We start from the raw sequence: 57,037 nt of genomic DNA, 5'->3' as shown, positions 1-57,037 counted from the left end.
GCCGTGCTCGCGCCCGTTCCGGCGTCGGCCATGGCGCCGCGCGGCGACACGGATCCCGGCGACCCACTGAGCGGGTACGACCTCGGCCCGGACCTGTCCGGACTGCTCATGCCGTACGACGCCTACGGCGGCGAGGAGACCGAGGACGGCGCCACGCCCGAGCGGCGCAACTTCAAGGGCTACGGCTTCGACACCTGCCGCGCCCCGTCCCTGGCCACCATGCGCGCCTGGCTGAAGTCCAAGTACCGCGCCATCGGTGTGTACTTCGGCGGCCGCGCCCGCGCCTGCAGCCAGCGCAACCTCAATCGCGACTGGGTCCAGTCCGTGCACAGGATGGGCTGGCGCATCATGCCGATCTACGTCGGCTCGCAGTCGCCCTGTGTGCGCGGCAAGCACCTGCGCAACTACCGCATCGACCCGGACAACGCCTGGGGCCAGGGCGAGAGCGAGGGCTATGACGCGGTCCAGAGCGCGGCCGACCTCGGCTTCGAACCCGGCAGCGCGCTCTACCTCGACATGGAGGCGTACCACGCCGGCAAGGCCCGCTGCGCCGACCAGACCCTGGACTTCATCCGGGCCTGGGACCGCCAGGTGAGCGACAACGGCTACCTGCCCGGCCTGTACAGCAGCTCCGAGTCCGGCATCCGGCACATCGAGCGGGCCCGCCAGCAGGGCGTCGACGACCTGCCCGAGGCCGTGTGGTTCGCCCGCTGGAAGGGCAGGCCGGCGGTGCGCAGCGAACCGGTGCTCAGCGACGACGCCTGGAACGGCGGCCGGATCCACCAGTACTCGGGCGCCGTCCGCGAGAAGCACGGCGGCAAGCGGCTGTCGATCGACCGCAACCGCCTGGACGGTCCCGTGGCCGTCGTCAACTGAACGGCCGCGCACGACGCGCCCGGCCGCCCCTGCGGGGTGACCCCGTAGGGGCGGCCGGGCCGTTCTCCGCCCTGCGGAGGTGGGGCACACCCCCCTCGTACGACTTCAGGGTGACCCCGCTTCGGCACCTGCGGCGGATCCCCGGGCCGGGCCCGCGCTCCTAGCGTGGAGCCATGACCACGCCCGTGTGCACCAGCGCCTCGCAGGCACAGTTCACCAGCTACGTGCGGGCCAAGGGCCCGGCGCTGCTGCGGACCGCGCGCTCGCTCACCGCCAACCCGAGCGACGCCGAGGACCTGCTGCAGACCGCCCTGGTCAAGACCTACCTGGCGTGGGACCGGATCGACGACCACCGGGCGGTCGACGGCTACGTCCGCCGCACCCTGGTCAACACCCGCACCTCCCAGTGGCGCAAGCGCCGCGTCGAGGAGTACGCCACCGACGAACTGCCCGAGCCGTACGGCCCGGCGGCCCTGACCGGCCCCGACGAGGCCGAGCGGCAGGCCCAGCGCGACTCCGTGCTGCGCGCGATATCCCGTCTCCCGGCCCGCCAGCGGGCCATGGTCGTGCTGCGGTACTACGAGGACATGAGCGAGGCCCAGACCGCCGAGGCGCTGGGCGTCTCGGTCGGCACCGTCAAGAACGCCGTCTCCCGTGCGCTGGGCAAGTTGCGCGAGGACCCCGAATTGTTTCCGGGGTAGTGACATACCGCTCGGTATGACACCAGAATCACAGCACCCACCTACCTTTGCGTAGCCGCTTCGACGAGGAGGCGCCCGGTGCTGAGCACAATGCAGGACGTGCCCTTGCTGGTCTCACGGATCCTGACCCACGGCACGGCCGTGCACGGCAGGTCGCAGGTCACCACCTGGACCGGCGAGGGCGAGCCGCACCGCCGCTCGTTCGCCGAGATAGGAGCACGCGCCGCCCGCCTGGCCCGGGCCCTGCGCGACGAGCTCGGGGTCGAGCGCGACGACCGGGTCGCCACCTTGATGTGGAACAACGCGGAGCATGTCGAGGCCTACCTCGCCATCCCCTCCATGGGCGCGATCCTGCACACGCTCAACCTGCGCCTGCCCGCGGACCAGTTGGTCTTCATCGCCAACCACGCCGCGGACCGCGTCGTCCTCGTCAACGGCACCCTGATCCCGCTGCTGGCCCCGCTGCTCCCGGCGATGGAGTCGGTCGAGCACGTCGTGGTGGTCGGCCCCGGCGACACCACGCCCCTGGAGGGCTGCCGCCCCGCCCTGCACGCGTACGAGTCCCTCATCGAGGGCCGCCCCGACACCTACGACTGGCCCGAGCTGGACGAGCGTTCGGCCGCGGCCATGTGCTACACCTCCGGCACCACCGGCGACCCCAAGGGCGTCCTGTTCTCGCACCGCTCGATCTACCTGCACTCCATGCAGGTCAACATGACCGAGTCGATGGGCCTGACCGACCGCGACACCACCCTGGTCGTCGTGCCGCAGTTCCACGTCAACGCCTGGGGCCTGCCGCACGCCACCTTCATGACCGGCATCAACATGCTGATGCCCGACCGCTTCCTGCAGCCCGGCCCGCTCGCCGAGATGATCGCCGCCGAGCGCCCCACCCACGCGGCCGCCGTACCCACCATCTGGCAGGGCCTGCTGGCCGAACTCGCCGCCAACCCGCGCGACATCAGCTGCCTGCGGCAGGTCACCATCGGCGGCTCCGCCTGCCCGCCCTCCCTCATGGAGGCGTACGACAAGCTGGGCGTGCGGCTCCGCCACGCCTGGGGCATGACCGAGACCTCCCCGCTGGGCACCATGGCCCACCCGCCGGCCGGCCTCACCGAGGAGGAGGAGTGGCCGTACCGCATCACCCAGGGCCGCTTCCCCGCCTCCGTCGAGGCGCGCCTGGTCGGCCCCTCCGGGGAGGTCCTGGCCTGGGACGGGGAGTCCGCAGGCGAGCTGGAGGTGCGCGGGCCGTGGGTCGCCGCGGCGTACTACGGCGGCGCCGGGGCCGAACCGATGCGCCCCGAGGACAAGTTCAGCGAGGACGGCTGGCTGCGCACCGGTGACGTCGGCACGATCACCCACGACGGCTACCTGACCCTCACCGACCGCGCCAAGGACGTCATCAAGTCCGGCGGCGAGTGGATCTCCTCCGTCGAGCTGGAGAACGCGCTCATGGCGCACCCCGCCGTCGCGGAGGCGGCCGTCGTCGCGGTCCCCGACGACCGGTGGGGCGAGCGCCCGCTGGCCACCGTCGTGCTCAAGGACGGCTTCCAGATCGGCTACGAGGAACTGCGCGCCTTCCTCGGCGAGCACATCGCGCGCTGGCAGTTGCCGGAGCGGTGGGCGGTCATCTCGGCCGTGCCGAAGACCTCGGTCGGAAAGTTCGACAAGAAGGTGCTGCGACGGCAGTACGCGAGCGGCGAGCTGGACGTCACCCGGCTCGGCTGACGGGCCCCGCACGCGAGGCGGCCCCCGGGGATCCCCCGGGGGCCGCCTCGTGCGTACGGGCCGTCAGGAACCGATCTTGCCGAGCAGGTCGACGATGCGGGACTGCACGTCCGTGGTTGTGGAGCGCTCCGCGAGGAAGAGCACCGTCTCGCCGGAGGCCAGGCGCGGCAGCTCCGCCGGGTCGATGTCCACGGCGGTGTAGACGACCAGCGGAGTGCGCTCCATGCGCCCGTTGGCGTGCAGCCAGTCGACGATGCCCTGCCGCCGCCGGCGCACCAGCATGAGGTCCATGACCACCAGGTTCGGGTGGAACTGCCCCGCCAGGTTCATCGCGTCGGCCTCCGAGGAGGCGTGCGCCACCTGCATGCCGCGCCGCTCCAGCGTGCCGGCGAAGGCCTGGGCGATCGGCAGGTGCTCCTCGATCAGCAGGACGCGCGGCGGGTGCTGGTCGCTGTCGCGCGGCGCGAGCGCCTTCAGCAGCACCGCCGGGTCCGCGCCGTACGCGGCCTCCCGGGTCGCCTGGCCCAGGCCCGCGGTGACCAGCACCGGCACCTCCGCCTGGGCGGCGGCCTGGCGCAGCGACTGGAGCGCGGTACGGGTGATGGGCCCGGTGAGCGGGTCCACGAAGAGCGCGGCGGGCGGCTCGGCGACCTGCGCGTCGACCTCCTCGCGGGAGCGCACGACGACCGGGCGGTAGCCGCGGTCGGTCAGCGCCTGGTGGGTCGAGACATCGGGCTCCGGCCACACCAGGAGACGGCGCGGTTCGTCGAACGCGGCCTCCGGCTCGTGGGGCCCCTCGTCGGTGACGTCGACCGCGCCGTTCGGGCCGTCGAGCGGTTCGGGGCCCTCGGTGTCCTCCGTCGGGGCGCCTATGGCGTACGCGCGGCCGGGGGTGTCCGCGCCCTTCGGGGCGCTCTGGCCGTTCGGGGACGGCGCGGGCGCCGGAGTCGCCGCCGGCGCCACGGGCGTCGCGTCGCGGGCGTCGGTGTCACCGGGATTGGCCAGCTTGCGCCGGCGGCCGGTCGGCGTCACCGGCTGCGCGGTCTGCTCGCTGATCTGCTGGGCGAAGGGCACACCCTGGCCGAGGGTCCGCACGCTGATGGCGCGGCCCTGGGTCGTCGACGACTGGGGCTGCACCATCGGCTGGACCGGGGCGGGGGCGGGGGCGGGGGCCATAGGTTCCGGCTGAGGGGCGGGCGGCTCGGGGCTGCGCTGCGCCTGCTCCGGGATCACCGGCGCGGGGGGTTCGGGCGCAGGCGCCGGCTCGGGCGCCGGCAGCAGGACCGGGGCGGGCGCCGGGGTGGGGGCGGGCAGCCGGCGCGGGTCGACGATGGCGGACGGCCGCGGGGTGCTCTCGATGATCCCGCGCGACCGGGGCGCCGAGCCGACGGCCTCCGGCCACTCGGGTGCTGGGTTTCCGTTCCCGTTCCCGTTGCCGTTCGCGCTGGGTGCCGGGGACGGCGCGGGCGGAAGGGCGGGCAGCAGATCGGGCTGCGGCTCCTGCGGGGCGGGGGCCGCGGCGCGCCGCGCCCGGCGGCCCGTGGGCTGCTCCGCGACCTGCTGCGGGATCTGCTGCGGCACCGGCACCGGCGCGGGGGCCAGGGGCGCGGGCGCCGGGACGGGGATCTGCGGGACCGGCGCGGCGGCGGGGATCTGCGGCGCGGGGATCTGCGGAGCCGGGACGTGCGGGACCGGGATCTGCGGCGCCGGGGCCGGGACGGGAATCGCGACGGGACGGGCCTCCTGCACCGGCTCCGCCTCGGGACGCCGCAGCGCCCGGCGGCGGCCGGTGGGCGTCGGGGAGTCCGTGCTGGGCGCCGCGGGCAGCGCCGGAGCGGAACCACCCGCGGGCGGCAGCGCGGGCAGCGCGGTGGCACCGGCCGGCCGCGGCGGTGCCAGGGCCGGGGGGGCCATCGCCGGGAGGGCGGGGGCCGCCTGCGCGGTCCCGCGCGCCGGCTCCGTCGGCACCGGCATGACGGTCGTCTCGGACTCCCGCTTGGGCTCGTTCGCCGCCGTCCTGCCGCGGGCCGTGCCCACCGGCACCTCGACCACGTACGCACTGCCCTGCCCGGGCACGTCGTGCGTCTGCAGCACCCCGCCGTGGCGCTCGACGATGCCGCGCGCGATCGGCAGGTGCACCGGGTTGGCGCCGGCGTGCGGCCCGCGCACCTCGATGCGCACGGAGTCGCCGCGCTGCGCCGCCGCGACCACGATCGTCGAGTCACCGCTGTTCGCCACGACCGGCACGTTGCCGGCCGCGTCCACCCCCGCCACGTCCGCGATCAGGTGCGACAGCGCCTGCGACATGCGCTCGGGGTCCACCGTCGCCTCGATCGGCGGGGCGTGCACCGCGTACTGGGCCCGGCCGGGCCCGATCAGCTCGATGGCCGCCTCGACGCCGGAGCCGACGACCTTGTCCATGGACGTGGTCTCGCGCTGGAGCTTGTCCTCGCCGCGGTCCAGCCGCTGGAAGGTGAGCACGCTGTCGATCAGCGTGGTGATCCGCGCGTAGCCCGCCGTCAGGTGGTGCAGGATCTGGTTGGCCTCCGGCCACAGCTGCCCGGCCGGGTCGTTGGCCAGCCCGGCGAGCTCGCCGCGCAGCTCGTCCAGCGGGCCGCGCAGCGTGTCGGCGAGCAGCGACCGCAACTGCTCGTTGCGGGCCGCTACGGCGTCGAAGCGCGAGCGGTCGGTGAACGTCATCACCGCGCCGACGAGCTGGTCGCCCTCCCGCACCGGCGCCGTGATCAGGTCCACCGGCACCGAGCGCCCGTCCTTGCGCCACAGCACCTGGCCACGGGCGCGGTGCTTCAGCCCCGAGCGCAGGGTGCCGGCGAGCGGGGTCTCCTCGTACGGCAGCGGCGTGCCGTCCGGGCGGGAGTGGTGGACCAGCGGGTGCATCTCCTGGCCGCCGAGGTCGGTGGCGCGGAAGCCCAGGATCTGCGCGGCCGAGGGATTCACCAAGACGATCTTGCCGTCGGTGTCGACGCCGATCACGCCCTCGCTCGCCGCGCGGAGGATCATCTCGGTCTGGCGCTGCTGACGGGCGAGTTCAGCCTCGGTGTCCAGGGTGCCGGTCAGGTCGCGGACGACCAGCATCAGCAGCTCGTCGCCGGTGTAGCTGTAGGTCTCGGCGAAGGGTGTGCGCGCGTCGTCGAGGTTGGCGCTCGTGACCTCCACCGGAATTTCACTGCCGTCGGTCCGGCGGGCGATCATCCGGGTGGGTTTCGTACGGCCCGCGTCGTCGTCGGGGCGGCGCATGGAGCCGGGGATACGGCGCGCGTCGAAGCTCGGCAGCAGATCCAGCAGGCCGCGGCCCACCAGCGCCGTTCCGGGGGACTCGAAGGTCTCCAGGGCGATGGAATTCGCGTTGACGACGGTGCCGTTGGCATTGACCAGCAGCAACGCGTCCGGGAGCGCGTCGAGTATTGCCGCGAGGCGAGCAGCGCCTCGGGATGGCCTGCTGCTCACGAGACGCGTCCCTCCTGGAAACCGCATTTGCCGCCGCGCCACCACCCACTGAGGGGCTTCTACCGGTGACGGCCCATCTTGCCGCCGACCGGGAGGCATGTCACTAGAGCGAGTGTACGGGCAGCCGTTGGACGGGAGGCTCCGGATGCCCATGTCCCGTACGTACGGGTATGGTTCACCGTTGCCCGGCTTCGATGTGGTCTCCGTCACGCCCGCCCGCCGCGACGTGGTGGTTCGGTGACGGTGCTGTGCCGCCGCCCGAGGACGCGCCGGGCGTCGCCGGGAGCACCGGGGCCATCCGCCGCCAGCGGTCGGCCTCGCAGCCGTTCGTGCGGTCGTAGCGGTCGTCCACCGGGCGGCCGTCCCAGGTGCCGCGCACCCGCGCCCGCTGCGGGCCGCTGTAGATCATCGTGCAGAGCGTGCCCTCCGGGGCCGGCCCCACCGGGCCGCCCAGCCGCCGCAGCCGCGTGCAGGCCCCCCGCGCGTCGGGGTGCGTCCCCGAGCCGCCGCCCGGGCCGCAGCGCAGGTCGTACGAGGACAGGCCGCCGTTCCCGTCGTCCACGATCACCGTCAGCCGGTCCCCCGACCGGTCCGGCGGGCAGGCGACGGCCGGTACGGCCGCGGTCAGCGACAGGCCGAGCGCGAGCACGGCGGTCAGGGACATCCGAGCCATTCGCATGCCTCGTCCCTACCGCCCCGCCCCCGCCGCGGCCCGGCAACCCACCCGATCGTGGGCGCGCCGCGGCCACGCCCGCCGCAACGCCTTTGCCCTGCCCATGGGCGGCCTAGTAATCTGGTCAGCGATTGGTCCCAGCCCAGTGGGCTGTGTCATCATCTGCGTGCACCCGCTCGCGCGGGGACACCTGGAGGCGTCGCCTAGTCCGGTCTATGGCGCCGCACTGCTAATGCGGTTTGGGCTTTACCGTCCATCGAGGGTTCAAATCCCTCCGCCTCCGCTCCCCGGAAGCCCCGGCCACTCGGCCGGGGCTTCTGCCGTTCCCGGGCCCCTTCCTGACCCTCCGCTGGGGCGTTTCCGCAGCTCACGCCGGGTGCGGCTAATGGATTTCACCTCACGGCGCAGGTCATGTAATGTTGTTCCCGCAACGCCGACCGGCAAGAAAACGCCGGGAAGCACAAGCACTCGTAGCTCAACGGATAGAGCATCTGACTACGGATCAGAAGGTTGCAGGTTCGAATCCTGCCGAGTGCACAGCAGCTCAGAGGCCCCCGGAGATGATCCGGGGGCCTCTGGCGTTGGGGCGTACAGTTGCCGGTTTCTTCCCGGGAGAACCGCGGTGGCCGGTCGGCGCGTTGTCGTGTTCGCCAGCGACGGCTGCGGCTCGCTGTTCGCCATGGACCGGCGCGGAACGGTTCACACGTCGCAAGGCGCGAGCCGGGACGTCGACTTCCTGCCGGCCGCCCAGGATCCGGCGACCTTCCTGGACCTCCTCAGCCGCTCCGTCACGGACTTCATCGCCACCGGTCACGCAGGACACGCCAGAACCGGCGACAGCGGCAGATGGAGCGCGACAGGCCACTACTACGATCGGATCATGTCGATTCGGAAGCACGCCGTGCCGCCGAGGCCGCTCGCCGTCGGTGATGTGGTCGCCGCTCATTCGCAGGACCTGGGTGAGTGGACGGTCGCCCAGATCGTCCGGCTCGATGCCGATGCGCAGACGGCTGCCGTGCTCGAGCTGGACTGGTCCGGTCCCGAACCGTCGTCCCTGGCCGACCTGGGCGACGTCGCCCCGCTCAGGCTCACCCACCACGCGTGGAACGGAAGCCTGTCCTTCTGCAACCAGGAATGGGTTCTGCCCCGGAGCCACAGGGTCGTCGGAGCGCTTCCCCTGCTCCACGACGGGCCCGCGAACTGCTACACGTCCGGATGGCACCTGGGGGACCAGCTCGCCCGGCAGCGGCGGTGGGACAACGGTGTCGGCGAAGACCCGCTCGTCGCCTGGCAGGCGGAGTACACCGGAGACACGGTCAATGAATTCCTCAGCCGGTCGACTGCTCCAAGACCCGAGGTCACACAGCTGACGATCAGGGACATCAACTCCCTCGACTGCGGTCGGCTCGTCCAGCGCTTCCCCGAGGTGGCATGGCTGCGGCTGCATGGACGCCTGGGGGTGCTCTCCGGCGCGGGCGAGCTGAACCGGCTGCGCGGTCTCCGGCGCATTTACGTCGTCGACCTGTTCGGGATGACAGGAGAGGACGGCCTTCGACCGCAGTGCGTTCCCGAGCTGGAGGCGCTGGACCTCTACAGCGTCCCCGCCGCCTACGCCTCGGCCATGGGCAGCACTTGGCAGCCCGAGATCCCGGCAGGCACCTACGTGTCGATTCTCCGGCCCCGCGAGCCCGAATGGGCCGAGGAGAATCGCAGCAATCCCTTGCGTGACTGGGACGGCCGCGAACAGATCAGCGCCTCCACCTACAAGAGGGCCGTCACCCAGTACAGGACGACGCGGAAGGCGATCCTCGACGTGTTCGCCGACGAAGCGGCGGACGCCCATGCGGCACGCATGGAAGAGATCGGGCGTGCCTACGGTGAGGCGTTCAACGAGCTCGACCTCCGATCGGAGTTCATTGAGACCGTCGAGCGCGATGAGCTCTTCGACGCCCTCGACCGCATCGTGACCGAGGCCGAGGCACTTCACGGCCTCGTCCTGGCGGACGCCCGCGACAGCCTCAACTCCGGTGTGGACTCGGTCCGGGACTGGTAGCGAGGTGCGTGGGCGGCTGACGAGGATTTGGTCATCTCCAGACCGTTGGCACAGCAAGTGCCGAGCCCCACTGGATATCGTTCGCCGGCGCGTTCTGCTCCGCAGCAGACCGCGACGCCGGGCGTGAGAGGCGCGCCCGTCCGGGACCTGCTGGTCGCGCCGAGCATCACCAAGAAGGCCACGGTGACCGGGACCGTCCGCACGGGTTCCGAGGTGACGTGCTCCGCGGCCTGGTCCGGCTATCACGCGACCGGCGTGTGGTCATGGCTGCGGGACGGCAGGACCGTCCCGGGCGCCACCGGCACGGCCCGCACGCTCACCCCGGACGACTACACGCACACGATCTCGTGCAGGGTCGTGGTCGGCAACGGCGCGGGTTCGGTGGGCTCCACGTCACCGGCCGTCCCGGTCGGTGCCGGCCCGTCCCCGAAGGCCGTCAAGGCGCCCTCCCTCAGCGGTACCCCCGGGGTGGGCCACCGCCTGACGGCCGGACACGGGACATGGTCGCCGGCGGCCACCTCGTACTCCTACTCCTGGAGACGCGACGGCAAGGCCATCACCGGCGCCACCGCGTCCGGCTACGTCCTGGTGAAGGCCGACAGGGGCCGGAAGATCACCGTGACGGTGACCGCCCACCGCTACGGCTGGACCAACGGATCGGCGACCACCGCACCGGCCGCGGTGCACTGAGGGAAGCCGCAGCTTCCCGGCCCCGGTTGCCGCTTGCCGCGTCTACGAACTGCTGGTGCGTGACACGTGGGCAGGGACGCCGGGTCCGATCCGCTGGACCGTGGCATGGGCTGTCGCAACGGCGGGGTGGTGGCTGGTGGGCCGGGTGATGGAGCATCCGCCGAGTCTGGTCGTGTGCGCGTTCCTGGGCGCGGTGCCGGTCGCGATCCCCGGCCCTCGGGGGACGCATCCGCCACAGGTGAGGACCGCCGCGCGAACCGGGCACGGCAGCAGGTGCGTTGAGCCGGTCCGTGGTCACCCCGCCGGTTCCGGCGGCGGGGTGAGGAACTCGATCCACACGGTTTTCCCGCGTCCGTTGGGGGAGCTGCCCCAGGAGCCCGAGATGTTCTCGACGATGACCATGCCGCGCCCGTTCTCCGCCTTCGACCTGCCCTCTTCGGACATGGAGAACGAGGAGGGAATGGGCGGCGCGGAGTCCGAGTCCCGGACTTCGAGCCGTACGCGGTCGGGGTATCGGTAGAGGCGCATGTCCACGTCGCTGCCCGCGTGGATCAGCGCATTGGTGACGATCTCGGACACGGTGATCTCCAAGTCGTCGGAGATCTCGTTCAGTTGCCAGGTGCGCAGGCTGTTCCGGGCGAACTTGCGGGCCGTGGAGACGGTCCGCAGGTCGCGGGGCTGGATCTCCAGGCGGGCCATCTCGAACGTGGTGCGATCCGCCGCCGTGTCGGCCTTGACCAGCAGCAGGGCGGCGTCGTCGTACCGCTGGGCGGGGTCGGGGACTCCGGAGATCAGCCGGTCCGCCACGTCCTCCACGTTGTCCTGCCCGTCCGCGGCGCATTCCGCGAACAGGCGGAGCGCGAACTCCTCGGTGTCGCACTGCCGGTTCTGGATCAGACCGTCCGAGTACAGGAGGAGCATGCTGCCGGGGGACAACGGGAATTCATAGGATTTCGGCGGCGACTGCGGGCAGGGGACGCCCAGGGGGATCCCCGGTGGGGTGTCCAGCTTGCCGATGCTTCCGTCCTTGTCCCTGACCAGGGGCGCCAGATGGCCGGCGGACGCCACCTCCAGGACGCCGTTCGCGACGTCGACGCACACGATGCAGCAGGTGGCCAGCAGGTCGGAGCCGAAGGTCAGGAACAGTTTGCTCGTCCGCTCGATGATCGCCGAGGGGCCGTGCCCCTCGGAGGCGAAGGCGGAGACCGCGCTCCGTACCTGTCCCATGACGGCCGCGCTGTCGATGCCGTGACCCTCGACGTCGCCGATGGCGAGCACGACCCGCCCGTTCGAGGCGGCGATCACGTCGTACCAGTCCCCGCCCACCTCCGACGAGGAGGAAGCCGGAACGTAGCGGGCGGCGCTGACCATTCCGGCGACATCGGGAAGTGACCGCGGAAGCATTTTTCTCTGCACGCTGGAGGCGAGTTCGAGTTTCCCCTCGGTGAGCTGGAGGCGTTCCAGTGTCGAGCCCAGCAGGTTGGCCATCATGATGAGCAGGGATTTCTCCTCGGGCGCGAACCGCCTTTCGTCGGGGAAACCGAGGTGGCAGACGCCCGCGATCCCGTTGCTGCCGAGAAGGGGGAGGTAGACCTCGGCCTCCCCGGAAGGCAGGGCGGGGTCGGGCGGGAATGCGTAGAAGGTGGTCCCGTTCTCGAGGAAGAGCGGCCTTCCGCTCATCGCCTCCGCCAGGGGGCCGCGTGACTGGATGCTCGCACCGTGGAACATCCTCACCATGTCGCGCGAGGCGCCGTTGTGGCCGACCACCCAGGTCCGCCCCTCGACGAATCTGGACAGGATCACGGCACGGCAGCCGAAGGGCACGGAAATCCGCCGGTGTGCGGCCGCGATGACGTCCTTCATTCCCGTGGCGGAATTCAGTTCGCTGGAGAGGCGCCGGAGCTGGTACATGCACGTCATCCCCACGGAGGCGGCGACCTCGGGGATTCCCCAGCGCGACGGCGTGGGATCGCAGGGTCCCGCCGAATCGCTCACGGGGACGATCACGGGGGTCGGCCCGACGCACATCTCGGACTCCGAGAATTGCGACAGCTCGTTGGCGAGCCGCGTTGCTACCTCCTCGAGCCGGCTCACTACGCCGGCTTCTTCTTCTTTGTCCGGAATCGGGTCGCGAAGTATCGTGACGGTTCCCAGCGAACGGCCTCGGGAAATCAGCGGGGCGGCGGCCGCGGTGTAGGGGAACATGCTGATGTGCCGGTACTGCTGGAAGATGTCGGCGGGGTCCTCGCCCTCCGTCAAAGCCGTCGATTGTGTGCGGAACGCGCGTGCCGATATGTAGGGCGAGTCGACCGGAATAAGTTCCGGAATGGCGAACACCGCCGGCTGGCGCCCCCCTATCATCGAGGCTCGCAAGTGGCTTCCGCTTGCTTCGACCAAGTACACCGTCGCAGCCACCGCTTCGAATGTCTTCACGGCATTGCGAACGGTTGCGAGCAGCAATGAAGTGAATTCGTTCACAGATTTGCCGTTCGAGGATTTGGTGTTTGTTGGCTACCAGGATAACTCCGACCCCGCAACCTCACCACTGCTGGCTATTCGCGTGACCGCCGGATTTCCTGGGGAATCACGGGTTCGTGTTTCCGCGGGGAAATTCCGGCGGGAATTCCCGCGTGCGCGGAGTCTCCGGCGACCGTGTGTTCGATTTGAGTGGTGGATCTCGTTGCCGTCGGCCCGGGGGGCGGGCTAGCGTGAGACTAGATAGAACGTTCTATCTAGCAGTGCGGGGCGCACCACCGTCCCGTGCCGGTCCCGCCAACCCGCCAGGAGGCACCAGGTGTTCCAGCACCGTCGTACCCACAACCGCCGCGTCCGCCTCGCCGTCGTCGGAGCGGCGGGCCTCGCCCTCGCCGCCGGCCTGGCAGCGACCGCCACGGCCGCGCCCGGTGAGCGGCACGGCACCGCCGGGCCCGCCGCCGCCAAGCCGACCGTCGTGCTGGTCCACGGTGCCTGGGCCGACTCGGCCGGCTGGAGCGGCGTGATCAAGCGCCTCCAGGCCGACGGCTATCCGGTCGCCGCCCCCGCCAACCCGCTGCGGGGCCTGGCAAGTGACTCGGCCTACCTGAAGGACTACCTCAAGACGATCCACGGCCCCGTCGTCCTGGTCGGCCACTCCTACGGCGGCAGCGTCATCACCAACGCCGCCACCGGCAACCCCGACGTCAAGGCGCTCGTCTACATCGCCGCCTTCGCGCCCGACAAGGGCGAGAGCCTCGGGTCCATCAGCGCCCGGTTCCCCGGCAGCCACCTCAGTGACGACCCCACCGCGCCGGTGCCCACCGCGCTCAACGCCGTCCCGTTCACCCAGCCCGACGGCGGCACCGGTGTCGACCTCTACATCAAGCCCGACAAGTACCGCGACGTCTTCCTCAGCAACCGGCTCAACCGCGCCGCCGCCGCGCAACTCGCGGTCAGCCAGCGCCCGATCGCCGCGCAGGCCTTCGGCGAGTCCTCGGGCACCCCGGCCTGGAAGACCATCCCGTCCTGGTACCTCGTCGCCACGGCGGACCACGCCATCCCGCCGGCCGCCGAGCGGTTCATGGCCTCGCGCGCACACGCCCACACCGTCGAGGTCAACGCCCCGCACGCCGTCCCGCTGACCGACGCGGGCGCCGTGACGCGCCTCGTCGAGCGGGCGGCCACCGCCCGCTGACCGGGGCGCGGCCCCGGCCAGAGGCGACCGTCGCGCCGTCGCGCAGGACCACCCTCACGCCGGCCGAACGCGTGTGCCCCGCCTGACGGATCGCGCTCTCCCGGTCCGGGTACTCGGCGGCCATGTGATGAAGGGGCGGGCGCGGAAGCCCGGGCCGCGGACCTCGTCGCCGATTCCGCGCGCCACCGCCCGGAGGAAGGCCGCGAGGTCGCCGGCCTCCTCCCGCGCCGCGGTCAGGGCCGCGCGATGTGCTGCCCCGACCGCGGCGTGCCGGTGGAAGGTGCTGCGCGCGGCTTCCGCCTCTCGGCAGCCGCTTTCGTGTCTCGGACCGGGACCGACCCGGCGCGGGCACACCTCTCACGTCGGACGCACCGGCGCATGCACCCGGGGGACCGGAAGCACCCCTGGCCGGGCAGGGTCCCAGGACGGCTAGGGTGTGGCCCGACGGACCGACACATACATGGAGGGGTGGTCACGATGGCCGACATCGAGGCGTGCAAGCGAGCGTTCACGCGGTACGACATCGACGGGGACGGTCTCATCACGGCCAGCGAGTACAAGAGCGTGATGGCTCAGCTGGGTGACTTCAACGTGACCGAGACGGTGGCCCAGTCCGTGATCAGCAGGGTCGACACCAACGGCGACGGCAAGATCTCCTGGGACGAGTTCTGGGCGGCCCAGCAGGTCTGACCTCAGGCCGTCTCGTCGAGGACGAGTCGGGGGACCTCGGCCGCGCCGCACAGGCGCAGCGTCCGGGCGTGCAGCCGCGGGCAGCGGACGGTGACGCGACCGGCGGGGCCGAGGGACGCCGCGTGGCGGATGAGGACGGCGGCGCAGTGGGCGTCGATGAAGCCGAGCCCGGTCAGGTCGACGACGTGCGGCGGGCCGGCCGGTGAGCCGAAGGCATGGCGCAGGCCGACCTCGAAGTCGGTGCGCGTGGCGAGGTCGGCGTCGCCGCTGAGGACGAGCGTGCCGCCGTGCCGCTCGACATGGAGGGCGCCGGACGGCGCCCGCAGCCACACCGGATGCGCGGCGCGCACCCGCGCCAGCAGCGAGGTGTGGAAGCGCCGCTGGTCGTACTCGCAGACGGCGGTGAGCCCGAGGACCGCCAGGACCTGGGTCATGGCGGCCTCGTGGCCGACGAGCCGGTCCCGGTCGAGGCCCGGCCGCAGGGCCCAGGACATGTCGCCCGCGGCGCGCAGCCCGCGGTAGCCGAGGCGGTGGGCGGCGTCGGTGAGGGCGGACCAGGCGGCGGCGGAGTCGTAGCCGGGGACGAGCGGGGTGATGACGAGTGCCCCGCGGCGCACCGCCTCGGCGGCGCGGACGCCGAGCGCGGTGAGCCGGCCGACGGCCTCGGCCGGGGGTGTGCCGCGCCCGCTGAAGAGCAGCACGCGTTCCCCCCGGGCCAGGCCGATGGCGGTGAAGGCGGCGCGGACCTCCCAGCGGGCGTCCTCGTCCGCGAAGCCGAGGCAGGCGTGGTCGCCCGACGCCATGCGGTCGACCGGGACGGTTCGGGGCACGGTGCCGCTGTCCATGGGCCGAACATACGCCCGGCCCCGCTGCCCGGCCGGGTGCTGAACGGCTTTGAGCGGAGCCTTCCGTTCCTGATGAACGGCTGTCCCCGACTGCCGTTTCGCTGACGGACTCAGAGCCCGAGCGCCACCGCGAGCCGCCGCCACTCCTCGCGCGGCAGACCGCTGCGGTCCCCGTCGGCGGTCAGCACCTGGACGGCGACGTGGTCGGCGCCCGCGTCGAGGAAGGCGTCGATGCGCTCGCGCACCCGCTGCTCGTCGCCCCAGCCGATGAGCGCGTCCACCAGGCGGTCGCTGCCGCCGTTGGCCAGGTCGTCCTCGGTGAAGCCCAGGCGCAGCCAGCTGTTGGTGTAGTTCGGCAGCGTGAGATAGAGGGAGAGCATCGCGCGGGCGGTCGCCCGGGCCCGCGAGGGATCGGTGTCCAGGACGACCGTGAACTCCGGGGCGAGCAGCGGGCCCCGGCCGAGGATCTCGCGGGCCTGCGCGGTGTGCTCGGGGGTGACCAGGTACGGGTGGGCGCCCGCGGCGCGGTCGTGGGAGAGCTCCATCATCCTCGGGCCGAGCGCGGCCAGTACACGGCGGCCGGCCGGGACCCCGGCGGCGTCCAGCGCGTCGAGCCAGCCGGTCATGGCCGCGTAGGGGCGCTCGTACTGCGCGGCGAGCTTCGCGTGGCTGACGCCGAGGCCGAGCAGGAAGCGGCCCGGGTGCGAGGCCTCCAGGGCGGACCAGCGGGCGGCGACGTCCGCGGCCTCGTACTGCCAGATGCTGAGGATGCCGGTCGCGACGGTGATGGACGAGGTCGCCTCGATCAGCGGGGTCGCGTGCTCCACGCCGGCGCTGCCGCCGAGCCAGAGGGCGCCGTAGCCCAGGTCCTCCAACTCGGCCGCGGTCTCGGCCAGTTCCCCGGCGCGTGAGGGGTCGGGGTCGCGCAGGCCGCTGTTCCACAGTCCGTACCGGCCGATCGCCCGTGCCGTCGCGCCGCTGTCACTGAAACCCATGGGCCGTCTCCCACCATCAGGTCGGCTGAAGTCCGATGTCCGTCGTACCAAACGTCGTACCAAACGCGGTCCGGCGATCGGGGCATTCCCCGCGCGGCGGCGTGTCCGCCCCCGCCCCTGGCGGGCCGTCACCCGTCACGACGGCGTTCTTCTCAGACAATTCACAGATACCGCCAAGGGTGTTCTCAGCGGCGGCTCACAGGATTCCCCCATGACCGCGTCTCCTTCCTCCGCCGCCGCCGACCTCGCGCGTCCGGACGGCTCCCCCGTACGGGTCCTCGTCGTGGACGACGAGACCGCCCTGGCCGACCTGCTCTCCATGGCCCTGCGTTACGAGGGCTGGGACGTCCACACCGAGGGCACGGGCGCCGACGCCCTGCGCGCCGCCCGCGAACGGCAGCCGGACGCCGTGGTCCTGGACATGATGCTGCCCGACATGGACGGCCTGGAGGTCCTGGCCCGGATGCGCCGCGACCTGCCCGACGTACCCGTGCTGTTCCTCACCGCCAGGGACGCCGTCGAGGACCGCATCGCCGGGCTCACCGCGGGCGGCGACGACTACGTCACCAAGCCCTTCAGCCTGGAGGAGGTCGTCGCCCGGCTGCGCGGCCTGCTGCGCCGGGCCGGCGCGGCCGCCGCCCGCCAGGAGTCGCTGCTGGTCGTCGGCGACCTCGTGCTGAACGAGGACAGCCACGAGGTCAGCCGCGACGGCATCGGCATCCACCTCACCGCCACCGAGTTCGAGCTGCTGCGCTACCTGATGCGCAATCCGCGCCGGGTGCTCAGCAAGGCGCAGATCCTCGACCGCGTCTGGTCGTACGACTTCGGCGGCCAGGCCAACGTGGTCGAGCTGTACATCTCCTACCTGCGCAAGAAGATCGACGCGGGCCGTGCGCCGATGATCCACACCCGGCGCGGCGCCGGATACCTGATCAAGCCGGGCGAGCCGGCGTGAGCCGCGGCGCGCCCGGAGCGCGCCGAGCCCGGACCCGGCGCCGCTGGTCGCTGCGGACCCGGCTGGTGGTCTCCTCGGTCGCGCTCATCGCGGTCGTCTGCGCGGTCATCGGCACCGTCACGGCGCTCGCTCTGCAGTCCTTCCTCTACGCCCAACTGGACGGCCAGGTCGCCGCGGTCGCCAAGCGCGCCCGCATGGATCCCGGCGACCAGCCGGGCCCGCTGCCCGAGGACCACCGGGTCACCGGCGACGACTCCCCCCTGCGTTTCATCACCGGCCCCGGCATCCCGCCCGGCACCGTCGGGGCGCAGGTGGACCGCTCCGGCGCGGTCGTCGCCGCCGGCGTCAGCTCGCAGCCCAGCAGCACCGCGGGCACCCGGCTCGACGTCGCACCGCTCACCGCCCGGCAGGCCGCCGTCTTCGCGGACGTCCCGCCGGACGGCGCCCCGCACACCCTGGACGTCCCGGGCCTCGGCGCCTTCAGGGTGCGGTCGGTGACCGACGCCTTCGGGCAGGCCCGGATCGTCGGGCTGCCCACCGCGAGTGTCCGCGACACCATCGGCACCCTGGCCGTGGTCGAGGTCTGCGTCACCGCGGCGGGCCTGGCCGCCGCGGGGATGGCCGGCTTCGTCATGGTCAGGCTCAATCTGCGGCCGCTGCGCCGGGTCGCCGCCACCGCGACCCGGGTCTCCGAACTGACCCTGCACCAGGGCGAGGTGGCGCTCCACGAACGGATGCCCGACGCCGACACCGACCCCCGCACCGAGGTCGGCCAGGTCGGGGCCGCCCTCAACCGCATGCTCGACCACGTCGGCAGCGCCCTGCACGCCCGGCAGGAGAGCGAGACGCGGGTGCGGCAGTTCGTCGCCGACGCCAGCCACGAACTGCGCACCCCGCTGGCGTCGATCCGCGGCTACGCCGAGCTGACGCGGCGCGGGCGCGAGGCCATCGGACCCGACACCCGCCACGCGCTGGGCCGCATCGAGTCCGAGGCGGCCCGGATGACCACCCTCGTCGAGGACCTGCTGCTGCTCGCCCGGCTCGACGCGGGCCGGCCGCTCAGCCTGGCCGGCACCGACATGTCGCCGCTGGTCGTCGACGCGGTCAGCGACGCCCGCGCGGCCGGCCGCGAGCACCGCTGGCGGCTGGAACTGCCCGACGACCCGGCGGTCGTACGGGGCGACCCGCAGCGGCTGCACCAGGTGCTCACCAATCTGCTGGCCAACGCCCGTACGCACACTCCGCCCGGCACCACCGTGGTGGCCCGCGTCGTGCCGCACGGCCCGGAGGTCCGGGTCGAGGTCGCCGACGACGGCCCCGGCATCCCGCCCGTCCTGCTGCCGCACGTCTTCGAGCGCTTCGCGCGCGGCGACGCCTCGCGTTCCCGGGCGGCCGGCAGCACGGGCCTCGGACTGGCCATCGTGCAGGCGGTGGTGGCCGCGCACGGCGGACGGGTCTCCATCGACAGCCGGCCCGGGGCCACCGTCTTCCGCGTCCACCTGCCCGCCGCGCACTCACAGGCACCGCTCAGGGCGGCCACACCGTCATGACAGCGGGCCCCGGGAGGGTCGTCGGTATGCGAACCCAACAGCTCCCGCCGGCCGGCCAGGAGGAGCGGAGCCCGGGGAGCCTCCCCGCCCGCGAACACCTGGCCGTCCCCCAGACCGAACCGGTGCTGGACGTCGTGATCCCCGTCTTCAACGAGGAGAAAGACCTCGAAGGCTGCGTTCGCAGACTCCACGCCCACCTGGAGCGGACCTTCCCCTACCCCTTCCGGATCACCGTCGCCGACAACGCCAGCACCGACCGCACCGCGGTGATCGCCGAGGCACTGGCGGCCGGGATACCGGCCGTCACCGCCGTCCACCTGGAGCGCAAAGGCCGCGGGCGCGCCCTGCGCGCGGTGTGGTCCGCCTCCGACGCACCCGTGCTGGCGTACATGGACGCCGACCTGTCCACCGACCTCAACGCGCTGCTGCCGCTGGTCGCCCCGCTCATCTCCGGCCACTCCGACCTGGCGATCGGCTCGCGGCTGACCCGCAGTTCGCGTGTCGTCCGCGGCGCCAAACGGGAGTTCGTCTCCCGCTCCTACAACATCCTGCTGCGGACCTCGCTGGCCGCCCGCTTCTCCGACGCGCAGTGCGGCTTCAAGGCGATCCGCAAGGACGTCGCCGACCGGCTGCTGCCGCTGGTGGAGGACGCCGGCTGGTTCTTCGACACCGAGATGCTGGTGCTGGCCGAACGGGCCGGGCTGCGCATCCACGAAGTGCCGGTCGACTGGGTGGACGACCCCCACTCCACCGTGGACCTCGTCCGCACCGCGGCCGACGACCTGCGGGGCCTGTGGCGGATCGGACGCGGCCTCGCCACGGGGATGCTGCCGCTCGACCGGTTGCGCCGGCCCTTCGGCGACGACCCGCGCGACCGCGACATCGCCGGCGTGCCCGCCGGGCTCGCACGCCAACTGGCCGGATTCTGCGTCGTGGGCGGCCTGAGCACCGTCGTGTACCTGCTGCTCTTCGCGCTCCTGCGCGGCCCGGCCGGGGCCCAGCCCGCCAACGCGCTGGCCCTGCTGGTGTCGGCGCTCGGCAACACCGCCGCCAACCGGCGGCTGACCTTCGGTGTGCGCGGCCGGGACCGCGCGGTGCGCCACCAGGCGCAGGGCCTGGTCGTGTTCGGCATCGGCCTGGCGCACACCAGCGGCTCACTGGCCGCCCTCCACAGCGCGAACGGCAGCCCCTCGCGCGGCACCGAGATCGCCGTCCTCGTCGCGGCCAACCTGGCCGCGACCGTCCTGCGCTTCCTGCTGCTCCGCGCCTGGGTCTTCCCGGACCGCGCGGGCCCCGGTGCCGTGCCGCCCGTGCCGCCCGTGCCACCCGTGCCGGTCCGGCCGGGCGCCCGGCACGCCCTCCCGACGCCCTTCGTCCCGCACGATGCCGCGGCGCCCGTGACGACCGCGGACCACGAGGCACACGACCCCGGGAGCCACCGATGACCACGTCGCACCACGCGCCGGAGGGGACCCCGCCCACCGTCCCTCCGCTTCCGGGGCACACTCCCGCGGCCGTCCACCGCTCCCCGGTCCCGGCCGACGCGCCGCCGCCGGGGACCACGGGGCGCAGCCCGGTCCCGCAGGGCGCGCCCCCGCCCGCTCCCGGCCTGCGGCCCGCCGACCCCCGCTGGGCCCGGCCGGCCCTCGTCGCGCTGCTCGCCCTCACGGCCGTGGTGTACCTGTGGGACCTGGGCGCCTCGGGATGGGCGAACTCCTTCTACTCGGCCGCCGTCCAGGCGGGCGCCGAGAGCTGGAAGGCGTTCTTCTTCGGCTCCTCGGACGCCGGCAACTCCATCACCGTCGACAAGCCCCCGGCCGCGCTGTGGCCGATGGCGCTGTCGGTGCGGCTCTTCGGGCTGAACTCCTGGGCGATCCTGGTGCCCGAGGCGCTGATGGGCGTGGCCGCGGTGGGCGTGCTGCACGCCACCGTACGGCGGCGTTCCGGCGCTGCCGCAGGACTGATCGCCGGGCTCGCGTTCGCCCTCACGCCGGTTGCCGCGCTGATGTTCCGCTTCAACAACCCGGACGCCCTGCTGTGCCTGCTGATGGTGGTCGCGGTGCACTGCGTGCTGCGCGCCCTGGAGGACGCCCGGACGAAGTGGCTGCTGCTCGCGGGCGTCGCCTTCGGGCTCGCCTTCCTGACCAAGACGCTGCAGGCGTGGCTGATCCTGCCGCCGCTGGCGGTCGTGTACGCGGTGTGCGCGCCCACGCGCGTCCGGCGGCGGTTCGGGCAGCTCGGCCTCGCGGGGCTGGCCGCCGTGCTCTCCGGGGGCTGGTGGGTCGCGGTCGTTGAGCTGTGGCCGGCGTCCTCGCGCCCGTACATCGGCGGTTCGCAGGACAACAGCTTCCTGTCGCTGACCTTCGGCTACAACGGCCTCGGCCGGATCACCGGCGACGAGACCGGCTCCGTCGGCGGCGGTGGCGGGGGCGCGGGCGGCGGCCAGTGGGGCGCGACCGGCTGGAGCCGGCTGTTCGGCACCGACATGGGCGGTCAGATCGCGTGGCTGCTGCCCGCCGCCCTCGTCCTGCTCGTGGCGGGCCTGTGGCTGACCCGGCGGGCGCCGCGCACCGACACCACGCGCGCGGCCCTCCTGGTGTGGGGCGGGGCGCTGGTCTTCACCTTCCTGACCTTCAGTTTCATGTCCGGGATCTTCCACCAGTACTACAACATCGCCCTGGCGCCCTACATCGCGGCGACGGTCGGAACGGGCGCCGTGCTGCTGTGGGAGCGGCGCCGGCACCCGGCCGCGTCGGCGCTGCTCGCGGGCACGGCCGCCGTGACGGCCGTGTGGTCGTGGGTCCTGCTGGGGCGCTCGGCGGACTGGTTCCCGTGGCTGCGGTACGCGGTGCTCGCCGCCGGGATCGCGGCGGCCCTCGGGTTGCTGCTCACGGCACGGCTGGGCCGGCACCTCGCCCTGGCGGCGGCCGGGCTGGGCCTCGCGGCGGCGCTCGGCGGGCCGCTGGCGTACACGCTCCAGACGGCCGGTACCGCGCACACCGGCTCCATCGTGACGGCCGGACCTGCGGTCCGCGGCGGCATGGGCGGGCCGGGCGGCATGCGCCGCGGCGCCGGGGGCTTCCCGGGAGGCGGGCAGGGGCAGCAGGGCCTTCCCGGAGGCGGCACCGGCGGCTTCCCCGGTGGTGGACAGGGCGGCGGCGGCCAGGGGCAACGCGGTCAGCAGGGCCAGGGCCCGCAGGGCTTCCCCGGCGCCGCCGGCGGACGCGGCGGTACGGGCGGCCTCGGCGGCCTGCTGAACGGGGCGGCCGTGAGCGACGCCGCCAGGGAGGCGCTGCTCGCCGACGCCGACCGGTACACCTGGGTGGCCGCCGCGATCGGCTCGCAGAACGCGGCGAGCTACCAACTGGCCACCGGAAAAGCCGTGATGGCCATCGGCGGCTTCAACGGCAGTGACCCCTCGCCCACGCTCGCCGGCTTCAAGGCCTATGTGGCACAGGGGAGGATCCACTGGTTCATCGCCTCGGGCGGCATGGGCGGCGGCGGCCGGGGCGGCGACAGCGGTACCGCCGCACAGATCAGCTCATGGGTGGAGGAGAACTTCGGCTCCACGACCCTGGGCGGAGTGACCGTCTACGACCTGACCGACCCGAGCTGACCCAGGTCGTGGACGCGGGAAGGGCGGCGGCCGGCCGGCCGCCGCCCTTCTCCTGCCCGCGGTTCAGTCCTCGGAGGGCGCCAGCCGGGCCGGGAAGCCGCCCGTCGCGATGGGCCCCCACCGCTCGGGGGTCACCCGGACCAGCGACTTGCCCTGCTTGAGCATCGCGGCACGGTACTCGTCCCAGTCCGGGTGCTCGCCGGCGATGTTGCGGTAGTACTCCACGAGCGGCTCGACCGACTCCGGCGGGTCGATGACCTCGGCGGTGCCGTCGATCTGGACCCAGGGCCCGTCCCACTCGTCGGAGAGCACGATCACGCTCGCCCGCGGGTCGCGGCGCGCGTTGCGGGTCTTGGCCCGCTCGGGGTACGTGGAGATCACCAGCCGCCCGGAGTCGTCGACGCCGCAGGTCACGGGGGAGCCCTGGGGGCGGCCGTCCGCGCGGGTGGTCAGCAGCAGGGCGTGGTGGCGCGGGCGGACGAACTCCAGCAACTGATCGAGCTGCACGGAGGTGTTGGTCGCGATGTAGGCCATGACAGCAGCCTATGCCGCCGGTGGCTGCGGGGCAGGGAGGGCGGTGCCCTGCACGGCCTGGATGTCGAGCTCGACCTTCACGGTGGTGCCGACGGCGACGATGCCGGCCTGGACGACCTGGTTGTAGTGCATGGCGAAGTCCTCCCGCCGCAGTTGGGCCGTGGCGCGGAAGGCGGCGCGCATCCCGCCCCACTGGTCCGGGCCGGTGCCGAGGTACGCCAGGTCGAGGTCGACCGGGCGGGTGACGCCGCGCATCGACAGCTCGCCGTGCACGGTCCAGCGGTCCTCGGCGGCCTGCTCCAGGGAGGTGCTGCGGTAGGTCACGCTGGGATGCGCCGCGACGTCCAGGAAGTCGGGGGAGCGCAGGTGTGCGTCGCGGGTGCCGTTGCCGGTGTCGATGGACGCGGCGTCGATCACGGCCTGCACGGTGGACAGCAGCGGCTGCTCGGCGATCTCGATGCTCGCCGCGAAGCCCTTGAACCGGCCGTGCACGCTGGACAGCCCGAGGTGCTGGGCGACGGCGCGGATCTCGGAGTGGGCGGGGTCGACGGTCCACACGCCCGGCGGGGGCAGTTCGACGCCGCCGGAGCGGGCGAGCGTCACGGTGCCGACGTCGGCCGATCCCGAGGCGGTGACCAGGGCCGTCGCCGCCGCTGGGCGGTAGCCGACGGCCGTCACGATGACGGTGTACGCGCCCTGGGCCAGCGCCGCGGTGCGCACCGCGCCGTCGGCGTCCGCGGTCTCGCGGGCGACCTGCTGACCCGTCATGTCGGTGACCGTCAGCACGGCGTGCGGCACTGCCCAGCCGTCCTTGGTCCGCACCCGCCCCCGCAGGCCCGTCTTTCCGGTCGTGGTCATGCTCATCGCTCGCCTTCCGTTGCGTGTGTGTCCCCCCGGGGACCGGGGCCCGGGGCATTCCCCGGGCCCCTGCGGGGGCCACCTGGCGCGGTCCGTCCCGGACGGTGCGCGGCCGTCCCCTGCCGGCGCCGTCCGGACCTGGACCAGGTGTCCCCCGGGGCAACCGGTTCGTGCGTCTCCGCAGGCACACGAGCCGGCCGTTCTGGAGCGGGTCCCGCTCACCCCTCGGGGTGGCTGAGCTCCACGTCGACGTCCTTGGCGCTCTCGTCCCCGACCCGGATCGTGGTCGCGACCGGCGGGTAGCCGCTGGCTATGAGCGAGTACTCGCCCGCGTCGAGGTCGCCGAAGGCGTACGCGCCGTCGCCGCCGGTCGTGGAGGTGGCCACGACGTTGCCGGCGCCGTCCACGAGGGTGACGCGCGCCTCGGGCAGCGGCGTCCTGGTCGCGCCGCCGAGGACGGTGCCCTGGATGCTGCCGCCGAGCCGCAGCGCGACGTCGACGTGGGTCGGGCCGGTGCCGCCGACCTCGACGGGCAGGGCGACCGGCCGGAAACCGGTGGCGTTGACCGCGAGGGTGAAGTCGCCGGCCGGGAGGGTGCCGAAGCCGAAGCCGCCGTCCTGACCGGTGCCGCCGCTGGCCAGCACCTCGCCCCGGATGTCGGTGACGACGACCACGGCGCCGTGCACCGGGAGGCCGTCGGCCTCGGAGGTGACGGAGCCGGTGAGGCCGCTGGTGCCGGACAGGACCACGTCGTAGGGGACCGGGTCCTTACCGGCCACGACCGTGGAGGCCTGCGGCTGGTGGCCGTCGGCCGCCGCGATCAGCACGTACGAGCCGGCGCCGGGCGTGGTGAGCACGTAGCCGCCGTCGGGGCCGGTGGCGGCCCGGCCGAGCTGCTTGCCGGTGAGCGAGATCAGGGTGAGCGTGGCGTGTTCGACGCCGGTGCCCTCGGAGTTGCGGACCTGGCCGTGGATCATGGGGCCCTCCTGGACGGGTACGGGCGCTGGTGCGGGTTCGTGCGCGGGCGCGGGGACGGGTGCGGGTGTGGACACGGGCAGCGGGGCGGCCGTGGGCGCAGGCTCCTGGTGCGCGGGCACGCCGGCGGCCTGCTGCAGACCGCTCGAGGTCCGCAGCGGCACCTCCTTGATGAAGAGCACCACCAGCAGCGCGAGGAACGCCACGGGGGCCGCCACCAGGAACACATCGCCCGCGCCGTGGCCGTACGCGGTCTCCACGACGTGGCGGATCGGCGCCGGGAGCGACGCGAGGTCCGGGATGCCGCCACCGGAGGAGCCGGTGGAGTCGACGCCCAGCGCGGACAGGCCGTCCGTGGTGTAGCGGGTGACCCGGTTGGCGAGCACGGCGCCCAGCGCGGAGACGCCGACCGCGCCGCCGAGGGTGCGGAAGAAGGTGACCATGGAGCTCGCCGCGCCGAGGTCGGCGGCGCCCACCTGGTTCTGCACGGCGAGGACCAGGTTCTGCATCATCATGCCCAGGCCGAGGCCCAGCAGCGCCATGAAGATCGCCAGGTGCCAGTAGACGCTGTCGTACCGCAGCGAGCCGAGCAGGCCCAGGCCCGCGGTGAGCAGCACGCCGCCGGAGACCAGGATCGCCTTCCAGCGGCCGGTCCGGGTGATGATCTGGCCGGAGACGGTGGAGGAGACGAACAGGCCCGCGATCAACGGGATGGTCAGAATGCCGGACATGGTCGGCGACTTGCCCCGCGCCAGCTGGAAGTACTGGCTCAGGAAGACGGTGCCGCTGTACACCCCCACGCCCACGAAGAGCGAGGCGACCGAGGTCAGGCTGATGGTCTTGTTGCGGAACAGCCGCAGCGGCATGATCGGCTCGCGCGCGCGGGACTCGACCAGCACGAAGACCAGGGCCAGCAGCACCGCGCCGCCGGTCATGGTCCAGGTCTGCCAGGAGATCCACGCGTACTTGTCGCCGGCGAAGGTGACCCAGACGAGCAGCAGGCTGACGGCGGCGGTGACGAACGTGGCGCCCGCCCAGTCGACCTTGGCCTGGCGCTTGACGACCGGCAGGTTCAGGGTCTTCTGCAGCACGATCAGCGCGAGGACCGCGAAGGGCACGCCGACGTAGAAGCACCAGCGCCAGCCGAGCCAGTCGGTGTCGACGATGACGCCGCCGAGCAGCGGGCCGCCGACGGTGCCGACCGCGAAGGCCGCGCCGAGGTAGCCGCTGTACCGGCCGCGCTCCCGCGGCGAGATCATCGAGGCCATGATGACCTGGGTCAGCGCGATCAGGCCGCCGACGCCGACGCCCTGCACGACGCGGCAGGCGATCAGCTCGCTCGTGTTCTGCGAGACGCCCGCGACGAGCGAGCCGACCACGTAGATCACCAGTGCCAGCTGGACCAGCAGCTTCTTGCTGAACAGGTCGGACAGCTTGCCCCACAGCGGGGTGGTGGCGGTGGTGGTGAGCAGCGCGGCGGTGATGACCCAGGTGTAGGCGCTCTGACCACCGTGCAGATCGGAGATGATCCTCGGCAGGGCGTTGGAGACGATCGTGGACGACAGGATCGCCACGAACAAGCCGAGGATCAGCCCGGTCAGGGCCTCCATGATCTGCCGGTGCGACATGGGGGCCGCGTGTCCCGCGTGGGCCTCGGCCCCCCGCACACCGGCCGGTGATGCGGTTGTTGCCATCGTCATCCTCTTCACGTCGTGATCGTTTGCGTACGGGGGCGGCAGTCGGCCGTGAAGGCCGTGCGCAGCCGTTCCAGCAGCCCGCAGAGGACCATCACGTCCTCGTCGGGCCAGTCCCGCAGGTGGTGGGCGAGCGAGGCGGCGACCCCGTCGAGTGCGGCGTGGAGCACGTCCCTGCCGCCGGGGGTCAGCCGCAGCAGGCGCGACCGTCTGTCGTGCGGATCGGGCAGTCGGTCGATCCAGCCGCGTTCCGCGAGGTGCGCGACATGGCGGCTGGTGACCGACATGTCGATGTCGAGCAGTTCCGCCAGGCGGCTCATGCGCAGCTCGTCGTGGCGGCCCACCGCCGCGAGCACGCCGAGCGAGGCGGGCGGGCAGTCCTGCGGGCACGAGCGGCTGAGCTCGCGGGCCACGGCGGGGATGGCGCGCAGCTGGTGTGCCAGCTCCCCGTACAGCTCCTGCGATGCCATGGGACCGTCGCCTTCCCTTCGGACTATTGGTTGCCTTGAGCAACCGTAAGATTGTTTGGTTGCTGCAGGCAAATTCTTTCGGGTAAAAAAAGTCCAAAAGGAACGGCCCGCCTCCGGTCAAGAAGGCGGGCCGGGCGGTAAAGCGCAGGTCAGGCGGATGCCTCGGTGAGCAGCTCCAGCTCCTCGGCGGTCAGCTCCAGCTCCGCCGAGGCCAGCAGCGCGGGCAGCTGCTCGGGCGTCCGGGCGCTGGCGATCGGCGCCACCACCGTCGGCCGGGACCGCACCCAGGCCAGCGCCACGCTCGCCGGCTCGGCGCCGTGCGCGGCGGCCACCTCGTCCAGCGCGGCCAGCACGCGCGGGCCGCGCGCGGACTCCAGGTAGGCACCCGCCGCGCCCGCGCGGGGGCTGTCCACCGCGACGCCGGGCCGGTACTTGCCGGTGAGGAAGCCGCGGGCCAGACCGAAGTACGGGACCGAGGCCAGCCCGTGCGCCCGCACCACCTCGCGCAGCGCCCCCTCGTACTCCCGCTCCACCAGGTTGTAGTGCTGCTGGAGCGCCACGTACTTCGCCAGGCCCTCCCGGTCGGAGAACTCCAGCGAGGCCGTCAGCCGCTCCGGGCTGATGTTGGACGCGGCGATGTACCGCACCTTGCCCTCGCGGACCAGCGCGTCCATCGCGCCGACGATCTCCTCGACCGGCGTCTCGACGTCGTCGAAGTGCGTGTAGTAGAGGTCGATGTGGTCCGTGCCGAGCCGGCGCAGCGACTCCTCCGCCGCGGCCTTGATCGTCTCGGCCTTCAGCCCCTTGAAGTCCGGGTGCGAGCCGACCTTGGTGGCGACGATCACGTCGTCGCGCCGCCCGCGCCCGGCCAGCCATGCGCCGATCAGGCGCTCGGACTCGCCGCCGCTGTGCCCGGGGACCCAGGCCGAGTAGGCGTCCGCGGTGTCGACGAAGTTGCCGCCGGCCGCGGTGTACGCGTCCAGGACGGCGAAGGAGGTCTCCTCGTCGGCCGTCCAGCCGAAGACGTTGCCGCCGAGGGAGAGGGGGAAAACATCGAGATCAGAACTGCCGATAAGTGCCATGGAACGTGCGACACCGTTTCGACGGGCGGTATTCCCGCACCCGTTCCCCGGTTGTCCGGGCCCCAGGGGTGACCGGCCCGACATGACTTCGCTAGGGTCCTGCACCATGACTACCCCTGACAACAATTACGACCCGGCCGGCAACACCCAGATGTTCCGCGCCTTCGTCGACGAGGAGCCCGCGCAGGCCCAGGCCTCGGGCGGCGGCAACCGGACGGGACTGATCGTCGGCATCATCGCGGCCGTCGTGGTCGTGGCCGCCGTCGCCTGGTTCGCCCTGTCCTGACCCGTCACCGGTGCCCGGGACTCCCGGACACCGGAGCAGTGCCGCCGGTTCGAGGCGGGAGTGTGCGCCCGGCCTGCTGAAGGTGCGCGCCCCGCCGGGCGCCCGGCCCACCGCGTTCGCGCGCTCACGGGACCCGGACGGAGACGTCCCGGGTCTCGACGCGCATGCCAGGTGGGACGCGCCAGGCGTCGACGCACACCGTCCACGTCCGCGTGGACCGCGCCCCGCCCGCGAGGGGCACCGGCACCGGGTCGCTGCTCCCGATCGTGGCCCAGTCGATGCCGAGCAGGCCGACGATGTGGGTGCCGAACTCCAGCGTGCCCGAAGTGGCCGGACCACCACCGGTGTTGGCCAGTGTCACCGTGACGTTCTCGCACCAGCGGTCCTCGGCGGCGGTACGGGCGACCGCGCTCACCACCAGGCGGGCGGGCCCGTCCGCCGACGCGGACGGTGTCGCCGCGGGCACCGGGGAACCGGATGCCGGGGCGGACCCGGTCGGGGCGGCGGTGGCGGACGCCGTCGCGCTCGTGGTGGCCGTGCTGCCCGGTGCGGGCGCCGTGGCGGATGCGGACGGCGACGGGGAGACGCTCGCCCCGGAAGTGCCCGACGGCCGGTCGTCGCGGGGTGCCGGGCTGCCGTGCCGCGGCGGAACCGCACCGCCGTCCGTGGGCACCGGCTCCCCGGCGGCGGCCGTGGGCACGTTCATCGCGGCGCTGCCCGCGGGGCCGGGGGCGCCGAGCGCGACCCGGCCCGCTCCCGCGCTCTCGCAGTCCGGGCCCAGGGCGGCGAAGGTGCCGAGGCAGACGACGGCCGCCGAGGCCGCGGCGAGTGCGCCCCGCCGACCGGTCGGTATGTGCGCCATCGCACCAGTGTAATGACGAACCGTCAGTACCGAAGCCCCGAACCGGCGCATCCGTCACGGCCGGTCCGGGCAACGGCTCAGTGCTCCGCGGTGAGCCCCTCGCGCAGCTGCGCCAACGTGCGGGTCAGCAGCCGGGAGACGTGCATCTGGGAGATGCCGACCTCCTCGCCGATCTGCGACTGGGTCATGTTGGCGAAGAAGCGGAGCATGATGATCCGCCTCTCGCGCGGCGGGAGTTGGGCGAGCAGCGGCTTGAGCGACTCGCGGTACTCCACGCCCTCCAGCGCGGCGTCCTCGTAGCCGAGCCGGTCGGCGAGCGAGCCCTCGCCGCCGTCGTCCTCCGGCGGCGGGGAGTCCAGCGAGCTGGCGGTGTAGGCGTTGCCGACCGCGAGGCCGTCGACCACGTCCTCCTCCGACACGCCCAGCGCGACGGCGAGTTCGGCGACCGTCGGCGAGCGGTCCAGCTTCTGCGCGAGCTCGTCGCTGGTCTTGGTCAGCGCCAGCCGCAGCTCCTGGAGCCGGCGCGGCACCCGCACCGACCACGAGGTGTCGCGGAAGAAGCGCTTGACCTCGCCGACGATCGTGGGCATCGCGAAGGTCGGGAACTCCACACCGCGGTTGCAGTCGAAGCGGTCGATGGCCTTGATGAGGCCGATCGTGCCGACCTGGACGATGTCCTCCATCGGCTCGTTGCGGCTGCGGAAGCGCGCCGCCGCGTACCGCACGAGCGGGAGGTTGAGTTCGATGAGCGTGTCCCGCACGTAGGCCCGCTCGGGGCTGTCGTCCGTCAGCTCGGAGAGCCGCAGGAACAGCGAGCGGGACAGCGTGCGGGTGTCGACGACGGCGGGACCGGCGATGTCGAGGCTGTCGACAGGAGCATCGTGCGGCGCCTCGGTGTTCAGCACCTTCGGACTGCCCACTTCTACGGACATGCCACCCCCTTGAGGTCGCGGACGGGTGTCGCGGGCGACGGTTCGTTCCTCCACTGGAATACCGGAGGCCGGACCGCGACAAACGCTGTTCCCGCAGAATGTCACATGTCGGCAACACGCTGTAGCGCCATGTCGACTTATTTCCGCAGGGAGGGTCGCCCGCAAAGGTTACGATTCGAGCTGATTTGCGGATCGCAGCCGAGCGAAGCTCCGGGACAGCAAACGTGACACATGCATCTGCGAAACCCCCAGTTCCGCACTGATCTGGGACTGGGTCAGATTGCCGAAGTAGCGCAGCAGGAGGATCCGCCGCTCGCGCTCGGGCAGCTGCACCAGCAGGTGCCGTACGAGGTCGCGGTGCTCGACCCCGGTCAGCGCCGGGTCCTCGTAACCGAGCCGGTCCAGCAGCCCCGGCGACCCCTCCCCGCCCTCCTGCGCCGCCTCCAGCGAGGTCGCGTGGTAGGCCCGCCCCGCCTCCAGGCAGGCCAGCACCTCGTCCTCGGACAGCTTCAGCCGGTCGGCGATCTCGGCGGTGGTGGGGGTCCGCCCGTGGGCCACCGTCAGGTCCTCGATGGCGCCGCTGACCTGCACCCACAGCTCGTGCAGCCGGCGGGGCACATGGACGGTGCGGACGTTGTCCCTGAAGTAACGTTTGATCTCGCCGACCACGGTCGGCATCGCGAAGGTCGGGAACTGCACGCCGCGTTCCGGGTCGAACCGGTCGATCGCGTTGATCAGCCCGATCGTGCCGACCTGGACGACGTCCTCCATCGGCTCGTTGCGGCTGCGGAAGCGCGCCGCCGCGTACCGCACCAGCGGCAGGTTGACCTCGATCAGGGCGGCCCGCACGCGCGCGTGGTCCGGGGTCCCCGGCTCCAGCCCGGTCAGCTGCTCGAACAGCACCTGGGTCAGGGCCCGCGCCTCGATCGCGTTGGTGTTGGTGGTCCCCGAGCGGGTCCCGCCGGGCCGGCCGACCGGGCGGCCCGTACCGTCCGGACCGGATCCGCCGTCCTGCGGCTCCCCGGCTTCCGGCGCGGCGTGACCGTCCTGGGCGCCGGGGGCCGCCGTGTCCTTCGCGTCACCGGCGGGCTCCCGCCCGTCGTGGCCGTCCGCGGCCTCCCGGGCACTGTGGATCAGCCGGCCGTCCCGGCCGCTCCCTCCCTCGCCCCGGGCGTCCTCCGTACCGGTCCCGCTGTCGTCGCCGGGAATTGCTGGTGACGCCGTACGGGCCGACACGGGCATGCCACTCCTCATCGGTCCACTCATCCGGCAAAAGCGGTCATAGCATCACAATTCATGTGCACTGTGTGCAAGCGAGGCGCGGTGCTAGACGAAAAAGCCCTCCGCCCGGCGGGCGAAGGGCTGTTCGGGACCGGGGCCGGCCGGGGCCGTCACTCGACGACGTAGTCGGCGACCACCCAGGTGGCGAATTCCTGCCACTGCGCCACTCCTGCCTGGTGGGCGGGGTGCCACAGATAGGCGGCGAGGTCGCCCTCGTCGGCGACCGAGGCGTTGAGGGCGAAGTCGTAGGCGATGGGGCGCGGCGAGATGTTCCAGCCGAGCTCCCAGGAGAGGAGTTCCGGGATCAGGCCGTCGAGCTGTTCGAAGGCCCGTACGCCGGCCACCACGCGCGGGTCGTCGCGCTCGACGCCCTCGTTGAGCTTGAACAGGACCAGGTGGCGAATCACGGCGCCGACTCCTCGTGGTCGTGGCCGATCAGTTGATCAGCGCGGTCATGAACTCACCGACGCCCTTGGCGGCGTCCGATATGCCCTGGAAGCCCACCTGTACAAGGTCAGCGGCACGTCCGGGCGACGTGATGATCGTATAGAGCACGAAGACCACGAGGACGTACATGGTGACTTTCTTCGCCTGCGCCATGGCTGGAGTGTATCCACCGGATGGGCTAATCAGGCGGTCTCATGTGGCGTCACCTCAGGCTCTTCGCAGGTGCTCCGGAGAGGTGGCCGCGGCGGCTCGCGGGCGTGCCCGGAGGGCCTCGGCGGCCTGCCCGGACGACCGTGCGCGGAGCAGCCGTGCCCGCCCGGCGCGGGGCCGACGGGGCGTCAGCGGGCCCGGTTCCCGCCCCGTCTTCCGGGCCGTCAGTTCCCGCGACCGCGGAGCGGCACGCCGGATGATCACCCGGATGCGGACGCCCGGTGGCAGGGGCATCCCCCCGCCCCTACGGTGCGTAATTGACTGATCACCATACGGAAAACGCGCTTCGTCCCCCCACGACCGCGCCCCTTTGCGGAGGTTTCCTTGACCGTGCGTCAGATATCCCGACGCTTGTCGCTCCCCCGTGTCGCGGCCGCCGTCGTCGCCCCGGCACTGCTCGCGCTCGGACTGCCCGCCGTCCTGCCGGCCGCGGCCGCCGGGACCGGCACCCCCGTGCCCCCGCTGACGCTGCAGCGGACCGTGACGACGGCGGGCGACGGCTTCGCCCACGCCGGCGGGGCCGGCGGCACCGGCGCGCGGCTCGTGGCGGCACCCCCCAACGGCAGCACGCTCGACGCCGGTTTCGTGTTCTTCTCCTCCGACAGCGCTCCCGCCGACCCGGCCGGCGTCGACAGCGCCTACCACTTCGGCGACGGCACGACGTCCGTGACCCTGCCGGACGCCGCCGTCACCACCACGACCGTGGGCGGCCGCACCATCGCCATGGCACAGCTGCCGGCCGTCTTCACCGGCAGGGCCGCCGACGCCACCTTCACCGGCACCGTCGACGGGGGCACCGCGACCCGCTGGCGGCTCGCCGCCACCTATACCGGGGGCGCCGCCAAGGGCGCGGTCCCCAAGCGTGTGGTGCTCGTCGCCGGTCCCGGCGCCCTGGTCGAGGACGGTGACACCCCGCGCGCCGCGTCCCCGCAGATCGCGGCCGCGGCGGCACGGACGGTACGGGTCGGCGGTCTGCTCGACGACGCCGTCGGCGCCGGGGCCTCCCCGGTCGGGGTCCGCGTCGACAGCGGGGCGACCAAGGGGTCGCCGGTGACCATCGGCGCCGGGGAGTTCGCCGCCGTCGGCGACAGCGCCTGGCAGCCGGGGGCGACCACCGCGGACGGCAGGTTCACCGGCGGCCGCGGCACCGCGGGCGTCGCCCTGGGGTACGGCTTCAGCTACCCCCAGGCCGCGCAGCCCGAGTTCAGGACGTCGAGCATCACCGACGTCGACGGCGGCGGCCTCGCCCCCGGGGACGCCGTCGCCGTCTCGCGCGCCGTGGTGAACACCGGCGACGCCCCCGCGACGGGCGTCGTCCTCACCGACACCCTCACCAATCTCACCGACGTGACGAACCTCCGGGTCGACGGCGCCGCGCCGCCGACGGACACCGTCACGGTCACCGCGTCCTCGGTCACCGCACGGCTCGGCACCGGCGCAGGTGCGGCGTCCGGCGGCACGCTGGCCGCCGGAGGGACGGTGACCCTCTCCTACACGGCACGGGTGGCCACCGCCCCCTCCGGCCCGACCGCGACCTCCTCGGCCACGGTGGCCTTCGGCAACGGGGTGGCCGGACCCAGCGACCTGAACCTGGGCATCGCCACGCCCGACATCGCGCTGAGCCCGGCGAGCCTGGACTTCGGCAGCGCGCCGCTGAACACCACCGGCGCGGAACGGACGTTCACGCTCACCAACCGCGGCGCCACGCCCCGGACCGTGAACGGCGTGACCCTGTCCGGTGCGGACGCAGCGGACTTCGCCCTCGGCACCGGCACCTGCGCGGGCACCCTCGCCCCGCGGGCCCGCTGCACGATCGCCGTGACCTTCCGGCCCACGGCGACCGGGCCGCGCACCGCCGCGCTGACCGTGGACACCACCGCGGGCGTCCGCAGCGCGGCGCTGTCCGGCACGGGTCTCGCGGCCACGGGCGGCACCGCCGATGTGCAGATCACCCTCAGCGCGCCCGAGGGGGTCGGCCCGCGCGGCCCGATGACGTACACCGTGCGGGTGGTCAACAACGGCCCGGACACCGCCACCGGCGTGGCCGCCACGCTGGAGCTCCTCGGCCGCGGACGCCCCTTCGAGGACGATCCGGGCCCGGGCCCCGAGGACGGACCCGTCCCCGACATCACCTGGTGGGGAGCGAGCACCCGCGCCTCCGGCGGTGTGCGGTTCCTCAGCGGCGGCGGCCCGCACCCGTCGATCCAGCGGGTCGTGTGGACCATCGGTGATCTCGCGCCCGGGCGCACGGCGACGTTCGAGGTCGACCTGACCGCGCCGTCCGGCCTCGGCCCGGTCACCGCGACGGCCCGTGCGGTCGCGAGCACGCCCGACCCCGATCCCGGCAACAACCTCGCGACCGTCACCACCCGGGTGACGCGCGACGAGGACTGACCCGCGGCGCGGGCAGCGGGCCGGCGACGACGTGGGACCCGGCAGCTCGGGCTGCCGGGCCTCCGGCGGCGTGCGGTTCCTCAGCGGAATGGCCAGGGCTACGGCGCTGGTTCTCCCGTCCCCGGGGCCCTTGTGCGGGCCGAGCTGAGACCGGATGTGGGAGCAAAGCCGAAGGGCGGCACCCAGGAAAGCTCCTGGGTGCCGCCCTTCACCTGCTCAGAGCGGTAGCGGTGGGATGTGAACCCACGGAGGAGTTGCCCCCTCACCAGCCTCTACTGAGGGACGGCGGAGGCGCTGAGCGACATCGCGGAGGCGGCGGGGAAGGTGCAGGCGGCTTCTCGACGGAGGCAGTCACCCCGTTCAGTGCGGTGGTGGTGCCGGGTCCAGGGCGTTACCGACGGTGCAGCCGCCCTCTCCGGGCATCCGCTGGATCTGGGGCGGCACCCACACCTCGGTGGCGCCGGGACTCACGCGGGCAAGAAGGCAGTCCTGTGCGTCGAAGCCGTTGCCCTTTACCGACAGGAGGACACCGACCCGGCCGTCGTCCGCCTTCACCTCGGTACGGATCGCCGGATCCAGGTCCAGGGCAGCGAGCGTGCGGCGCACCTCAGCCTCGTCCACCCGGTCGCCCTCCGGCACCCGGGGTAGTTTCACCTGGAGCTCCTCGTACGGCAGCCGGGGCGGTTCGGGTGGCGGGGCGAAGGTCAGCGGGGGGCCATCCGGGCAGTCCACGTCACGGGGATCCTCGCGCCACTCTGACTTGGGCGACACCCGCACCGCGAAACAGCGCTGCACGGTGACCTCCTCGGCGTCGAGCCATCTGTTGTAAGCCGAGCCGGATGTGCGGACGACCACGTCGATGCCGTCCCCGTTGTGTGTCGAGGTACCCGTCACCCGCAGGACCTCCACCCCGTCGATGCCGGAAGCGGAGCGCCCGACCTCCTCCGCCGTCCGCGGACGCTGCCCGTAGAGCCGCTCGCCGGCCTTCCGCGCCACCTCACGCGCGGCGTCCGTCGCCTCGTCCTCGGAGGACTGCACCACCCCGCAGCCGGCGGTGGACAGCAGCAGCGGGGCGAGCAACAGCGGGGCGAGCAAAAGCAGTCGACGCATGCGTTCACCCTTCCGGCGCCGCGCGCGGCGGGCAACCGCCGGCGTACTCAGACCGGTGCAGGTGATCGTACTCAGCCGGTGCGGCCCGCAAGGGGGCGAGCCACCTTTCGTCACTGGCCCAGGACCCTCATGTGCGCCGCGACCTTTCTCGGCCGTGGCGTGGGACGGGAAGCCGATGACGCCGGTCTCGGTGTACGCCTTCATGCCTTCGGTGAGGAGGAAGCGACGTTCGCCGCCGTCGTGGTCGGCGGTCTCGTGGCCGGGGCCGACGAGGGACGGTTCCGCGTGGTGGAGGATCGAGGTTTTGATCTCTCCCGCGTCCATGTCTTCGTGCGCGTTGGTTGCCGGGCCGGCGCGCTCGCGGGCGCGGTGCCATTCGCCGCTCTGCGGAAAGAGGCTCATGCGCGGCTCGATGAGGTGGGCTTCCCGGACGATGTTCGACAGGACGTAGTTCCCGCCGTGGGCGTTCACCAGGACGAGCTTGCGGATGCCGGCCGCTTCGAGGGACTGCGCGATGTCCGTCACGAGCATGTGGAGCGTCCGCCGCGCCGATGCTGACCGTTCCAGCCCACGTGCCGTGCTGCAGACCCCGTCTCGCAGAACATTGCCGGCAAGCCAGGAAGCACCCTGTGGTGCTCCCCGCGGGATGAACCGGAGGAGGACGACGGCGGCTCCTCAGGAGCCCTCGTACCGGCCAGCTGAGACCGGAACTGAGACCAACGGACGAGGGGCGTCACCTAGGAAGTTCCTAGGTGACGCCCCTCACCTGCTCAGAGCGGTAGCGGTGGGATTTGAACCCACGGAGGAGTTGCCCCCTCACACGCTTTCGAGGCGTGCTCCTTAGGCCGCTCGGACACGCTACCGAGGGAGAGCTTAGCGGACGTCCGGGTGTGCTCCGAAATCGTTTGTGCGGAAGAAGCGCGTGAGCAGCTCACCGCACTCCTCCGCGAGCACCCCGGAGATCACTTCCGGGCGGTGGTTCAGGCGCCGGTCGCGGACCAGGTCCCAGAGCGAACCGGCCGCGCCGGCCTTCTCGTCGAGGGCGCCGTAGACCACGCGGTCCAGCCGGGACAGGACCACGGCGCCCGCGCACATGGTGCACGGCTCCAGGGTCACGACCAGCGTGCAGCCGCCGAGCCGCCAGGAACCGGCCGTCCTGGCGGCCTCGCGGATCGCCAGGACCTCGGCGTGGGCGGTCGGGTCGCCGGACGCCTCCCGTTCGTTGCGGCCCCGGCCGATGACCGTGCCGTCCGGGGACAGCACGACCGCGCCCACCGGCACGTCGCCGGTGCGCGGAGCGAGGGTCGCTTCGTGGAGGGCGAGCCGCATGGGCCCGGCCCAGGGGTCGCGGAGCGGGTCGGGGTCGGTCAGCGGACCGCCTCCAGAACGTCCGCGCAGCCCAGCGAGTCGGCGATCTCGCCGAGGGCCTCGCCCGTCAGCGCGCCGTCGCCGCTGAGCGCGAGCAGCTCCTTGTCGTCCATCCCCAGGTCCTTGAGGAGCTCGGCGTCGCCGAGGGGGCCCACGGGTACGTGTACCTCCTTCGGCCCCGGCACCACGTCGTCGTCGTCGAGTTCCTCGCTGTCACCCTCTTCGGTGCCGTCGAGGTCGACGATCTCGTCCAGGTCCTCGGGGTCGCGTCCCAGCAGCTCGTCGGTGAGCAGGATCTCGCCGTAGGAGCTGCGGGCCGCGGCCGCGGCGTCGGACACGTAGATCCGGGGGTCCTCCTCACCGTCGACGCGGACGACGCCGAACCAGGCGTCCTCCTGCTCGATGAAGACCAGGACCGTATCCTCCTCGGTCGAGGCGGCGCGGGCCACCTCGGTCAGGTCGCCGAGGGTTTCCACATCGTCGAGATCGGTCTCGCGCGCTTCCCAACCGTCCTCGGTGCGCGCGAGCAGTGCGGCGAAATACACCGTGACTCTCCCACAGGTCTCAGGCCGTCCGGACTTTCGGGCGGGAGCCGGATGATCAGCTCGGGGTCCCCGCCCACACTCGGCATCGTGGCAGAAACCTCGGCTTTGCGAAGGGTCTTCCGCGCGTGCCGCGTGCCAGGGCTTCCGGCTTTTTCCCTGCGGCGGCCTGCGCGGACCCGCCGGAACACCTCCGGCGGGGGTGGTTCGCCCGTCCCGGTGGCCTACCAGCGGAAGGTGCGCATCCGCATCTGCTGGCGCGCCCGCGCCGCGCGCGCCCTGCGCGGCTGCACGCGGTCACGGAGTTCCTTGGCCTCGTTCAGCTCCCGCAGGAACATCGCGCGCCGCCTTCTGCGTTCCGCGTCGCGCTCCTGCTGGGTACGGGCGTCGCTCTCGTCGGCGCCACTGTCGTCGTGCTCCCCCATGGGGCACCACCTCTAGTGATCCGCGGGGCCCGGGCGGGACGGTCCGGGCGCAATGGCTCGTCTTCCCCCTTCAGTGTGGTTTCAATGCGGCCCTTTGCACAGGCGCTCCGGGCGGCCGCTTCTGCCCGGCGCGGGCCACGCCGTTAAAGTCGTGGGCATGCGGATCCATGTCGTCGACCACCCCCTGGTGGCGCACAAACTCACCACGCTGCGCGACGAGCGCACCGACTCGCCGACCTTCCGGCGGCTGGCCGACGAGCTGGTCACCCTGCTCGCCTACGAGGCCACCCGTGATGTGCGCACCGAGCAGGTCGACATCACGACGCCGGTGGCGCGGACCACGGGCGTACGGCTCTCCCACCCGCGGCCGCTGGTCGTGCCGATCCTGCGCGCCGGACTCGGCATGCTGGAGGGCCTGGTGCGCCTGCTGCCGACCGCGGAGGTCGGCTTCCTCGGGATGATCCGCGACGAGGAGACGCTGGAGGCCAAGACCTACGCCACGCGCATGCCGGAGGACCTGTCCGGCCGGCAGGTGTACGTGCTGGACCCGATGCTGGCCACCGGCGGCACCCTGATCGCCGCGATCGACCTGCTGATCGAGCGCGGCGCGGACGACGTGACGGCCGTGGTGCTGCTCGCCTCCCCGGAGGGCGTCGAGGCCATGGAGCGCGCCCTGGCGGGCAAGCCGGTCACCGTCGTCACCGCCGCCGTCGACAGCCACCTCAACGAGAGCGGCTACATCGTCCCGGGCCTCGGCGACGCGGGCGACCGCCTCTACGGCACGGCGGGCTGACGGGCCGCGTTCGCAGACGTCAGGGCGGTACGGACCCCGGGGTGCGGGGTCCGTACCGCCCTGACGTCGTGAAGGAGCGCCCTAGCAGCCGGCGGGCCGGGGGGCCGTGCTCGGCTTCGCGAGGACGACGAGGTTCTGCTTGACGACCCTGTCGGCGGCGAGTGTCGTGAAGCCCTTGCCGATCATCAGGTCGACGGTGTTGGGCGCGTGCTTGCTCTTGGGACCGGCGGGCTTGAGGGTGGTGGTGCCCTTGAACTGGGCGCCGACCAGCTTCATGGCCGCCTCGGCCTTCGTGCCGGAGCCGCCGAGCAGCAGGGCGGCCGCGGTGACCTTGCGGTCGTACTGGGGGTCGGCGTTGCCGAAGGTGCCGATCTTGAAGCCCCGGGCGGCGAGCTGGTCGGCGGTCTTCTTGGCGAGGCCGCTCTTGGCGGTCGCGTTGTAGACGTTGACCGTGAGCTGCCCGGGCTCGGGGAACGCGGTGGGTTTGGCGCCGGACGTACCGGGCGCGGGGGCGGCCGCCTTGCAGGCCCGCTCCTTGGAGGCGTTGGCCGCCTGCGCGGTCCTGCCCTTGGCCGCGGCGTCGCCGTCGAAGACATCGACCAGCTGCAGCGTGCCCCAGCCGGCGAGGCCGAGCACGGCGACGGTCGTGACCAGTACCGTCACGATCCTGAACCGGCTCCGCGGACGGCGCATTCGTGGGTACTGGTTCCCGGTGACACGGTACTTCCCGCCCATGCCAGGGGGCGTCAGCATGCTCATGTGCGCAGCGTAGTGCTGGATTCCGACTTGGCCTACTAAACGATCAACCAATCGCGGCCAATCGGGACGACTTGAACCCGAAAGGGTCAACAATCGGCTGAACGGATGTCAGGACCGGCCCGAAAGTGCCGCCTCACCCGTCCGGGCCGATGCGGACCGGACCGGCGTCAGTCCATTTCCAGCACGCGCGCGTGCAGCACCTGGCGCTGCTGGAGCGCCGCGCGCACGGCGCGGTGCAGCCCGTCCTCCAGGTAGAGGTCGCCCTGCCACTTCACCACGTGGGCGAACAGGTCCCCGTAGAACGTCGAGTCCTCGGCGAGCAGGGTCTCCAGGTCGAGTTGCCCCTTCGTGGTGACCAACTGGTCGAGGCGTACCGGACGTGGGGCGACGTCCGCCCATTCACGGGTGCTTTTCCGGCCGTGGTCGGGATACGGCCGCCCGTTTCCGATGCGCTTGAAGATCACACGGAAAGCCTACCGGGCAAGGGCGTACGGGCGCAGCAATGGCGCAGGAGTGCGATGGTGGGCAAATACGGTGATAGCGGGAGCAGCGGAGCAGCCCATGACCACGCCGACGACGCCCGACGCCGTCCGGGCCATCGCCCAGGGGTACGCGTTCACCGGACCGGCGCTCGAACTCGGGGCGCTCCTGTGGGACGGACGATGCCTTCCGGACGCCCCCGTCCGCGTCCCGCTCGGCATGCTCAACCGGCACGGGCTGGTCGCCGGCGCGACCGGCACCGGCAAGACCAAGACGCTCCAGCTGATCGCGGAGCAGCTGTCGGCCCAGGGCGTCCCCGTCTTCCTCGCCGATGTGAAGGGCGACGTCTCCGGCGTCTCCGCGCCCGGGACCGCGGGCGACCGCGTGGCGCGGCGCGCCGCCGAGACCGGCCAGGAATGGTCGCCGCAGGGCTGCCCCGCCGAGTTCTACGCCCTCGGCGGCATCGGCCCCGGTATTCCGGTGCGGGCCACGGTGACGAGCTTCGGCCCGGTGCTGTTCTCCAAGGTGCTCGGGCTCAACACCACGCAGGAGCAGTCCCTCGGCCTGATCTTCCACTACGCGGACAGCAAGGGCCTGGAGCTGGTCGACCTCAAGGACCTGCGGGCCGTGGTCGCCTTCCTCACCTCGGACGAGGGCAAGGGCGAGCTCAAGGGGATCGGCGGGATCCCGCCCGCGACCGCCGGGGTCATCCTGCGCTCGCTGACGGCCTTCGAGGCGGAGGGCGCCGGCCCCTTCTTCGGGGAGCCGGAGTTCGACACGGCCGAGCTGCTGCGGACGGCGGAGGGGGACGGGCGCGGAATCGTGTCCGTACTGGAACTCGCGGCCGTGCAGGACCGCCCGCGGCTGTTCTCGACGTTCCTGATGTGGCTGCTGGCGGACCTCTTCGAGGAACTGCCCGAGGCCGGCGACCTGGAGCGGCCGAAACTCGTCTTCTTCTTCGACGAGGCGCACCTGCTCTTCAACGGGGCGAGCAAGGCGTTCCTGGAGGCGATCACCCAGACCGTGCGGCTGATCCGCTCCAAGGGGGTGGGGATCTTCTTCGTGACGCAGACGCCCAAGGATGTGCCCGCCGAGGTGCTGGGCCAGCTCGGCAACCGGGTCCAGCACGCGCTGCGCGCCTTCACCCCGGAGGACGCCAAGGCGCTCAAGGCGACGGTCCGGACCTTCCCGGTCTCCCCCTACGACCTGGAGGAACTGCTCACCGGTCTCGGCACCGGCGAGGCAGTGGTCACGGTGCTCGGCGAGAACGGCGCCCCCACCCCGGTCGCCGCCACCCGGCTGCGGTCGCCGCGGTCGCTGATGGGGCCCGTCGCCCCCGAGGCGCTGGACGCGGCGGTCAAGGGCTCCGCGCTCTACCCGCGCTACGCCCAGGCGGTGGACCGGGAGTCGGCGTACGAGCGCCTGACCGAACGGGCCGCGGCGCAGGCCGCCCCGCCCCCGCCCGCGTCCCGGGCACCCGCCGAACGCGGGCAGCGGTCCACGGAGGAACCGGGCGTCGTGGAGCAGGTGATGGGCAGCGGCGTCTTCCAGTCGCTGGCCCGCTCCGTCGGCACGCAGATCGGGCGCGAGATCACCCGGTCCCTCTTCGGCACGTCCAAGCGGCGGCGCCGCCGCTAGCCCTTCTGCTGGGGTTTCTCGGGTTTCGCGGGCTGGGCCGCCTTCGCCGCGCGCTTGGCCTCCTGCTTGAAGGCCCGCACCTTGTCCAGGGACTCCGGGCCCGTGATGTCGGCCACGGAGCGGAACGAGCCCTGGTCGCCGTAGGAGCCGGCGGCCTCGCGCCAGCCCTCGGGGGTGACGCCGAGCTGCTTGCCGAGCAGGGCCAGGAAGATCTGCGCCTTCTGCTTGCCGTAGCCGGGCAGGTCGCCCAGCCGGCGCAGCAGCTCCTTGCCGTCGCGGACGCCGCGCCAGACCGCCTCGGCGTCGCCGTCGTAGTGCTCGACGAGGTACTGGCACAGCTGCTGGACGCGCTTGGCCATCGATCCCGGGTACCGGTGCACGGCCGGCTTCTCGGAGAACAGGGCGACGAAGGTCTCGGGGTCGTACGCCGCGATCTCGTGGGCGTCCAGGTCGTCGCGGCCCATGCGCGTGGCGAGGGTCCAGGGGCCGGTGAAGGCCCATTCCATCGGGATCTGCTGGTCGAGGAGCATGCCGACGAGGGCGGCGAGCGGGCTGCGGCCGAGCAGGGCGTCGGCCTCGGGCTGCTGGGACAGCCGGAGTGTGGTTGCCATGGACCGATCATCCCGCGGGCGGGGTGGCGCCGCTCCCGCGTCACCCGGACGGCCCAGCGCGGATGGCCGAACGGGCGGCGCGGGCGGACCGTGTGAGGTGTCAGCCACCGACGCGATGGGAGCGTTGTGATGAGCCAGCAGACGCAGTCGGTCAAGCAGCCGCACCACCACTCGGGCTGGGCGACCGGAGGGACCGTGTTCGCGGGCGTCCTGATGATGGTCTCCGGTGTCTGGGCCATCCTCGAGGGCATCTCCGCCATCGCCAAGGACGACGTCTGGGTGCGGTTGGGCCACTACATCTTCAAGTGGAACCTGACGGCCTGGGGCTGGATCCACCTCGTGCTGGGAGTCCTCGTCCTCATCGTCGGCACGGCGCTGCTCTCCAGCGCGCCGAAGTGGGCACGGGTCGCGGGTGTGGCGCTGATCGCGTTCAACATCCTGGTCAACTTCGCCTGGCTGCCCTACACGCCGTTCTGGGCCTTCCTGATGATCGCGATCGACATCTTCATCATCTGGGCCCTGTGCCGCGGCTGGGGCGACCACCCCGACCACTTCGACCACCACGACCACCACGGCGGGGACGGCCACGGCAGGGACGACAAGCTGGGCCACCCGGCCTGACCGGTCGGCGGCCGGCCCTGCCGTGCACAAGCACGCCGCGGCCCCGGAGGCGTCCCCGAACGCCACCCGGGTCGCGGCGTCATGTTCGGTTCATCACCCCTTCGTGTGACAAAACCGTCCTGCCGGATAGCCCCCACCCGCACGGGTAGCGCTGAACGAGTGACGCAGCCATTTGAACTGCCCGACTTCTACCTGCCGTACCCGGCGCGGCTGAACCCCCATCTGGAGGAGGCGCGGGAGCACTCCCGCACCTGGGCGCGGGACATGGGGATGCTGGAGGGCTCGGGCATCTGGGACACCGCCGACCTCGACGCGCACGACTACGCGCTGCTGTGCGCCTACACGCATCCCGACTGCCCGGGACCGGAACTCTCCCTGGTGACGGACTGGTACGTGTGGGTCTTCTTCTTCGACGACCACTTCCTGGAGACGTTCAAGCGCTCCCAGGACCGGCGCGGGGGCAAGGCCTACCTCGACCGGCTGCCCGCCTTCATGCCGATGGACCTGGCGCAGGACATGCCGGAGCCGGTCAACCCGGTCGAGGCGGGGCTCGCCGACCTGTGGCGGCGCACCGTCCCCGCCATGTCGCCGGACTGGCGCCGGCGGTTCGCGGAGAGCACCGAGCACCTGCTCAACGAGTCGCTGTGGGAGCTGTCCAACATCAACGCGGGCCGGGTGCCCAACCCGGTGGAGTACATCGAGATGCGGCGCAAGGTCGGCGGCGCGCCGTGGTCCGCGGGCCTGGTGGAGTACGCGGCCGGGGCCGAGGTGCCGGCCGCGATCGCCGGGTCGAGGCCGATGCTCGTGCTGCGGGACGCCTTCTCCGACGCGGTCCACCTGCGCAACGACCTGTTCTCGTACCAGCGCGAGACCGAGGAGGAGGGCGAGCTCAGCAACGGCGTGCTCGTCCTGGAGACCTTCCTGGGGTGCACGACCCAGGAGGCGGCGGACTCCGTCAACGACCTGCTCACCTCCCGCCTGCACCAGTTCGAGAACACCGCGGTGACCGAACTGCCGCCGCTGTGCGCCGAGCACGGGCTCGACGCGGCGCAGTGCGCCGCCGTGCTCGCGTACATCAAGGGCCTCCAGGACTGGCAGGCCGGCGGCCACGAGTGGCACATGCGGTCCAGCCGCTACATGAACGGCGGCGGCGCGGGAGCCCCCGCCCGCCCGGGCTGGTCGCCCTTCGCGCTGCCCGGCGGGATCGGCCTGTCGGCCGGCACCGTGCGCACCACGGGGCGCGCCGAGGCCGCCCGCGCCCGGGCCTTCACCCACCGGCCGCGGCGGACCGGGCCGCTCCCGCTGCCCGACTTCCCCATGCCGTTCCCCGCCGGGCTCAGCCCGCACCTGGACGGGGCGCGGCGCCATGTCGTCGACTGGGCGCACCGGATGGGCATGCTGGAGCCGCAGCCCGGGGTCCCTCGCTCCTTCGTGTGGGACGAGCGCAAACTCGTCGCGTTCGACTTCGCGCTGTGCGCCGCGGGCATCCATCCCGACGCGTCCCCGGAGGACCTGGAGCTCACCTCCGGCTGGCTCACCTGGGGCACCTACGCCGACGACTGGTTCCCCGCCGTCTTCGGCCGCACCCGCGACCTGGCCGGCGCCCGCGCCGCCCACGACCGCCTCTCGGCCCTCGTGCCGGCCGACGGCGCGCCGGCGCCTGCCCCGCTCAACGCACTGGAGCGCGGGCTCGCCGACCTGTGGACGCGCACATCAGGGCCGATGACGCCCGAGGCGCGGCACCGTCTCCGGGCCGCCGTCGTGAGCATGACCGCCAGTTGGCTGTGGGAGCTGGCCAATCAGGCGCAGAACCGGATCCCCGATCCCGTCGACTACCTGGAGATGCGCCGCCGCACCTTCGGGTCCGAGCTGACGATGAGCCTGTGCCGGCTGGAGCACGGCGAGGTCCTGCCGGACGAGGTCCACCGCAGCGGGACGATGCGGTCGCTGGAGAACTCCGCCGCCGACTACGCCGGTCTGCTGAACGACGTCTTCTCCTACCGGAAGGAGATCGAGTTCGAGGGCGAGATCCACAACGCCCTGCTGGTGGTGCAGAACTTCTTCGACTGCGACGAGAAGGCCTCGCTCGCCGTCGTCCACGACCTGATGGCCGGGCGCATGCGGGAGTTCCAGCACGTGGCGGCGAACGAACTGCCCGTGCTCTGCGACGACTTCGCCCTCGGCCCGGAGGCCCGCGCGGCCGTGGACCGCCATGTGCGCGAGCTGGAGAACTGGCTCGCGGGCATCCTCGCCTGGCACCGCGGCTGCCACCGCTACGACGAGGAGGAAGTGCGCCGCCCGCCCGGCAGCCCCCAGGCCCCCGCCGGGCCGCAGGGACTGGGCACGTCGGCGGCCCGGCTCGCCGCGGCGCTCGGGGCGCGGTAGCGCGTCGGTGTGCGACGGCAGGAGGGGGGCGGCCCGGGCGGGAGGCCCCCCTCCGTACAGGCCGGGCGGCCGCCGTCACGGCGTGAATTCGGTGGCCGGCCGGACGGCGCGAACGGGCGCCCGGCGCGGGGCCGGTGGCCGGCGCACGCTTCGCCTGACCTACGGTGGACCCGCATCTGCGGCCCCGCGGCGAGGAGTTCCCCCCGAATGAACGCGATCAGCAGCCAACGCACCCCCCTGCGCGACCGGTTGCTCGACCGGTTCCTGCTGCACGGCACGGTGGTGTCCGTGGAGCGCGTGGCCGCCCGCATGCGGCGGCTGCGGATCGAGGGGCCGGGACTGGGCGAGGCGGCCTGCCGGCCGGGGCAGCAGGTGCGGGTGCACGTGGACGGGCTGACCCGGCGGACGTACTCGGTGTGGCACCACGACCCGGCGGGGGCGATCGAGGTGTGCGTGCTGGAGCACCCGGAGCCGGGTCCCGGCGCCCGCTGGGGCGCGGCGGCGGAGGTGGGGACGCGGGTGCGGCTGGGCCGGCCGGAAGGGTCGTTCGTGCTCCGCCCGGGGGCCCGGCACCACGTCTTCGTGGGGGAGGAGACGGCGATGCCGGCGCTGGGCGCCATGCTCGCCGCGCTGCCCGGCGACGCGTCCGTGCACGGCTGCGTGGAGACGGCGACCGCCGAGGACCGGCTGCCCCTGGCCCACGCCGACCGGCTCACCTGGCGGCTGCGGGGCGAGGCCTCCGCCGCGGCCTCCGAAGCACTCGCCGAGGCCGTCCGGGCGCTGGACCTGCCGGACGACCCGGCGGGCGGCGTCGCCTACGTGGCGGGAGAGGCCCGCACCGTGCAGCTCGTGCGCAATGTGCTGGTCCGCGAACGCGGCTGGGAGCGGCGGTCGGTGCTGACCAAGCCGTTCTGGACTCCCGGCAGGCGCGGCATGGAGTGAGCGCCGGGGCGGCCGGTCAGTCCGCGTCTCGGATCCACGCCTCGTAGGACATCACGTCGCCGGCCCGTACCCGGTATGCCGCCTGGTCCTTGGTGAAGGTGGTCTCGATGCCCAGGACCCCGCCGGTGCGCGGGTCGAGGATCACCATGATGCGGGTGATGCCGGTGTCGAGGACGTACGCCTGCCCGGGGCGGCCGAGGCGGTCGGTGATCGCCCCGACCGGGCGCAGGTCCTTCGCGGCGGCCAGCAGGGCGTCGATCGCCGCGATGTCCCGGGCGCCGGGCGTCCAGTCGCCCAGGACCGAGGGCAGCACGTCCAGCAGGTCCTGCGTGCGGGTGCAGGCGCAGCCGTAGACGTCGCGCAGGTAGCCGCGCCACTCCGCGGCGTCGTGCGGCGGCTCGGTACCGGACAGCCCGTACGGCAGCAGCGTGCCGGGCGGGTACGACGCGCGGTGCAGCACCTTGCCGTCCGCGACGGTGCGGGGGGCGCCGCCGGGGTCGGTGATGACGGGCGCGCCCGGGTGCAGAGGGTCGGTGGCGACGACGAGTTCGGTACCGCTGCCGTCGGCGTTCCACCGGGTCAGACGCTCCTCCGGGACGGTGACGGGCGGCCGTGCGACGGGACCCTCCTCCATGCTCATGCTCCACGACATCACGTGAGCGCCGCCCCGTGTCCCCGGCACCGTGTCACCGCCGGCCGCGGCGGCGTCCCGGGCAGCCCGCGCGATGTCGGCCAGTGGCACCGCCGGGGAACCGGCCTCGGGCCGCAGCGCGACGGGCGCCGCGACCGCGGGCGTGCTGCCGGCGTCCGACAGGGTGAAGGCCAGGACGGCGGTGACGCCGACGGCCGCCGCCACGCCGGCCGGTACCAGGCGCCGCACGCGCCAATGCCGCCGCGCCGGCGCCGGCCGCATCAGCCGGCGCATCGCATGCTCGGCGCGCGCGTCCAGGGGGCGGTCGGCCCACCGCGGATCGCCCGCCGGTACGGGGTCGGCCTGCCGCAGCAGCTCCAGGTCCCGCTCTTCGGTCATGGCCGTGACTCCCCTTCGCCCGTGTTCCGCATGGCCGGTACGGCCTGTGCGGCGTGGGGCGCCGCGCCCACCGCCACCGTCATCCCCATGCGGTCGATCTGCTCGCGCAGCCTGCGCCGTGCGCGGTGCAGCCGCATGGCGGCCGCGCTCCGGCCGCAGCCGAGGGCGACCGCCAGTTCGCCGACGTCGAGTTCCTCCCAGGCGGTCAGCCGCAGCGCTTCCCGGTCGGTGTCCGGCAGCTGTTCCAGCGCCTCGTGCACCCACGCCCCGGGGCGCTCGGTGTCGGGGCTCGGCACGAGGTGCGTGCCGTGCGCCGTTTCGTGGTTCCCTATCCGGTCCAGCAGCCTGCGGCGGCGGCTCCGGCCGCGCACGGTGTTGGCGAGGCAGTTGCGGGCCACGCCGTACAGCCAGGGCAGCGGCTGCCCGGGGAGTTCGCGGCGGCGCCGCCACGCGACGGCGAAGACCTCCGCGGCGACTTCCTCCACCTCGTCCTGCTCCTGGCCGTCCAGCCGCCGCGCGATGTAGCGGCAGATCGCCCAGTAGTGCTCGCGGTAGGCCGTGGCGAACGCCTCGCTGTGCGTCTCGTCCGTGCTCATGACCGCTTGGTGTCCGCCATGGCCCCGATCATCACACCCGTCCGGTGTGATCTTTTCGCCGGTCCTCGCGGGCGTCCTCCCGTGACGCACCGGGCGGTCCCGGACACCTGGCGGGCATGAGGATCAGTGACGTACGCGGGACCGCGGTGGTGCGGTGGCTGACCACCACGGACCACAAGACCATCGGCACGCTCTACCTGGTCACGGCATTCGCGTTCTTCTGCGGGGGCGGCCTGATGGCGCTGCTGATGCGCGCCGAGCTCGCCCGCCCCGGCATGCAGGTCATGACCAACGAGCAGTTCAACCAGCTCTTCACGATGCACGGGACGGTGATGCTGCTGATGTTCGCCACCCCGCTCTTCGCGGGTTTCGCGAACTGGATCATGCCGCTGCAGATCGGCGCACCCGACGTCGCGTTCCCCCGGCTCAACATGTTCGCGTACTGGCTCTACCTGCTGGGCTCGCTCATCGCGGTGAGCGGTTTCCTGACCCCGCAGGGCGCGGCCGACTTCGGCTGGTTCGCCTACTCCCCGCTGTCGAGCGCCGTGCACTCGCCCGGGGTGGGCGGCGACCTGTGGATCATGGGACTGGCGCTGTCCGGCTTCGGGACGATCCTGGGCGCGGTCAACCTCGTCACCACGATCGTCTGCATGCGCGCTCCCGGCATGACGATGTTCCGGATGCCGATCTTCACCTGGAACGTGCTGCTCACCGGTGTCCTGGCGGTGATGGCCTTCCCGGTGCTGGCCGCCGCGCTCTTCGCTCTGGAGGCCGACCGGACCTTCGGGGCTCACATCTTCGACCCGGCGAACGGCGGGGCACTGCTGTGGCAGCACCTGTTCTGGTTCTTCGGGCACCCAGAGGTCTACATCATCGCGCTGCCGTTCTTCGGGATCATCAGCGAGGTGATCCCGGTCTTCTCGCGCAAGCCGATGTTCGGATACACCGGGCTGATCGCCGCGACCATCTCCATCGCGGGCCTGTCGGTCACGGTCTGGGCGCACCACATGTACGTGACGGGCGGGGTGCTGCTGCCCTTCTTCTCCTTCATGACGCTGCTGATCGCGGTGCCGACCGGGGTGAAGTTCTTCAACTGGATCGGGACGATGTGGAAGGGCTCGCTGAGCTTCGAGACCCCGATGCTCTGGGCGACCGGCTTCCTCGTCACCTTCGTCTTCGGCGGGCTCACCGGGGTGCTCCTCGCCTCGGCGCCGGTGGACTTCGAGGTCTCCGACACCTACTTCGTGGTGGCGCACTTCCACTACGTGGTCTTCGGAACGGTGGTCTTCGCGATGTTCTCGGGACTCCATTTCTGGTGGCCGAAGTTCACCGGCAAGATGCTCGACGAACGCCTGGGCAAGATCACCTTCTGGACGCTCTTCACCGGCTTCCACGGCACGTTCCTGGTCCAGCACTGGCTGGGTGCGGAAGGCATGGTGCGGCGCATCCCGGACTACCTGGCGGCCGACGGCTTCACCGTTCTCAACACCGTCTCGACGATCAGCTCCTTTCTGCTGGGGCTGTCCCTGCTGCCGTTCCTCTACAACGTCTGGCGGACGGCGAAGTACGGGAAGAAGGTGGAGACCGACGATCCGTGGGGCTGGGGACGCTCCCTGGAGTGGGCGACCTCCTGCCCACCGCCGCGGCACAACTTCCGCTCGCTGCCGCGCATCCGGTCGGAATCGCCGGCCTTCGATCTGCACCATCCCGAGGTGGGCATGTCGGAAACGGTGGCGGGACCGCTGTGATGGGCCGGCACTCGCGCAGACGCACCGTCCCGTACGCAGGCACGGCGGCAGCCGTACACGCACGGCACGACGACCCGCGCGGTGCTCCGGCTCAGCCGACCCGGGCAACCGCGGCCTCCGCCACGGCCAGTGCCATCGCCATGATGCTGAGCTGTGGATTCACCTCCGGGCAGCTGGGCAGCGCGGAGGCGTCGGCGATGTGGACGCCCGACACGCCGCGCAGCCGGCCGTCCGGTCCGGCGGGCGCGGTCCGCGGGTCGGCGCCCATGGCCACGGTGCCGGTGGGATGGAACGCCGACAGATGGAGCTGACGGACGGTCACGCGCGCCAGGGCGTCCTGGAGTTCGGCGGGGGTGCGGGCCCTCGGGGGGCCGGGATGCCGGTGAGGACCTCCTGGGCCCCCGCGGCGAACAGCAGGTCGCCCATGGCGCGCATCGCGCGCAGCAGACGGCGGCCGTCGCGCGGGTCGACGTCGTAGCGCAGCAGCGGGCGCCCGCGGCCGAGCACACGGCCGCCCGGCCGGTCCGCGATCATCGCGCCGAACGTGGCCAGCCGGCCGGAGTCCTCCAGCTCCGCCCGCAACTCCCGCCCGACACCCGGCAGGACGAAGGAGCCCATGCCCGGCGGCGGGGCGGTGGCCTCGATGAGGATGCCGTCCGCGTGCAGTTCCTCCACGCCCGCGCTCTGCAGCACCGCGGGGCCGCCGTCCGCGACGGGCTCGGCGAAGCGCCCGGCCACGCTCGTCGCCGGGTGCACGGCGAGGTTGCGGCCGGTCCGCGGATGGCGTCCGAGGCCGGAGCGGCGCAGCAGCGGCGGGGTCTCCAGCGCCCCGGCGGCGACGACCACCAGCGGGGCCAGGATCTCCAGGGTGCTGCCGTCGGCGCGCCGCACCGCCACCCCGCGGGCCCGCGGGCCGCCGGGCCGGTCCGGGTCGGTCAGCACCCGGCGCACCGACGCATCCGTGACGATGCGCGCCCCGGCGGCGCACGCCTGCGGCAGCACCGACAGCTGCACGCTCTGCTTGGCCCCGGCCGGGCAGCCCACCACGCACTGGCACGAGCCGCGGCAGCCGGGCGCGTTGCGCCGCAGCGGGCCGGCCCGCCAGCCGAGTTCGCGGGCGCCGAGCAGGGCGAGCGCGCCGTTGCGGCCGAGGACGTCGAGCGGCTGGGTGGCCACGCGCAGGGTGCGCTCGACCTCGTCCAGGTGCGCGCCGAAGCGCTCCGCGTCCGCGAGGGCGCCGAGCCCGTGCCGCTCGCGCCAGCGGGCCAGCACATGGTCCGGGGTGCGGTAGCAGGTACCGGAGTTGACGACCGTCGTGCCGCCGACCGCGCGTCCGGTGGGCACGACGAGCGGCGGGCTGCCCAGGGCGACGGTCGCGCCGCCGTCCCGGTACAGCTCGGCGAAGCGGTCGAGCGGGGCCCGGCGCCCGAACTCCGCGGTGGTGTGCCGGCGGCCCTCCTCCAGGACCAGGACGCGCAACCCGGCCCGCGCCAGGGTCCTGGCCGCCATGGCGCCGCCCGCGCCGGAGCCGATCACGACGGCGTCCGCCGTCGAGCGGTCCGGCCAGTGCGCGGCGGGCACGCAGTCCAGCGGGGGGTCCTGCGGTGCGGCGGGCACGGCGGCGGGCGCGCCCGTGCGCAGCATCCGCTCGGTCCCGGCCGCCAGCAGGACCGGCACCTTCACCACGTCGAGCAGGGGCAGCAGCGCGGGCCGGGCCGCCAGCCCGGTCAGCACCGCCTCCCGCCGGTCCGGCGTCAGCCGCTCCAGTCCGTGCCCGGTCCGGGTCCTGGCGTATCCGTCGACCGCCGCTGCCGCGGCCCGGAAGCCGTGCCGCGCCGGTGCGGGCATCGCCGCGAGCAGGCCCTCCAGCCGCCGGGCCACTCCGGCGGTCCAGTCGCCCCCGGCCTCGGCGGGCTCGGCGGCCAGCAGCGCCGCCACCAGTCCGTGCACCGCGCTCACCGGTCGCCGACCTCCGCGTGGGCGGTGCCGTCCAGGGTCCATTCGGCCTCGGTGTGCCAGCGGCCCGACGCGCGGCGTTCGAGGAGGACGTGGGCGTCGGCGGTCTCGCTGTTGCGGCAGACGGCGGCGGCGCCGTCGGGGTCGGCGTAGTCCAGGGCGAGGGTGCGCTCCGGGTGCTGGGTGACCCGTACGGTGATCCGCCGCCGGCCGGCGCGGCCGGTGACGGTCCACTGCGGGAGGCCGATGGCGGCGGTGAAGCGCCGCAGTCCCGCGCGGCCGAGGGCGGGGCGCAGTCCGCCGCGCGGCCAGTCGCGGCCGTCCTTGCGCAGCCGCAGGAAGACCAGCGGGGGAAGCCGGTCGAGTCCGGGCCGGGTGGAGACGGCGGCCACGATCTCCAGGACGTCGCCGCCCCCGAGGTCCGCGTGCAGCCATGCCCAGCGGCGCGCGTTGCCGTGCCCGTAGATCCGGGCGGTCGCGCCGGGCGCCCGGCGCAGGTCCAGTGCGTTGGAGCCGTGGCGGACGCGGCCGGTGTAGTGGGCGCGCGGCGCCGGCACGATCTGCGCCGCCGGGAGCAGCGGCCGCCGCCACGACCAGCGGGGGAAGGTCCACAGCGGTTCGGCGTCGCCGGGGTCCTCGGCGAGGTCCCAGGACAGGGCGCCCGCGGTGCCGCGCAGCCGCCCCGGCACGGCCTCGACGCCGCCCGCGGCGAAGCCTTCCGGCACGCCGTCGGCGGCCGTCCACGGCACCGGCCCGAAGCGGGCGTGCTCGACGGGCTCCGCGCCCTTGGCGGGGAAGACGGCCGCCCAGCCGTGCGCGTGGGCGCCGCTGCCGTCGGCCGGGGTGACGATCTCGTGGTGCAGCCACAGCCCCGCGCCGGTGGCGGGGTCGGTGGCGGTGGTGTACCAGACCTCGGTGCGGCCCGCGGCGGCGCCGGAGCGGGGCGCCCACTGCGCGCGGGCCTCGTCGCGGACCGGGAAGCGGAAGCTCGCGAGGAACGGCCCGAGGGCGGAGGCGGTGCGGAAGCGCAGCGTGCCGGTGCCGGCCGGTTCCGGGGATCCGTCCCAAGTGAGCGTGAACGGCAGGACGGTCATCGACCGCAGCGGGTGCCGCGGGGTGACGGACTTCCAGCCGTCGAGGACGCAACCGCGCCCGTCGAGGGTGAACTCCAGCCGGTAGTGGACGCGCCGCCGGGCCAGCGGCGAGATCTCCAGGGTGCCGGTGGCCGCGGCGTCGTCGGCGCGGCCCGCGATGCGCAGCCGTCCGGTGACCCGGGCGGGCGTGGTGCGGTGGGGGAGCAGCAACCGGTCGCAGCGGACGGTGAGTTCCATCCGCACCGGCAGGTCGCGGTCCTCGCCGGACAGCCGGACGGTGCCGGTCATCGTCTCGGCGAAGACGGTGCCGCGGGAGCCGCCGCTCACCGGGCCGCCGCCTTCAGCCCGGCGCGCATGATCCGTTCGGTGGCGGTCAGATAGGCCTCGGCGGCCTCGCGGGCCGCCGCCGCGTCGCCCGCCTCGACGGCGGCGACGACCGGTTCGAGCCGCGCGTGCGCCTCCTCCGCGTCCTGGAACGGACCGGACAGGTGGCGCCGCATCGGCAGGTAGGCGTTGAAGAGGGTGTTGGTGAGCAGCACGTAGACGCGGTTGCCGGTGGCGCGGGCCAGCGCGCGGTGCACCTCGGCGTCGGCCAGCTGCACCGCGTCCGGTTCGGCGGCCTCGCGGACGGCCTCGACCCGCTCGCGCAGCCGGGTCCGGTGGGCGGCGGTGGCGCGCGAGGCGGCCGTGCCGGCGATCAACGTGCCCACGCCGTGCCGCACTTCGAAGATCTCGCCGAGCCAGCGCGCGTCGTGCCGGACGAGCATCGGCAGCAGGTCGGCGCCGCCGAGCCGCTCGTAGTCGCGCACGCGGGTGCCGATGCCGTGCCGGGTCTCCAGCAGACCGGCCTGCACGAGCCGTCCGAAGGCGTGCTTGAGCGTGGTGCGGGTGACGCCGTACCCCTCGGCGAGCTGCCGTTCGGGCGGCAGGAGCGTGCCGGCGGGGTGGCGGCCGGCGAGGATCTCCTCGCGCAGCCGGTCCTCCAGGACGTCCACGATCGACTCACGCGGCAGCGCTTCCATCTCACCCTCCAGTGGCTCAGTGGCTCATCCACTCAACCCAACGATCCGACGCCCCGTCAAGACCCCGGTGGCGAACGGTCCTCACCCGCACGGCCGTGCCCGGCCGCTCTCCGGTCGCCGTTCCCCGGTGAGCGGCTTACGTTCGCGATGGCGCGCCCTCGCCCTCATCCCTCGGCCGGAAGGCACAGAACCGATATGACGCCCACGTGCGCACGTCCGCCCCGGAACCGCAGCACCGTGAGCCGGGCGATCGCGGTCGCGCTGGCCGCCGCGGCCCTTCCCACGGCCCTGGCCTGCGGCGGCCCCGCCCGCACCGACCGGCACGGCGCCACGGCCCCCGCCGCGGCGTCCTCGTCCCCCGCCGCCGGGGACACCGGCGGCACGGCGGCGCCCGGCAGCGCGTCCTTCCCCGAACTGAGCGGCGACACCGCGAAGCGGCTCGACACGGCGATCCAGGACGTGCTGAAGGAGACGGGCGTGCCCGGCGTGATCGCCGGGGTGTGGGCGAACGGCAAGGGCTCGTACGTACACGCCTTCGGGGTGGCCGACAAGCAGACGAACACCAAGATGACGTCCGACCTGTACATGCGCATCGGCAGCGTCACCAAGACCTTCACCGTCACCGGGCTGCTCCGCCTCGTCGACCAGGGCAAGGTGAAGCTGGACGACCCGGTCGGCAAGTACGTGGACGGCGTGCCCGGCGGCGACAGGATCACCCTGCGCCAGCTGGCCGACATGCGCAGCGGACTGTTCAACTACTCCGAGGACCAGGGCTTCGACAAGGCGCTGAAGGAGAACCCCGAGCGCGAGTTCCTCCCCGCGGAGCTGCTGGCCTACGCCTTCCAGCACCCCTCGAACTCCGCGCCGGGCAAGCAGTTCCAGTACTCCAACACCAACACGGTGCTGCTCGGCATGGTGATCGAGAAGGTCGCCAAGCAGCCGCTCGCGAACTACCTGCGGCGCAACGTCGTCCTGCCCTCCCGGCTGGGGCACACCTCGTTCCCCAAGAACGCGTCCCTGCCGGATTCGCACGCCCACGGCTACACCACGGACACCCCGAACGGGCAGGAGACCGACGCCACCGGCTGGAACCCCTCGTGGGCCTGGGCCGCCGGCGCGATGGTCTCCGACCTGCGGGACATGCGCACCTGGGCGCACACCCTGGCCACCGGGACGATCCTCTCCCCCGCCAGCCAGAAGGAACGCCTGGACTTCCAGGGGACCGGGATCCCGGGCGTCGGCTACGGCCTCGGCGTCTTCGACAACCACGGCTGGATCGGGCACAACGGCTCCCTGCCGGGCTACCAGACCGTGGTGGTGTACCTCCCCGACGCGGAGGCGACCCTCGTCCTGCTGCTCAACTCGGACACCGCCCACCAGGGCAGCGAGCCCAGCACCCTGTTCGCCCAGGCCATCACGAAGATCGTGTCCCCCGGCCACGTCTACACGCTCCCGGCGACGGCGAGCACCCCGCCGACCCCCGTCCCCAGCGGCTCACCCCGGACGGCCTCGCCCACCGCCCCCGGCACCTCCCCCGCGCAGCCCACTCCCGCGCAGACCACTCCCGCCGAGCCCACCTCAGGGCCCACCGTCCCCGTCGTACCGCCCACCCCGGGCACGACCTGACGGCATCCGGCCGACGGTGTACGGCGGCCGGCGGTCCCGCCACGGAACGGCCTGCTCCAGCTGGGCGGCGACGCCCAGCAGCAGGTCCTCCCGGCCCTGCGCGGCGACCAGTTGCACCCCGACCGGCAGTCCCTCGCGGCTCAGGCCCAGGGGCAGGCTGACCGCCGGATTGCCGGAGACGTTGAACGCCGCCGTGAACGGGCCGTACGCGAACAGCCGCCGCAGCCACGACCGCACGGTGTGCTGCGGGTCGTCCTGGACGAGGGTGCCGTGCGGGGCGGGCAGGGCGCCCAGCGTCGGGGTGAGGAGCAGGTCGTACGAGGAAAAGAAGCGGCCGACCGCGCGCGTCACCCGGTGCTGGGCGTCGACGGCCGCCAGCAGCTCCAGCGCCGTGCACGCCTCGGTCTCCGCGAGCACCGCGCGCGACACCGCCTCCAGCCGCGACCGGTCCAGCCGGGGCGCCGCGCGCAGCACCGCCCCGCCGCTCGCCAGCGCGACCAGCACCGACGCCTCCACCAGGGACTCGCCGTCCACGGCGGGGGACGCCTCGGTCACCCGGTGCCCGATCCACTCCAGCACCTTGCCCGTGTCCACGGTGACGGCGGCGACCCGCGGGTCGACCGGGTCGCCGGTCCAGGCCGCGGTCGTCACCGCGATCCGCAGCCGGCCCGGGTCCGCGCGCACCACGTCGGCGTACGGGCGCGGGACCGGGGGCAGGGTCACCTTGTCCCCGGGCACGGGCGCACCGACCGCGTCGAGGAGCGCGGCGGCGTCCCGCACCGTCCGGGTCAGGGCGAACTCCGCCTGCTGCCCGAAGGCCGCCTCGCCCGCGAGCGGCCCCGACGGCGTACGGCCCCGCGACGGCTTCAGCCCGACCAGGCCGCAGCAGGAGGCGGGGATGCGGATCGAGCCGCCCGCGTCGTTGGCGTGCGCCACCGGCACCGCGCCCGCGGCCACCAGGGCGGCCGCGCCGCCGCTGGACCCGCCGACGCCGCGCGCCGGGTTCCAGGGGTTGCGGACCGGCCCGTACCGCAGCGGCTCGGTGGCGAAGCTCAGCCCGAACTCGGGCGCGGTGCTCCGGCCGAGCGCGACCAGCCCGGCCTCCCGGAAACGGACCATCAGGTCGTGGTCGGCGTCCGCGACGGCGCCCCGCACGGCGCGGCTGCCAGGGTGAAGGGGACGCCCTTGACGAACGGGCCGCCGTCCTTGACCACGAACGGCACGCCCGCGAGCGGCCCGTCGGCCGCGTGGGCGGGCGCCGGGTCGAGCAGCGGCAGCGTGAGCGCGTTGAGTTCGGCCCCGGCCTCGGCCAGGGCCCGCCGCGCGACGGCCTCGACCTCGGCCGCGGTCACCTCGCCGGCGCGGATCAGCTCCCGCAGGCCGACGGCGTCCCGCTCCGCGTACTCGTACGGCTCCAGCGCCCCCACGTCCCCACTCCTCCGGCTCGTGCCCGGCGGTCAGGGTGGCACGCGGCGACCGGTCCCACCACGGGGTTTCCGCCGCTTCCGACGCTTCCGCCGCTTCCGCGGCGCCCGAGCCGCCAGGCCGGTGTCGGCACCGTCGCGCCTTCGGCGCACTCGCCGTGATCCGCGGGTCACCGGTCCCGTGCCGGGCGGCGCGGCCCGCCGATGTGCCGATGAGTCATGTTCGCGACGGCCCCGGGAGGCGGGACGTCCAAGAGGGGGCGACGCGCGTGCGTCGGACGACCTTCCGGCGGACGTGACGGAGGTCCGGCGGGGTGCCGGAGGGAACGTGC

Annotated in this window: 48 protein-coding genes, 3 tRNA genes and 2 pseudogenes (1 of these 53 cut by a window edge); 22 read left to right on the top strand and 31 right to left on the bottom strand. The window is 73.2% G+C overall.

What is annotated here, in order from left to right:
• The 3 genes from ACIP64_RS27475 to ACIP64_RS27465 all read left to right on the top strand — a co-directional run.
• A protein-coding gene (locus ACIP64_RS27475) for a DUF1906 domain-containing protein (RefSeq protein ID WP_401591789.1) crosses the window boundary here: on the top strand, positions 1-876 show its 3' portion. 120 nt of this gene lie to the left of the window's left edge; the window shows 876 of its 996 coding nt (coding positions 121-996); the start codon falls outside the window, past its left edge; the stop codon is at positions 874-876.
• A 173-nt stretch (positions 877-1,049) separates the two neighbouring features.
• Entirely contained in the window at positions 1,050-1,577 is a 528-nt protein-coding gene (locus ACIP64_RS27470) for a SigE family RNA polymerase sigma factor (RefSeq protein ID WP_401591787.1), read from the top strand.
• Between the two features lie 78 nt (positions 1,578-1,655).
• Positions 1,656-3,305 carry a long-chain fatty acid--CoA ligase gene (locus ACIP64_RS27465; RefSeq protein ID WP_401591785.1) on the top strand — a complete coding sequence of 550 codons (1,650 nt, stop codon included), beginning with the start codon at positions 1,656-1,658 and terminating at the stop codon, positions 3,303-3,305.
• 63 nt (positions 3,306-3,368) lie between these two features.
• Here ACIP64_RS27465 and ACIP64_RS27460 read toward each other — a convergent pair whose 3' ends face one another.
• Positions 3,369-6,773: a PAS domain-containing protein gene (locus tag ACIP64_RS27460; RefSeq protein ID WP_401591783.1), complete on the bottom strand. Its 3,405-nt coding sequence runs from the start codon at positions 6,771-6,773 to the stop codon at positions 3,369-3,371.
• 175 nt (positions 6,774-6,948) lie between these two features.
• Entirely contained in the window at positions 6,949-7,452 is a 504-nt protein-coding gene (locus ACIP64_RS27455; protein WP_401591781.1) for an SSI family serine proteinase inhibitor, read from the bottom strand.
• A 186-nt stretch (positions 7,453-7,638) separates the two neighbouring features.
• Here ACIP64_RS27455 and ACIP64_RS27450 point away from each other — a divergent pair.
• The 4 genes from ACIP64_RS27450 (at position 7,639) to ACIP64_RS27435 (ending at position 10,189) form a co-directional block, all read left to right on the top strand.
• Positions 7,639-7,729, top strand: a tRNA-Ser gene (locus ACIP64_RS27450).
• Between the two features lie 181 nt (positions 7,730-7,910).
• Positions 7,911-7,983 (top strand) — tRNA-Arg (locus ACIP64_RS27445).
• 85 nt (positions 7,984-8,068) lie between these two features.
• Complete coding sequence (locus ACIP64_RS27440; RefSeq protein ID WP_401591779.1) at positions 8,069-9,499, top strand: hypothetical protein; 1,431 nt, start codon at positions 8,069-8,071, stop codon at positions 9,497-9,499.
• Between the two features lie 123 nt (positions 9,500-9,622).
• On the top strand, positions 9,623-10,189 hold the full coding sequence (locus ACIP64_RS27435) for a hypothetical protein (protein ID WP_401591777.1): 567 nt from the start codon (positions 9,623-9,625) through the stop codon (positions 10,187-10,189).
• Between the two features lie 294 nt (positions 10,190-10,483).
• On the opposite strand, the gene ACIP64_RS27430 is transcribed toward ACIP64_RS27435, so the two are convergent.
• Positions 10,484-12,667: a SpoIIE family protein phosphatase gene (locus ACIP64_RS27430; RefSeq protein WP_401591775.1), complete on the bottom strand. Its 2,184-nt coding sequence runs from the start codon at positions 12,665-12,667 to the stop codon at positions 10,484-10,486.
• A gap of 316 nt (positions 12,668-12,983) precedes the next feature.
• Here ACIP64_RS27430 and ACIP64_RS27425 point away from each other — a divergent pair, with 316 nt between their 5' ends.
• Positions 12,984-13,859, top strand: coding sequence for an alpha/beta fold hydrolase (locus tag ACIP64_RS27425; RefSeq protein ID WP_401591773.1), 876 nt, complete (start codon positions 12,984-12,986; stop codon positions 13,857-13,859).
• Between the two features lie 477 nt (positions 13,860-14,336).
• Positions 14,337-14,549 (top strand): EF-hand domain-containing protein, encoded by a 213-nt coding sequence (locus ACIP64_RS27420; protein WP_360904243.1) that lies wholly within the window; start codon positions 14,337-14,339, stop codon positions 14,547-14,549.
• A 2-nt stretch (positions 14,550-14,551) separates the two neighbouring features.
• On the opposite strand, the gene ACIP64_RS27415 is transcribed toward ACIP64_RS27420, so the two are convergent.
• Positions 14,552-15,394 carry an MEDS domain-containing protein gene (locus ACIP64_RS27415; RefSeq protein ID WP_401591771.1) on the bottom strand — a complete coding sequence of 281 codons (843 nt, stop codon included), beginning with the start codon at positions 15,392-15,394 and terminating at the stop codon, positions 14,552-14,554.
• A 110-nt stretch (positions 15,395-15,504) separates the two neighbouring features.
• Positions 15,505-16,389 (bottom strand): LLM class F420-dependent oxidoreductase, encoded by an 885-nt coding sequence (locus ACIP64_RS27410; protein WP_401591769.1) that lies wholly within the window; start codon positions 16,387-16,389, stop codon positions 15,505-15,507.
• Positions 16,390-16,600: 211 nt separating this feature from the next.
• Between ACIP64_RS27410 and ACIP64_RS27405 the strand changes: the two genes are divergently transcribed.
• The 4 genes from ACIP64_RS27405 to ACIP64_RS27390 are packed head-to-tail and all read left to right on the top strand — an operon-like array spanning position 16,601 to position 22,510.
• On the top strand, positions 16,601-17,344 hold the full coding sequence (locus ACIP64_RS27405) for a response regulator transcription factor (protein ID WP_401591767.1): 744 nt from the start codon (positions 16,601-16,603) through the stop codon (positions 17,342-17,344).
• Entirely contained in the window at positions 17,341-18,894 is a 1,554-nt protein-coding gene (locus tag ACIP64_RS27400) for an ATP-binding protein (RefSeq protein ID WP_401591764.1), read from the top strand. Before ACIP64_RS27405 ends, ACIP64_RS27400 begins: the two co-directional genes overlap by 4 nt.
• Before the next feature lie 26 nt (positions 18,895-18,920).
• Positions 18,921-20,339 (top strand): glycosyltransferase, encoded by a 1,419-nt coding sequence (locus tag ACIP64_RS27395; RefSeq protein ID WP_401591762.1) that lies wholly within the window; start codon positions 18,921-18,923, stop codon positions 20,337-20,339.
• Entirely contained in the window at positions 20,336-22,510 is a 2,175-nt protein-coding gene (locus tag ACIP64_RS27390; RefSeq protein WP_401591760.1) for an ArnT family glycosyltransferase, read from the top strand. Before ACIP64_RS27395 ends, ACIP64_RS27390 begins: the two co-directional genes overlap by 4 nt.
• Before the next feature lie 63 nt (positions 22,511-22,573).
• On the opposite strand, the gene ACIP64_RS27385 is transcribed toward ACIP64_RS27390, so the two are convergent.
• The 5 genes from ACIP64_RS27385 to ACIP64_RS27365 all read right to left on the bottom strand — a co-directional run bounded on the left by ACIP64_RS27385 (position 22,574) and on the right by ACIP64_RS27365 (position 28,123).
• Positions 22,574-23,044: a PPOX class F420-dependent oxidoreductase gene (locus tag ACIP64_RS27385; RefSeq protein ID WP_360904222.1), complete on the bottom strand. Its 471-nt coding sequence runs from the start codon at positions 23,042-23,044 to the stop codon at positions 22,574-22,576.
• Positions 23,045-23,053: 9 nt separating this feature from the next.
• Positions 23,054-23,902, bottom strand: coding sequence for a YceI family protein (locus ACIP64_RS27380; RefSeq protein ID WP_401591758.1), 849 nt, complete (start codon positions 23,900-23,902; stop codon positions 23,054-23,056).
• Positions 23,903-24,120: 218 nt separating this feature from the next.
• On the bottom strand, positions 24,121-26,571 hold the full coding sequence (locus tag ACIP64_RS27375; RefSeq protein ID WP_401591756.1) for an MFS transporter: 2,451 nt from the start codon (positions 26,569-26,571) through the stop codon (positions 24,121-24,123).
• Positions 26,572-26,582: 11 nt separating this feature from the next.
• A complete protein-coding gene (locus ACIP64_RS27370) occupies positions 26,583-27,041 on the bottom strand; it encodes a MarR family winged helix-turn-helix transcriptional regulator (RefSeq protein ID WP_401591754.1) in 459 nt (152 codons plus the stop codon).
• Between the two features lie 149 nt (positions 27,042-27,190).
• Positions 27,191-28,123, bottom strand: coding sequence for an aldo/keto reductase (locus ACIP64_RS27365; RefSeq protein WP_401591752.1), 933 nt, complete (start codon positions 28,121-28,123; stop codon positions 27,191-27,193).
• 106 nt (positions 28,124-28,229) lie between these two features.
• Here ACIP64_RS27365 and ACIP64_RS27360 point away from each other — a divergent pair, with 106 nt between their 5' ends.
• Positions 28,230-28,409 (top strand): hypothetical protein, encoded by a 180-nt coding sequence (locus ACIP64_RS27360; protein ID WP_360904210.1) that lies wholly within the window; start codon positions 28,230-28,232, stop codon positions 28,407-28,409.
• A 124-nt stretch (positions 28,410-28,533) separates the two neighbouring features.
• Here the strand turns inward: ACIP64_RS27360 and ACIP64_RS27355 are convergent, their stop codons facing one another.
• The 5 genes from ACIP64_RS27355 to ACIP64_RS27335 all read right to left on the bottom strand — a co-directional run bounded on the left by ACIP64_RS27355 (position 28,534) and on the right by ACIP64_RS27335 (position 32,084).
• Entirely contained in the window at positions 28,534-29,271 is a 738-nt protein-coding gene (locus ACIP64_RS27355; protein ID WP_401591750.1) for a hypothetical protein, read from the bottom strand.
• Between the two features lie 77 nt (positions 29,272-29,348).
• Complete coding sequence (locus tag ACIP64_RS27350) at positions 29,349-30,203, bottom strand: RNA polymerase sigma factor SigF (protein WP_360904204.1); 855 nt, start codon at positions 30,201-30,203, stop codon at positions 29,349-29,351.
• Between the two features lie 168 nt (positions 30,204-30,371).
• Positions 30,372-31,445: a SigB/SigF/SigG family RNA polymerase sigma factor gene (locus tag ACIP64_RS27345; RefSeq protein ID WP_401591748.1), complete on the bottom strand. Its 1,074-nt coding sequence runs from the start codon at positions 31,443-31,445 to the stop codon at positions 30,372-30,374.
• 149 nt (positions 31,446-31,594) lie between these two features.
• A complete protein-coding gene (locus tag ACIP64_RS27340; RefSeq protein ID WP_401591746.1) occupies positions 31,595-31,891 on the bottom strand; it encodes a Dabb family protein in 297 nt (98 codons plus the stop codon).
• Positions 31,892-31,919: 28 nt separating this feature from the next.
• Positions 31,920-32,084 carry a hypothetical protein gene (locus ACIP64_RS27335; protein ID WP_319663804.1) on the bottom strand — a complete coding sequence of 55 codons (165 nt, stop codon included), beginning with the start codon at positions 32,082-32,084 and terminating at the stop codon, positions 31,920-31,922.
• Positions 32,085-32,492: 408 nt separating this feature from the next.
• On the opposite strand from ACIP64_RS27335, the gene ACIP64_RS27330 reads away from it, so the two are divergent.
• Entirely contained in the window at positions 32,493-34,535 is a 2,043-nt protein-coding gene (locus tag ACIP64_RS27330) for a choice-of-anchor D domain-containing protein (RefSeq protein ID WP_401591744.1), read from the top strand.
• A gap of 360 nt (positions 34,536-34,895) precedes the next feature.
• Here ACIP64_RS27330 and ACIP64_RS27325 read toward each other — a convergent pair whose 3' ends face one another.
• The 5 genes from ACIP64_RS27325 to ACIP64_RS27305 all read right to left on the bottom strand — a co-directional run bounded on the left by ACIP64_RS27325 (position 34,896) and on the right by ACIP64_RS27305 (position 37,980).
• Positions 34,896-36,176, bottom strand: a complete 1,281-nt coding sequence (locus ACIP64_RS27325) for a creatininase family protein (protein WP_401591742.1) — start codon at positions 36,174-36,176, stop codon at positions 34,896-34,898.
• A gap of 245 nt (positions 36,177-36,421) precedes the next feature.
• A tRNA-Ser gene (locus ACIP64_RS27320) sits at positions 36,422-36,508 on the bottom strand.
• A gap of 10 nt (positions 36,509-36,518) precedes the next feature.
• On the bottom strand, positions 36,519-36,974 hold the full coding sequence (gene tadA, locus ACIP64_RS27315; protein WP_401591740.1) for a tRNA adenosine(34) deaminase TadA: 456 nt from the start codon (positions 36,972-36,974) through the stop codon (positions 36,519-36,521).
• 38 nt (positions 36,975-37,012) lie between these two features.
• On the bottom strand, positions 37,013-37,558 hold the full coding sequence (locus tag ACIP64_RS27310) for a hypothetical protein (protein ID WP_401591738.1): 546 nt from the start codon (positions 37,556-37,558) through the stop codon (positions 37,013-37,015).
• A 221-nt stretch (positions 37,559-37,779) separates the two neighbouring features.
• A complete protein-coding gene (locus ACIP64_RS27305; RefSeq protein ID WP_401591736.1) occupies positions 37,780-37,980 on the bottom strand; it encodes a hypothetical protein in 201 nt (66 codons plus the stop codon).
• 157 nt (positions 37,981-38,137) lie between these two features.
• On the opposite strand from ACIP64_RS27305, the gene upp reads away from it, so the two are divergent.
• A complete protein-coding gene (gene upp / locus ACIP64_RS27300) occupies positions 38,138-38,773 on the top strand; it encodes a uracil phosphoribosyltransferase (protein WP_360904179.1) in 636 nt (211 codons plus the stop codon).
• A gap of 81 nt (positions 38,774-38,854) precedes the next feature.
• On the opposite strand, the gene ACIP64_RS27295 is transcribed toward upp, so the two are convergent.
• Both ACIP64_RS27295 and ACIP64_RS27290 read right to left on the bottom strand, forming a co-directional pair.
• Positions 38,855-39,532: a LytR C-terminal domain-containing protein gene (locus ACIP64_RS27295; protein ID WP_401591734.1), complete on the bottom strand. Its 678-nt coding sequence runs from the start codon at positions 39,530-39,532 to the stop codon at positions 38,855-38,857.
• A 167-nt stretch (positions 39,533-39,699) separates the two neighbouring features.
• A complete protein-coding gene (locus ACIP64_RS27290) occupies positions 39,700-39,996 on the bottom strand; it encodes a type II toxin-antitoxin system VapB family antitoxin (RefSeq protein ID WP_319134963.1) in 297 nt (98 codons plus the stop codon).
• A gap of 97 nt (positions 39,997-40,093) precedes the next feature.
• Between ACIP64_RS27290 and ACIP64_RS27285 the strand changes: the two genes are divergently transcribed.
• A complete protein-coding gene (locus ACIP64_RS27285; RefSeq protein ID WP_401591731.1) occupies positions 40,094-41,650 on the top strand; it encodes a helicase HerA-like domain-containing protein in 1,557 nt (518 codons plus the stop codon).
• Here the strand turns inward: ACIP64_RS27285 and ACIP64_RS27280 are convergent.
• On the bottom strand, positions 41,647-42,261 hold the full coding sequence (locus ACIP64_RS27280; protein WP_401591729.1) for an HhH-GPD-type base excision DNA repair protein: 615 nt from the start codon (positions 42,259-42,261) through the stop codon (positions 41,647-41,649). The two genes, ACIP64_RS27285 and ACIP64_RS27280, sit on opposite strands and share 4 nt — an antisense overlap.
• Positions 42,262-42,390: 129 nt before the next feature.
• On the opposite strand from ACIP64_RS27280, the gene ACIP64_RS27275 reads away from it, so the two are divergent.
• The 3 genes from ACIP64_RS27275 (at position 42,391) to ACIP64_RS27265 (ending at position 46,209) form a co-directional block, all read left to right on the top strand.
• Entirely contained in the window at positions 42,391-42,882 is a 492-nt protein-coding gene (locus ACIP64_RS27275) for a hypothetical protein (RefSeq protein ID WP_401591727.1), read from the top strand.
• Positions 42,883-43,041: 159 nt separating this feature from the next.
• On the top strand, positions 43,042-45,267 hold the full coding sequence (locus ACIP64_RS27270) for a germacradienol/geosmin synthase (protein ID WP_401591725.1): 2,226 nt from the start codon (positions 43,042-43,044) through the stop codon (positions 45,265-45,267).
• 207 nt (positions 45,268-45,474) lie between these two features.
• Positions 45,475-46,209 (top strand): siderophore-interacting protein, encoded by a 735-nt coding sequence (locus ACIP64_RS27265; protein WP_401591723.1) that lies wholly within the window; start codon positions 45,475-45,477, stop codon positions 46,207-46,209.
• 16 nt (positions 46,210-46,225) lie between these two features.
• Here the strand turns inward: ACIP64_RS27265 and ACIP64_RS27260 are convergent, their stop codons facing one another.
• Positions 46,226-47,239 carry a CU044_5270 family protein gene (locus ACIP64_RS27260; protein WP_401591721.1) on the bottom strand — a complete coding sequence of 338 codons (1,014 nt, stop codon included), beginning with the start codon at positions 47,237-47,239 and terminating at the stop codon, positions 46,226-46,228.
• Positions 47,236-47,835, bottom strand: coding sequence for an RNA polymerase sigma factor (locus ACIP64_RS27255; RefSeq protein ID WP_401591719.1), 600 nt, complete (start codon positions 47,833-47,835; stop codon positions 47,236-47,238). Before ACIP64_RS27255 ends, ACIP64_RS27260 begins: the two co-directional genes overlap by 4 nt.
• A 116-nt stretch (positions 47,836-47,951) precedes the next feature.
• Between ACIP64_RS27255 and ctaD the strand changes: the two genes are divergently transcribed.
• Positions 47,952-49,583: a cytochrome c oxidase subunit I gene (gene ctaD, locus ACIP64_RS27250; RefSeq protein WP_401591717.1), complete on the top strand. Its 1,632-nt coding sequence runs from the start codon at positions 47,952-47,954 to the stop codon at positions 49,581-49,583.
• Between the two features lie 91 nt (positions 49,584-49,674).
• Here the strand turns inward: ctaD and ACIP64_RS27245 are convergent.
• From ACIP64_RS27245 to ACIP64_RS27230, 4 genes and pseudogenes are all read right to left on the bottom strand, one after another.
• Positions 49,675-50,076: pseudogene (locus ACIP64_RS27245) on the bottom strand (GMC oxidoreductase); the annotation flags it as partial.
• A 311-nt stretch (positions 50,077-50,387) separates the two neighbouring features.
• Positions 50,388-51,092, bottom strand: a pseudogene (locus ACIP64_RS27240) (GMC family oxidoreductase N-terminal domain-containing protein); the annotation flags it as partial.
• A 446-nt stretch (positions 51,093-51,538) separates the two neighbouring features.
• Positions 51,539-52,960: a hypothetical protein gene (locus ACIP64_RS27235; RefSeq protein ID WP_401591715.1), complete on the bottom strand. Its 1,422-nt coding sequence runs from the start codon at positions 52,958-52,960 to the stop codon at positions 51,539-51,541.
• Positions 52,957-53,655, bottom strand: coding sequence for a FadR/GntR family transcriptional regulator (locus ACIP64_RS27230; protein ID WP_401591713.1), 699 nt, complete (start codon positions 53,653-53,655; stop codon positions 52,957-52,959). Before ACIP64_RS27230 ends, ACIP64_RS27235 begins: the two co-directional genes overlap by 4 nt.
• A 237-nt stretch (positions 53,656-53,892) precedes the next feature.
• On the opposite strand from ACIP64_RS27230, the gene ACIP64_RS27225 reads away from it, so the two are divergent.
• On the top strand, positions 53,893-55,281 hold the full coding sequence (locus ACIP64_RS27225) for a serine hydrolase domain-containing protein (protein WP_401591711.1): 1,389 nt from the start codon (positions 53,893-53,895) through the stop codon (positions 55,279-55,281).
• On the opposite strand, the gene ACIP64_RS27220 is transcribed toward ACIP64_RS27225, so the two are convergent.
• Together ACIP64_RS27220 and ACIP64_RS27215 are read right to left on the bottom strand one after the other, a co-directional pair.
• On the bottom strand, positions 55,234-56,436 hold the full coding sequence (locus ACIP64_RS27220; protein ID WP_401591709.1) for an amidase: 1,203 nt from the start codon (positions 56,434-56,436) through the stop codon (positions 55,234-55,236). The genes ACIP64_RS27225 and ACIP64_RS27220 overlap by 48 nt on opposite strands.
• Positions 56,400-56,708: a hypothetical protein gene (locus ACIP64_RS27215; protein ID WP_401591707.1), complete on the bottom strand. Its 309-nt coding sequence runs from the start codon at positions 56,706-56,708 to the stop codon at positions 56,400-56,402. Before ACIP64_RS27215 ends, ACIP64_RS27220 begins: the two co-directional genes overlap by 37 nt.
• Positions 56,709-57,037: the final 329 nt, after the last annotated feature.

This window comes from Streptomyces sp. NPDC088733 (assembly GCF_044751185.1).
Taxonomy (GTDB): Bacteria; Actinomycetota; Actinomycetes; order Streptomycetales; family Streptomycetaceae; genus Actinacidiphila.
The sequence above is the reverse complement of the archived record's forward strand: the minus strand, read 5'-3'. Positions and strand labels throughout refer to the sequence as shown.

Coding starts and splice junctions, on each gene's coding strand:
- ACIP64_RS27470 (WP_401591787.1), top strand. CDS start 1,050: ATGACCACGCCCGTGTGCACCAGCGCCTCGCAGGCACAGTTCACCAGC.
- ACIP64_RS27455 (WP_401591781.1), bottom strand. CDS start 7,452: ATGCGAATGGCTCGGATGTCCCTGACCGCCGTGCTCGCGCTCGGCCTG.
- ACIP64_RS27420 (WP_360904243.1), top strand. CDS start 14,337: ATGGCCGACATCGAGGCGTGCAAGCGAGCGTTCACGCGGTACGACATC.
- ACIP64_RS27415 (WP_401591771.1), bottom strand. CDS start 15,394: ATGGACAGCGGCACCGTGCCCCGAACCGTCCCGGTCGACCGCATGGCG.
- ACIP64_RS27410 (WP_401591769.1), bottom strand. CDS start 16,389: ATGGGTTTCAGTGACAGCGGCGCGACGGCACGGGCGATCGGCCGGTAC.
- ACIP64_RS27405 (WP_401591767.1), top strand. CDS start 16,601: ATGACCGCGTCTCCTTCCTCCGCCGCCGCCGACCTCGCGCGTCCGGAC.
- ACIP64_RS27395 (WP_401591762.1), top strand. CDS start 18,921: ATGCGAACCCAACAGCTCCCGCCGGCCGGCCAGGAGGAGCGGAGCCCG.
- ACIP64_RS27390 (WP_401591760.1), top strand. CDS start 20,336: ATGACCACGTCGCACCACGCGCCGGAGGGGACCCCGCCCACCGTCCCT.
- ACIP64_RS27385 (WP_360904222.1), bottom strand. CDS start 23,044: ATGGCCTACATCGCGACCAACACCTCCGTGCAGCTCGATCAGTTGCTG.
- ACIP64_RS27380 (WP_401591758.1), bottom strand. CDS start 23,902: ATGACCACGACCGGAAAGACGGGCCTGCGGGGGCGGGTGCGGACCAAG.
- ACIP64_RS27375 (WP_401591756.1), bottom strand. CDS start 26,571: ATGGCAACAACCGCATCACCGGCCGGTGTGCGGGGGGCCGAGGCCCAC.
- ACIP64_RS27370 (WP_401591754.1), bottom strand. CDS start 27,041: ATGGCATCGCAGGAGCTGTACGGGGAGCTGGCACACCAGCTGCGCGCC.
- ACIP64_RS27365 (WP_401591752.1), bottom strand. CDS start 28,123: ATGGCACTTATCGGCAGTTCTGATCTCGATGTTTTCCCCCTCTCCCTC.
- ACIP64_RS27360 (WP_360904210.1), top strand. CDS start 28,230: ATGACTACCCCTGACAACAATTACGACCCGGCCGGCAACACCCAGATG.
- ACIP64_RS27355 (WP_401591750.1), bottom strand. CDS start 29,271: ATGGCGCACATACCGACCGGTCGGCGGGGCGCACTCGCCGCGGCCTCG.
- ACIP64_RS27350 (WP_360904204.1), bottom strand. CDS start 30,203: ATGTCCGTAGAAGTGGGCAGTCCGAAGGTGCTGAACACCGAGGCGCCG.
- ACIP64_RS27345 (WP_401591748.1), bottom strand. CDS start 31,445: ATGCCCGTGTCGGCCCGTACGGCGTCACCAGCAATTCCCGGCGACGAC.
- ACIP64_RS27335 (WP_319663804.1), bottom strand. CDS start 32,084: ATGGCGCAGGCGAAGAAAGTCACCATGTACGTCCTCGTGGTCTTCGTG.
- ACIP64_RS27325 (WP_401591742.1), bottom strand. CDS start 36,176: ATGCTCGTGACGGACATCGCGCAGTCCCTCGAAGCGGCCGGCATCCGC.
- tadA (WP_401591740.1), bottom strand. CDS start 36,974: ATGCGGCTCGCCCTCCACGAAGCGACCCTCGCTCCGCGCACCGGCGAC.
- ACIP64_RS27305 (WP_401591736.1), bottom strand. CDS start 37,980: ATGGGGGAGCACGACGACAGTGGCGCCGACGAGAGCGACGCCCGTACC.
- upp (WP_360904179.1), top strand. CDS start 38,138: ATGCGGATCCATGTCGTCGACCACCCCCTGGTGGCGCACAAACTCACC.
- ACIP64_RS27295 (WP_401591734.1), bottom strand. CDS start 39,532: ATGAGCATGCTGACGCCCCCTGGCATGGGCGGGAAGTACCGTGTCACC.
- ACIP64_RS27285 (WP_401591731.1), top strand. CDS start 40,094: ATGACCACGCCGACGACGCCCGACGCCGTCCGGGCCATCGCCCAGGGG.
- ACIP64_RS27280 (WP_401591729.1), bottom strand. CDS start 42,261: ATGGCAACCACACTCCGGCTGTCCCAGCAGCCCGAGGCCGACGCCCTG.
- ACIP64_RS27275 (WP_401591727.1), top strand. CDS start 42,391: ATGAGCCAGCAGACGCAGTCGGTCAAGCAGCCGCACCACCACTCGGGC.
- ACIP64_RS27265 (WP_401591723.1), top strand. CDS start 45,475: ATGAACGCGATCAGCAGCCAACGCACCCCCCTGCGCGACCGGTTGCTC.
- ACIP64_RS27260 (WP_401591721.1), bottom strand. CDS start 47,239: ATGACCGAAGAGCGGGACCTGGAGCTGCTGCGGCAGGCCGACCCCGTA.
- ACIP64_RS27255 (WP_401591719.1), bottom strand. CDS start 47,835: ATGAGCACGGACGAGACGCACAGCGAGGCGTTCGCCACGGCCTACCGC.
- ctaD (WP_401591717.1), top strand. CDS start 47,952: ATGAGGATCAGTGACGTACGCGGGACCGCGGTGGTGCGGTGGCTGACC.
- ACIP64_RS27230 (WP_401591713.1), bottom strand. CDS start 53,655: ATGGAAGCGCTGCCGCGTGAGTCGATCGTGGACGTCCTGGAGGACCGG.